This window comes from Sphingomonas phyllosphaerae 5.2, from assembly GCF_000419605.1.
GTDB lineage: Bacteria > Pseudomonadota > Alphaproteobacteria > Sphingomonadales > Sphingomonadaceae > Sphingomonas > Sphingomonas phyllosphaerae_B.
On the sequence record NZ_ATTI01000001.1, the window covers coordinates 714079 to 768726 of the forward strand.

General features: G+C 66.0%; 57 protein-coding genes and 1 tRNA gene (1 of these 58 only partly in view). 29 read left to right on the forward strand and 29 right to left on the reverse strand.

Translation table 11 applies throughout. The features are described 5' to 3' along the window. Positions 1-778, forward strand: partial view of a prolyl oligopeptidase family serine peptidase gene (locus SPHPHY_RS0103465; protein ID WP_028056445.1) — the 3' portion only. It extends 1307 nt beyond the left edge of the window; only the last 778 of its 2085 coding nucleotides appear in the window; its start codon lies beyond the left edge, outside the window; the stop codon is at positions 776-778. A gap of 28 nt (positions 779-806) precedes the next feature. On the opposite strand, the gene SPHPHY_RS0103470 is transcribed toward SPHPHY_RS0103465, so the two are convergent. From SPHPHY_RS0103470 to SPHPHY_RS0103500, 7 genes are all read right to left on the reverse strand, one after another. Continuing rightward, complete coding sequence (locus SPHPHY_RS0103470) at positions 807-1781, reverse strand: cation diffusion facilitator family transporter (protein WP_022685314.1); 975 nt, start codon at positions 1779-1781, stop codon at positions 807-809. Between the two features lie 39 nt (positions 1782-1820). Then, complete coding sequence (locus SPHPHY_RS0103475; protein WP_022685315.1) at positions 1821-2492, reverse strand: spermidine synthase; 672 nt, start codon at positions 2490-2492, stop codon at positions 1821-1823. After that, positions 2489-2851 (reverse strand): DUF6481 family protein, encoded by a 363-nt coding sequence (locus tag SPHPHY_RS0103480; protein ID WP_022685316.1) that lies wholly within the window; start codon positions 2849-2851, stop codon positions 2489-2491. The genes SPHPHY_RS0103475 and SPHPHY_RS0103480 overlap by 4 nt, the downstream gene beginning before the upstream one ends. Positions 2852-3008: 157 nt before the next feature. Beyond that, positions 3009-4097, reverse strand: coding sequence for a glycerophosphodiester phosphodiesterase (locus SPHPHY_RS0103485; RefSeq protein WP_043130416.1), 1089 nt, complete (start codon positions 4095-4097; stop codon positions 3009-3011). Between the two features lie 5 nt (positions 4098-4102). Further along, complete coding sequence (locus SPHPHY_RS0103490; protein WP_028056447.1) at positions 4103-6535, reverse strand: TonB-dependent receptor; 2433 nt, start codon at positions 6533-6535, stop codon at positions 4103-4105. A gap of 26 nt (positions 6536-6561) precedes the next feature. Further along, positions 6562-8913: a TonB-dependent receptor domain-containing protein gene (locus SPHPHY_RS0103495; RefSeq protein WP_028056448.1), complete on the reverse strand. Its 2352-nt coding sequence runs from the start codon at positions 8911-8913 to the stop codon at positions 6562-6564. Between the two features lie 223 nt (positions 8914-9136). Continuing rightward, positions 9137-10807, reverse strand: coding sequence for an alkaline phosphatase D family protein (locus SPHPHY_RS0103500; RefSeq protein WP_022685319.1), 1671 nt, complete (start codon positions 10805-10807; stop codon positions 9137-9139). 72 nt (positions 10808-10879) lie between these two features. Between SPHPHY_RS0103500 and SPHPHY_RS19075 the strand changes: the two genes are divergently transcribed. Then, on the forward strand, positions 10880-11734 hold the full coding sequence (locus SPHPHY_RS19075) for a type 1 glutamine amidotransferase (RefSeq protein ID WP_022685320.1): 855 nt from the start codon (positions 10880-10882) through the stop codon (positions 11732-11734). Between the two features lie 27 nt (positions 11735-11761). Here SPHPHY_RS19075 and SPHPHY_RS21170 read toward each other — a convergent pair whose 3' ends face one another. Then, complete coding sequence (locus SPHPHY_RS21170; RefSeq protein ID WP_081645217.1) at positions 11762-11908, reverse strand: DUF2256 domain-containing protein; 147 nt, start codon at positions 11906-11908, stop codon at positions 11762-11764. Between the two features lie 113 nt (positions 11909-12021). Here SPHPHY_RS21170 and SPHPHY_RS0103510 point away from each other — a divergent pair, with 113 nt between their 5' ends. After that, positions 12022-13050, forward strand: a complete 1029-nt coding sequence (locus tag SPHPHY_RS0103510) for an SMP-30/gluconolactonase/LRE family protein (protein ID WP_022685321.1) — start codon at positions 12022-12024, stop codon at positions 13048-13050. 89 nt (positions 13051-13139) lie between these two features. Further along, a complete protein-coding gene (locus SPHPHY_RS22205; RefSeq protein ID WP_022685322.1) occupies positions 13140-13382 on the forward strand; it encodes a hypothetical protein in 243 nt (80 codons plus the stop codon). A 106-nt stretch (positions 13383-13488) separates the two neighbouring features. Here the strand turns inward: SPHPHY_RS22205 and mnmA are convergent, their stop codons facing one another. Continuing rightward, positions 13489-14586: a tRNA 2-thiouridine(34) synthase MnmA gene (mnmA, locus tag SPHPHY_RS0103520; RefSeq protein ID WP_022685323.1), complete on the reverse strand. Its 1098-nt coding sequence runs from the start codon at positions 14584-14586 to the stop codon at positions 13489-13491. Between the two features lie 105 nt (positions 14587-14691). Here mnmA and SPHPHY_RS21730 point away from each other — a divergent pair, with 105 nt between their 5' ends. The 3 genes from SPHPHY_RS21730 (at position 14692) to SPHPHY_RS0103535 (ending at position 15681) form a co-directional block, all read left to right on the forward strand. Next, positions 14692-14865, forward strand: coding sequence for a hypothetical protein (locus SPHPHY_RS21730; protein ID WP_022685324.1), 174 nt, complete (start codon positions 14692-14694; stop codon positions 14863-14865). Between the two features lie 101 nt (positions 14866-14966). After that, positions 14967-15269, forward strand: coding sequence for a DUF1153 domain-containing protein (locus tag SPHPHY_RS0103530; RefSeq protein WP_022685325.1), 303 nt, complete (start codon positions 14967-14969; stop codon positions 15267-15269). 154 nt (positions 15270-15423) lie between these two features. Continuing rightward, positions 15424-15681 carry a GlsB/YeaQ/YmgE family stress response membrane protein gene (locus SPHPHY_RS0103535; RefSeq protein WP_022685326.1) on the forward strand — a complete coding sequence of 86 codons (258 nt, stop codon included), beginning with the start codon at positions 15424-15426 and terminating at the stop codon, positions 15679-15681. A gap of 63 nt (positions 15682-15744) precedes the next feature. On the opposite strand, the gene SPHPHY_RS0103540 is transcribed toward SPHPHY_RS0103535, so the two are convergent. Then, positions 15745-16476 (reverse strand): SIMPL domain-containing protein, encoded by a 732-nt coding sequence (locus SPHPHY_RS0103540; protein WP_028056450.1) that lies wholly within the window; start codon positions 16474-16476, stop codon positions 15745-15747. Between the two features lie 164 nt (positions 16477-16640). On the opposite strand from SPHPHY_RS0103540, the gene SPHPHY_RS0103545 reads away from it, so the two are divergent. From SPHPHY_RS0103545 to SPHPHY_RS0103575, 7 genes are all read left to right on the forward strand, one after another. Beyond that, a complete protein-coding gene (locus SPHPHY_RS0103545; protein WP_022685328.1) occupies positions 16641-17828 on the forward strand; it encodes an efflux RND transporter periplasmic adaptor subunit in 1188 nt (395 codons plus the stop codon). A gap of 13 nt (positions 17829-17841) precedes the next feature. Beyond that, positions 17842-21051: an efflux RND transporter permease subunit gene (locus SPHPHY_RS0103550; protein ID WP_022685329.1), complete on the forward strand. Its 3210-nt coding sequence runs from the start codon at positions 17842-17844 to the stop codon at positions 21049-21051. Between the two features lie 45 nt (positions 21052-21096). Further along, a complete protein-coding gene (locus SPHPHY_RS0103555; protein WP_231370331.1) occupies positions 21097-22347 on the forward strand; it encodes a DUF445 domain-containing protein in 1251 nt (416 codons plus the stop codon). A gap of 88 nt (positions 22348-22435) precedes the next feature. Beyond that, positions 22436-23545, forward strand: a complete 1110-nt coding sequence (locus tag SPHPHY_RS0103560; RefSeq protein WP_028056451.1) for an ABC transporter permease — start codon at positions 22436-22438, stop codon at positions 23543-23545. Beyond that, positions 23545-24492, forward strand: a complete 948-nt coding sequence (locus SPHPHY_RS19080; RefSeq protein WP_022685332.1) for an ABC transporter ATP-binding protein — start codon at positions 23545-23547, stop codon at positions 24490-24492. The genes SPHPHY_RS0103560 and SPHPHY_RS19080 overlap by 1 nt, the downstream gene beginning before the upstream one ends. A gap of 4 nt (positions 24493-24496) precedes the next feature. Then, the gene (locus tag SPHPHY_RS0103570; protein ID WP_022685333.1) at positions 24497-25462 is read left to right on the forward strand and encodes an MlaD family protein; all 966 of its coding nucleotides are present in this window, start codon (positions 24497-24499) and stop codon (positions 25460-25462) included. Further along, positions 25459-26064: an ABC-type transport auxiliary lipoprotein family protein gene (locus tag SPHPHY_RS0103575; RefSeq protein ID WP_022685334.1), complete on the forward strand. Its 606-nt coding sequence runs from the start codon at positions 25459-25461 to the stop codon at positions 26062-26064. Before SPHPHY_RS0103570 ends, SPHPHY_RS0103575 begins: the two co-directional genes overlap by 4 nt. Here SPHPHY_RS0103575 and SPHPHY_RS0103580 read toward each other — a convergent pair whose 3' ends face one another. Then, positions 26065-26913 carry a peptidylprolyl isomerase gene (locus SPHPHY_RS0103580; RefSeq protein ID WP_051148368.1) on the reverse strand — a complete coding sequence of 283 codons (849 nt, stop codon included), beginning with the start codon at positions 26911-26913 and terminating at the stop codon, positions 26065-26067. A 92-nt stretch (positions 26914-27005) separates the two neighbouring features. Between SPHPHY_RS0103580 and SPHPHY_RS0103585 the strand changes: the two genes are divergently transcribed. Further along, a tRNA-Ser gene (locus SPHPHY_RS0103585) sits at positions 27006-27096 on the forward strand. 509 nt (positions 27097-27605) lie between these two features. Here SPHPHY_RS0103585 and SPHPHY_RS0103590 read toward each other — a convergent pair. From SPHPHY_RS0103590 to SPHPHY_RS20820, 6 genes are all read right to left on the reverse strand, one after another. Then, positions 27606-27983, reverse strand: coding sequence for a hypothetical protein (locus tag SPHPHY_RS0103590; RefSeq protein ID WP_022685336.1), 378 nt, complete (start codon positions 27981-27983; stop codon positions 27606-27608). Positions 27984-28069: 86 nt separating this feature from the next. Beyond that, positions 28070-28405 (reverse strand): DUF5681 domain-containing protein, encoded by a 336-nt coding sequence (locus SPHPHY_RS0103595; protein WP_022685337.1) that lies wholly within the window; start codon positions 28403-28405, stop codon positions 28070-28072. Continuing rightward, positions 28402-29763, reverse strand: a complete 1362-nt coding sequence (locus tag SPHPHY_RS19085) for a site-specific DNA-methyltransferase (RefSeq protein WP_022685338.1) — start codon at positions 29761-29763, stop codon at positions 28402-28404. The genes SPHPHY_RS0103595 and SPHPHY_RS19085 overlap by 4 nt, the downstream gene beginning before the upstream one ends. Before the next feature lie 18 nt (positions 29764-29781). Continuing rightward, complete coding sequence (locus tag SPHPHY_RS21735) at positions 29782-30234, reverse strand: AbrB/MazE/SpoVT family DNA-binding domain-containing protein (protein WP_022685339.1); 453 nt, start codon at positions 30232-30234, stop codon at positions 29782-29784. Between the two features lie 104 nt (positions 30235-30338). Beyond that, a complete protein-coding gene (locus SPHPHY_RS0103610; protein WP_156024981.1) occupies positions 30339-30980 on the reverse strand; it encodes a hypothetical protein in 642 nt (213 codons plus the stop codon). Next, positions 30973-31914 (reverse strand): hypothetical protein, encoded by a 942-nt coding sequence (locus SPHPHY_RS20820; protein WP_022685341.1) that lies wholly within the window; start codon positions 31912-31914, stop codon positions 30973-30975. The genes SPHPHY_RS0103610 and SPHPHY_RS20820 overlap by 8 nt, the downstream gene beginning before the upstream one ends. Before the next feature lie 436 nt (positions 31915-32350). On the opposite strand from SPHPHY_RS20820, the gene SPHPHY_RS0103620 reads away from it, so the two are divergent. Further along, on the forward strand, positions 32351-33127 hold the full coding sequence (locus SPHPHY_RS0103620; protein ID WP_043129920.1) for a hypothetical protein: 777 nt from the start codon (positions 32351-32353) through the stop codon (positions 33125-33127). Between the two features lie 198 nt (positions 33128-33325). On the opposite strand, the gene SPHPHY_RS0103625 is transcribed toward SPHPHY_RS0103620, so the two are convergent. The 4 genes from SPHPHY_RS0103625 to SPHPHY_RS21175 form a co-directional block, all read right to left on the reverse strand. Next, a complete protein-coding gene (locus SPHPHY_RS0103625) occupies positions 33326-35014 on the reverse strand; it encodes a recombinase family protein (protein ID WP_022685343.1) in 1689 nt (562 codons plus the stop codon). Beyond that, the gene (locus tag SPHPHY_RS0103630) at positions 35011-35448 is read right to left on the reverse strand and encodes a DUF2924 domain-containing protein (protein ID WP_231370335.1); all 438 of its coding nucleotides are present in this window, start codon (positions 35446-35448) and stop codon (positions 35011-35013) included. Before SPHPHY_RS0103630 ends, SPHPHY_RS0103625 begins: the two co-directional genes overlap by 4 nt. Continuing rightward, positions 35421-35969 (reverse strand): DUF3489 domain-containing protein, encoded by a 549-nt coding sequence (locus SPHPHY_RS0103635; RefSeq protein ID WP_022685345.1) that lies wholly within the window; start codon positions 35967-35969, stop codon positions 35421-35423. The genes SPHPHY_RS0103630 and SPHPHY_RS0103635 overlap by 28 nt, the downstream gene beginning before the upstream one ends. A gap of 160 nt (positions 35970-36129) precedes the next feature. Next, a protein-coding gene (locus tag SPHPHY_RS21175) for an IS5 family transposase (protein ID WP_156024982.1) occupies positions 36130-36887 on the reverse strand; the annotation gives its coding sequence in 2 pieces (ribosomal slippage) (positions 36130-36563 and positions 36563-36887; 759 coding nt in all). A gap of 10 nt (positions 36888-36897) precedes the next feature. Here SPHPHY_RS21175 and SPHPHY_RS0103650 point away from each other — a divergent pair. The 8 genes from SPHPHY_RS0103650 (at position 36898) to SPHPHY_RS0103685 (ending at position 43672) form a co-directional block, all read left to right on the forward strand. Next, on the forward strand, positions 36898-37710 hold the full coding sequence (locus SPHPHY_RS0103650; RefSeq protein WP_156024983.1) for a hypothetical protein: 813 nt from the start codon (positions 36898-36900) through the stop codon (positions 37708-37710). A 292-nt stretch (positions 37711-38002) separates the two neighbouring features. Then, positions 38003-38365, forward strand: a complete 363-nt coding sequence (gene tnpA / locus SPHPHY_RS0103655) for an IS66-like element accessory protein TnpA (RefSeq protein WP_231370337.1) — start codon at positions 38003-38005, stop codon at positions 38363-38365. Next, positions 38362-38709 carry an IS66 family insertion sequence element accessory protein TnpB gene (gene tnpB, locus SPHPHY_RS0103660; RefSeq protein ID WP_022685349.1) on the forward strand — a complete coding sequence of 116 codons (348 nt, stop codon included), beginning with the start codon at positions 38362-38364 and terminating at the stop codon, positions 38707-38709. Before tnpA ends, tnpB begins: the two co-directional genes overlap by 4 nt. Positions 38710-38770: 61 nt before the next feature. After that, positions 38771-39001 carry a hypothetical protein gene (locus SPHPHY_RS0103665; protein WP_022685350.1) on the forward strand — a complete coding sequence of 77 codons (231 nt, stop codon included), beginning with the start codon at positions 38771-38773 and terminating at the stop codon, positions 38999-39001. 28 nt (positions 39002-39029) lie between these two features. Beyond that, positions 39030-39746 carry an IS6 family transposase gene (locus SPHPHY_RS0103670; RefSeq protein WP_022685351.1) on the forward strand — a complete coding sequence of 239 codons (717 nt, stop codon included), beginning with the start codon at positions 39030-39032 and terminating at the stop codon, positions 39744-39746. Between the two features lie 69 nt (positions 39747-39815). After that, positions 39816-40028 carry a hypothetical protein gene (locus SPHPHY_RS22210; RefSeq protein WP_022685352.1) on the forward strand — a complete coding sequence of 71 codons (213 nt, stop codon included), beginning with the start codon at positions 39816-39818 and terminating at the stop codon, positions 40026-40028. Between the two features lie 72 nt (positions 40029-40100). After that, the gene (locus SPHPHY_RS0103680) at positions 40101-41708 is read left to right on the forward strand and encodes an alpha-N-arabinofuranosidase (protein ID WP_022685353.1); all 1608 of its coding nucleotides are present in this window, start codon (positions 40101-40103) and stop codon (positions 41706-41708) included. A 56-nt stretch (positions 41709-41764) separates the two neighbouring features. Beyond that, complete coding sequence (locus SPHPHY_RS0103685) at positions 41765-43672, forward strand: NPCBM/NEW2 domain-containing protein (RefSeq protein ID WP_028056454.1); 1908 nt, start codon at positions 41765-41767, stop codon at positions 43670-43672. 175 nt (positions 43673-43847) lie between these two features. On the opposite strand, the gene SPHPHY_RS0103690 is transcribed toward SPHPHY_RS0103685, so the two are convergent. Beyond that, positions 43848-44741, reverse strand: a complete 894-nt coding sequence (locus SPHPHY_RS0103690) for a hypothetical protein (RefSeq protein ID WP_231370339.1) — start codon at positions 44739-44741, stop codon at positions 43848-43850. A gap of 235 nt (positions 44742-44976) precedes the next feature. Next, entirely contained in the window at positions 44977-47925 is a 2949-nt protein-coding gene (locus SPHPHY_RS0103695; protein ID WP_022685356.1) for a TonB-dependent receptor, read from the reverse strand. Positions 47926-48251: 326 nt separating this feature from the next. On the opposite strand from SPHPHY_RS0103695, the gene SPHPHY_RS0103700 reads away from it, so the two are divergent. From SPHPHY_RS0103700 to SPHPHY_RS0103710, 3 genes are all read left to right on the forward strand, one after another. Further along, complete coding sequence (locus tag SPHPHY_RS0103700) at positions 48252-48941, forward strand: SapC family protein (protein WP_022685357.1); 690 nt, start codon at positions 48252-48254, stop codon at positions 48939-48941. After that, positions 48938-49933 carry a cupin-like domain-containing protein gene (locus tag SPHPHY_RS0103705; protein WP_022685358.1) on the forward strand — a complete coding sequence of 332 codons (996 nt, stop codon included), beginning with the start codon at positions 48938-48940 and terminating at the stop codon, positions 49931-49933. The genes SPHPHY_RS0103700 and SPHPHY_RS0103705 overlap by 4 nt, the downstream gene beginning before the upstream one ends. Positions 49934-50077: 144 nt before the next feature. Next, the gene (locus SPHPHY_RS0103710; RefSeq protein ID WP_022685359.1) at positions 50078-50794 is read left to right on the forward strand and encodes an IS6 family transposase; all 717 of its coding nucleotides are present in this window, start codon (positions 50078-50080) and stop codon (positions 50792-50794) included. A gap of 47 nt (positions 50795-50841) precedes the next feature. Here SPHPHY_RS0103710 and SPHPHY_RS19100 read toward each other — a convergent pair whose 3' ends face one another. Together SPHPHY_RS19100 and SPHPHY_RS22740 are read right to left on the reverse strand one after the other, a co-directional pair. Continuing rightward, a complete protein-coding gene (locus SPHPHY_RS19100) occupies positions 50842-51162 on the reverse strand; it encodes a hypothetical protein (RefSeq protein ID WP_196802105.1) in 321 nt (106 codons plus the stop codon). Between the two features lie 28 nt (positions 51163-51190). Next, entirely contained in the window at positions 51191-51343 is a 153-nt protein-coding gene (locus SPHPHY_RS22740; protein WP_419554965.1) for an I78 family peptidase inhibitor, read from the reverse strand. Here SPHPHY_RS22740 and SPHPHY_RS22435 point away from each other — a divergent pair. Next, complete coding sequence (locus SPHPHY_RS22435; protein WP_022685361.1) at positions 51305-51574, forward strand: hypothetical protein; 270 nt, start codon at positions 51305-51307, stop codon at positions 51572-51574. The two genes, SPHPHY_RS22740 and SPHPHY_RS22435, sit on opposite strands and share 39 nt — an antisense overlap. Here the strand turns inward: SPHPHY_RS22435 and SPHPHY_RS19105 are convergent. The 4 genes from SPHPHY_RS19105 to SPHPHY_RS19115 all read right to left on the reverse strand — a co-directional run bounded on the left by SPHPHY_RS19105 (position 51561) and on the right by SPHPHY_RS19115 (position 53786). Continuing rightward, on the reverse strand, positions 51561-51995 hold the full coding sequence (locus SPHPHY_RS19105) for a DUF6438 domain-containing protein (protein ID WP_156024984.1): 435 nt from the start codon (positions 51993-51995) through the stop codon (positions 51561-51563). The two genes, SPHPHY_RS22435 and SPHPHY_RS19105, sit on opposite strands and share 14 nt — an antisense overlap. Positions 51996-52113: 118 nt before the next feature. Beyond that, positions 52114-52506: a barstar family protein gene (locus SPHPHY_RS0103730; protein WP_022685363.1), complete on the reverse strand. Its 393-nt coding sequence runs from the start codon at positions 52504-52506 to the stop codon at positions 52114-52116. A gap of 6 nt (positions 52507-52512) precedes the next feature. Continuing rightward, positions 52513-53004 carry a DUF4232 domain-containing protein gene (locus tag SPHPHY_RS21185; protein ID WP_022685364.1) on the reverse strand — a complete coding sequence of 164 codons (492 nt, stop codon included), beginning with the start codon at positions 53002-53004 and terminating at the stop codon, positions 52513-52515. 77 nt (positions 53005-53081) lie between these two features. Continuing rightward, entirely contained in the window at positions 53082-53786 is a 705-nt protein-coding gene (locus SPHPHY_RS19115; RefSeq protein ID WP_156024985.1) for a lysozyme inhibitor LprI family protein, read from the reverse strand. A 514-nt stretch (positions 53787-54300) separates the two neighbouring features. Between SPHPHY_RS19115 and SPHPHY_RS22745 the strand changes: the two genes are divergently transcribed. Further along, on the forward strand, positions 54301-54465 hold the full coding sequence (locus SPHPHY_RS22745; protein ID WP_419554950.1) for a ribosome modulation factor: 165 nt from the start codon (positions 54301-54303) through the stop codon (positions 54463-54465). The last annotated feature ends 183 nt before the right edge of the window (positions 54466-54648 follow it).

Consider the following 54648-nt stretch of genomic DNA (forward strand, 5'->3'; position numbering starts at 1 on the left):
GTCGCGCGACGGCACGCGGGTGCCGTATTTCCTCGTCACGAAGAAGGGTGCGACCGCCCCGGCCCCGGCGCTGATCCATGCATATGGCGGGTTCCGCAGCGCGCAGACGCCGACCTACCTGACCGGGCAACCGTATCGCGCCGGGCCGCTGGCGCTGTTCTGGGTCGAGCAGGGCGGGGCATATGTGCTCGCCAACTTGCGTGGCGGCGGCGAATACGGGCCGCGCTGGCACCGTGCGGGGCTACGCGAGAAACGCCAGAACGTGTTCGACGACCTCCACGCCGTCGGTGACGACCTCGTGCGGACGGGCGTGAGCGCCAGGCGGCGGATCGCGATCTCGGGGCGCTCGAATGGCGGATTGGTGGTCGGCGTCGCGATGCAGCAGCGCCCCGACCTGTACGGCGCGGTGATCGCCGGGTCGCCGCTCGAGGATATGCAGCGTTATGCGCAGCTGTCGGCGGGTGCATCGTGGATCGACGAATATGGCGACCCCGAAAAGCCGGCGGACTGGGCGTTCATCCGCAAATATTCGCCGTACCAGAACGTAAAGGTGGGTGTCCGCTATCCGCCGGTGTTCTTCTATCTTTCCACCAAGGACGATCGCGTCCATCCGGGACATGCGCGCAAGCTGGCGGCGCTGCTGAAGCAGAACAGCAACAGTGTGTATTTCCACGAATATCTGGAGGGCGGGCATTCCGTCGGTGCCGACCACGCCGAAGATGCACGGCGCGCGGCGTTGCTGGACGCGTTCCTGCGCCGCGAACTGATGGGCAAATAGCCACGCGTCCACACGCGCGGCGGTGGCGTCACACCCGCGTGTCGTCCGCCAGCACGCAATGTGCGCCGGTCTCGACCTGTAGCGTCGCGTGACCGATCCCGAAGCGTTCGTGGAGCATCGCCTGCGCGTCGTGCAGGAAGGTGTCGCCGGGGTGACCGGCGGGAATCGCCAGGTGCGCGGTCAGGCCCGGCTCGGTGGTCGACATCGGCCATATATGGAGGTCGTGGACCGTGGCGACGCCCGGCAGCGTGGCCAGCGCCTCCTTGACCCGATCGTAGTCGATCCCGCGCGGCACGGCGGCAAGCGCCATCTCCACCGTCTCGCGCAGCAGCCCCCAGGTCTGCCAGAAGATCACCACCGCGATGACGAGGCTGGTCAGCGGGTCGATCCATGCCTTGCCGGTCAGCCAGATTACAATGCCCGCAACGACGACCCCGGCCGAGACCAGTGCGTCGGACAGCATGTGGAGATAGGCGCCGCGGACGTTGACGTCGCCCTTTCGGCCGCGCGCAAACAGCCACGCGGTCACCGCGTTGACGACGATCCCGAGCCCGGCGACCGCAGACACGTCCAGCCCGGCGACCGCCGGTGCATCGCCGAAGCGCTGTACCGCTTCCAGCCCGATCGCGCCGATCGCGACCAGCAGCAACAGTGCGTTGGCGAGCGCGGCGAGGATCGTCGAGCTCTTCAGGCCATAGGTGAAGCGCTTCGACGGCGCCTTGCGGGCCAGCGCCGCGCCGCCCCAGGCGACCGCGAGCCCCAGCACGTCGGACAGATTGTGCCCGGCATCGGCAAGCAGCGCGACCGAGCCAAACAGGAATCCGGCGCTCGCCTCCGCGACGACATAGGCGAGGTTGAGCGCTATGCCGATGGCGAAGACGTGGTCCCAGCGCTCGGGCGGGGCGGCATGGACGTGGCCGTGCGCATGGCCGTGCCCGTGGCTATGCCCATGGCCGTGCCCGTGGTCATGTCCGTTATCCTGGTGATGATGCCCATGCCCCATGCGCCGCCTCTATCATCGAAGCTTCCCCGAGGGGAGAGGTCACCGGCGTGTGGCGAACCAGATAACGTGGGTCGCGCCCTTGCCATTCTCGCGGGCACGGACCTTCACTTCTTCTACGTCGAACCCGCTGTCGCCCAGCCTGCGTGCGAAGCGCGGATCGGGCGCGGCCGACCACACGGCGAGCACCCCGCCGGCGCGCAGCGCGCTGTGCGCCGCGGCAAGACCGCGCGGGCCATAGAGGCCGTCATTGCCGGGGCGGGTCAGGCCGTCGGGTCCATTGTCGACGTCGAGCAGGATCGCGTCGTAGCGTCGCGCCGCGCTGCGGATCGTCGCACCAACGTCGCCGATCACCAGCGCGACGCGCGGATCGTCGAGGCAGCCGTCGGCCAGCGCTGCCATCGGGCCGCGCGCCCATTCGATGATGCCGGGCACCAGTTCGGCGACCGTGACGCTGGCGTCGGGGCCGAGCTGCGCGAGCACCGCGCGGAGCGTGAAGCCCATGCCGTAGCCGCCGACCAGCAAGTGTGGGGCGGGGCGATCGGCCAGACGGTCGCAGGTCATCGTCCCGAGCGCAACTTCCGAGCCGCTCATCCGCGTGCTCATCAGCTCGTTGCGCTCGAGCACGATCATGAAGTCGGCGCCGCGCCGGAACAGTCGGAGCGGCGGGCCATCCGGCACCTCCGCCACGCCGACCAGTTCGGGGCGGATCACTTCTTCTGGCGGGCCTTGCGCGCGGCGTAGCGCGCGTCGCGTGCCGCCTTCAGCTCCGCCGCGGTCGGCAGAACCGGCGGACGCTTCGACGCCGCGGCGGCCTCGGCCGCGGCCGTCGCCTCGGCAGCGGCCTGTACGCGGGCTTCTTCCTTGGCGGCCTTTTCTGCGTCGATCGCAGCCTTGCGCTGCGCACGCTTGTCGGCCTCGGCGGCTTCCTTGGCCTCGCGTGCGGCAAGGCGCGCGGCGACTTCGGCGGGATCGGGGGCGGCCTTGTTCTTCAATGCTTCGAGCGCGCGCTGCTTCGCGTCGCGAGCTGCCGCGGCGCGTTCGTTGAAGTCGGGGGCCTTGTAACCTGCCATGCCGGGATGGTCTCCTCTGGGGGTCGAACGGCCGCGAACGGCCAATAGCACAACGGCCCCGCATCGCTGCGGAGCCGTCGGGAAAGCTGGTGAGCCTAGCCGCTACACCGTCGGCCGCAGGCAATACGCGGATGTGCCACGCGGCGCAACCGCTTTATCATCCGGCGTCGAGCGCGAGCCGTCCCAGCGACGGGTCGTCGGTGAAGAACGCGTCGACGCCCAGCGCAATGTAGCGGCGCATTTCGGCGACGGAGCCGGCCGGGTTGCGCGCGCTTTCACCGGCATCGTTGCGGAAGTCGGCCGCGAGGAAGCGGTTTTCGGGCCGAAAGGTCCATGGGCAGACCTGCAGGCCCGCGGCATGCGCGTCGGCCACCAGCGTCGTCGCGGCGGCAAGCCGCCCGTCGGCGCCGAGCGGGATCAGCGCACGGGTGTTGGGCGCGATGACGTCCGCATAGCGTGCCATCTCGCGCAGCCCGGCAGGGGTGGTCATCGTGCGGTAATCGAGTGTGCCGCCGTTTTTTGCGACGTCGGCGGGATGCTGCGCGGGGTCGCCGATCAGCTGGACGAGCCGGACGTTGCCGCCCTGCGGCAGCTTGCCGCGGAGGTAACGCAGGTTTGCGACCTCGAAGGACTGCACCTGCACCGGATGGCGGCGCGTGTACGCGTGCGCGGCGAGCAAGGCGAGGAAGCGATCCTCGACCGGCAGGCCGACGCCCGCGAAATAGGTGGAGTGTTTCAATTCGGGGACCAGCCCGATCGTGCGCCCGCGCGCCGCGGCTTCGGCGGCGGTGAAGTCCGCGATCTCCTCGAACGAGACGATCTGGAACGCGCCGTCGTAGCCGCGGCTTTCGGGTCGGATCGCGCCTAGCCGTTCCTTCGCACGCAGGGTCTTCAGCTCGGCAAAGGTAAAGTCCTCGGTGAACCAGCCGGTCTGCGCCTCCCCGTCGATGGTCTTGGTCGTGCGCCGCGCTGCGAAGGCGGGATGGTCGGCGATGTCGGTGGTCTCGGCAATATTGTTCTCGTGCCGCGCCACCAGCACGCCGTCCCTGGTGGGAACCAGATCGGGTTCGATGAAGTCGGCGCCGTCCGCGATCGCCTTGGCGTAGGCGCCGAGCGTATGCTCGGGGCGGAGCGCCGAGGCGCCGCGGTGCGCGAACACCAGCGGCTTCGGGCGGACCGGCGCCGCACCGGCGGTGGAGGCCACCCCCAGTGCGACGGCAGATCCGATGGCGGCGCGGCGCGTCATCACGGTCAGAAGCCGGCGCTGAGCGTGACGAACGCCTGGCGCGGGGCGAGCGGGAAGAAATTGTACGTGCCCGACGCCGCAGCGATGCTGAGCGTCGATGCCGCACGCTTGTCGGTGATGTTGGTGACGTTCACGCTGACGTTCAGCTTCTTGGCCAGCCCTTCGCCGGAGACGGGCAGGTCGAAGCCGACGCGGCCCGACAGCGTGAAATAGCCCGGCACCTTCAGGTCGTTCGTGAACGTGGCATAGCGCTGTCCGATATAATCGCCGATCAGCTGCAGCTCCAGCCCGTCGCCGCTGAGCGTCGCCACGGTCTTGTTCAGCCATTCCGGCGAGCCCGGCACCTTCTTGCCCGCGGTCGGCACCACTGTCTGCGCCGCACCGACCGTATAGTCATCGGCATAGCGGGAGTTGTTGTAGGAAAGCGCATTGTAGAGCGAGAAGCGGTCGCCGAAGCGCAGCGTCGCGGCTGCGTCGACGCCGTCGGTCTTAACGCTGCCGACATTGGCGATGATCGGTGCGCCGCTGATGATCGCGGTGATCGTCTGCGTCGGACTGATCGCGAGCAGCCGGTTCGAGAAGTCGACGTGGTAGTAGCTGATCTGCCCCTCGAATCCGGTCAACGGCCCGAGATCGAGCGCACGGCGCGTGCGGATACCGCCTTCGTAGGTCCAGCTCGTCTCCGGCTTGGCGTTATCCTTGAAGAACTCGAACAGCGTCTGGCTGCCGAGCGCGAACGGCGACAGGCCGGCGGCGGCGCTGGTCTGGAATTGGCGGATGTTCTTCTGCGCGTTGACGAACACCTGCTCGTGGTCGGTCGCGTCCCACAGGACGCCGGCCTGCGGCAGGAACCATTCGTCGGTGTTGATCCGCCCGACCGGCAGTTCGCGCGAACCCGAGAACGAGCCTGGGATCGGCTGCACCGGCACGCGCTGGCGCGCATGCTGGAACGTGCTTTTGAAGCCGGCCTGGAGCGTCAGCGTGGGGATGACCCTCCACGCGTCCTGGATGTGCGCCTGGATCTCGGTGACGCGGATTTCGCTGCCGTATTGCGTGATCAGCGGATCGGCGAGGTCCAGCGGGCGGTCGTAGGGCGAGGACGGGTTGGCGACGTCCAGCGCATACCAGCGGCGATACGCCGACGAGCTTTGATGTTCGTACCAGCCGCCCAGCTCGAACGTGTGATTGCCGAGCTCGGCGCGCAGCGTGGAGATTCCGCCGACCCGGTCGATGCGATATTCGGTGGTGCGGGTCGCGAGGCCCGAGCCGCCGAAGATCGTCGAGAGACGTGCGAGGTTGGTCGGCGCGGTCGGGCTGCTGCCGGCCACGCCGGGGTAGTAGAAGGAGAAGAGCTGCGGCAGCCCGGCGACGGTGATCGGGCCGGCGACGATGCCGACGCCGTCGTTGTGGTGGAAGTACGCCTGGTTGGAGAAGGTCACGCGATCGGTGACGTTCCAGTCGTACTTGACGTAGCCGAGGTAATCGGTGCGCAGCGCGGCGCTGTAGTAGTTGCTGTAGTTCGCACCCGACGCGGCATAGCTGGCGGCGTTGTTATAGGGCAGGCGATTGGCGAGATACGCCTGCATTCCGGTGAAATCGGGATACAGGAACGGCCGGATATACGGTTGATAGGTCTGCGACGCGGAGACGACGGTGGCGTCCTCGTTCGGTTCGGCCTTGTCGGAATAGGCGAAATACGCGGTCAGCTTGCCGTTGGCATCGTCGTGGACCAGCTTGGCATTGGCCTGCCAGCCTTTCTGATAGCCCTCGAAATCCCACGCCCGCGCGCGCTGGCGCACGCCCGACACGTAGAAGCGCGTGTTCTGGCCGATGTCCCCGCTATCGACGCGGACGTAGCTGCGCGTCGCGTCGTAGCTGCCGACGGTCTGCGCCGCGGAGATACCGAAGGTGGCTTTCGGATCGCTGGTGAAGGTGTCGATCGTCCCGCCGAGGTTGCTGGTCGAGGCGGTGCCGAGGTCGCCCGCGCCCGATGCGAGCAGCACGCGCCCGACGTTTTCGGAAATGACTGCGCGCTGGGGGCTCAGGCCGTTGTAATTGCCGTATTGCTGGTCGCCGAGCGGCACGCCGTCGAGCGTGTAACCAAGCTGTTGCGCGTTGAAGCCGTGCACGAACAGCGAAATATTCTGCTCGTTGCTACCCCACGGATCGGCGGTCAGATAGGTGACGCCGGGCAGCGTCTGCAGCGCCTTTAGCGGGCTGATACCGGGCAGGATCTTCTGGATCTCGGTGGAGGTGATCTGCGCCACGGAGCGTGTCGCGGTGCCGGTGACGACGATGTCGTCGCCGGGCGTCGCGGCGGCGTCGGTCGCCGCGGCCGCATCGGTGGGGGCCGGCGTGGTGGCGACGTTCTGCGCGCGTGCGGGCAGGGGCAGCGCGAGGGCGAGCGGGGCGACGCCCGCGATCAGGAGATGACGCATCTTGAGGTACTTTCGCGAGGAGAAGATCACAGGCCGGTACGCAGCGAGACGAAGAACTGCCGCGGCGCGCCGGCGAGCAGGGTCTGGTTGTCGCCGCTGGCGCCATAGCCGTTCGAGCCGATGGTCGAGACGTAGCGCTTGTCGAGCAGGTTGGTGGCGCTGCCCTCGATCCGGACGCCGTGTAGGCCGCCGAGATCGCCGATCGTGTAGCCGATCGTGGCATCGACCAGCACCCGGTCGCCGACCGACTGGTCGTTGGTATAGGTGAAGTAGCGCTTGCTCATGTAATCGGCGCCGACCCGGGCGACGAAGCGGCCATCGTCGTAGACGACCTCGCCCTTGGCCATGTGGCGCGGGCTGTCGACGACGGTCCGGCCGCGGGTCGCGGTGACGAGCGCACCGTCAGCGCCCAGGACGTTGTCCTTATATTGCGAGTGGTTGTAGGAATAAGACGCGAAGATCGAGAGCGGGGCCGCGATCTTGTAGAGTGCCGTCGCCTCCGCGCCGTAATTCTCCACGCCGCCGACGTTCTGGAGCGTCACCGGATTGCCGACGATGCCCGCGCCGCTGGTCAGCGCGAGCAGTCGGTTGGTGAAATCGACGTAATAGCCCGCCAGCGATCCCTGGAACCCGCCGGCGCGAAAGCGCAGTCCGGCCTCGGCGGTCTTCGACTTTTCCGGACGCAGGCGGTCGCGGATCGTGTCGAACCCGGCTTGCGTCGTGGCGAACGGCGAGGTGCCGACTGCCGCCGCGGTGAAGGCGCGCATGTTCTCGGTATAGTTCACGAACACCTCGGCCGCGCCGAGCCCGTAGACTGCGCCGACCTGCGGCAGGAACCAGTCGCGTGCCGAAATCCTGCCGGCGGCCAGCCCGCTGGCCACGATCGGCGTCGCCTGGTTGGTGACCTCGTACCCCTTCCAGCCGCCATTGATGGTCAGCTGACCCAGCGTCAGGCGATCGCTGACGTAGTACAGCTTGGTGTCGGTCTGGAAATCGGCGTCGAACTGCGTGGCAAACGGGTTCTTCTGGAAACCGAGCACATTGCGCGAGAGCGTCGACTGGTTGGCCAGGCCGTAGAAACGTCGCGCATTGCGGAAGCTGTTCGATTCGTACCAGCCACCCAGCTCGAGATGATTGGCGCCGGTCTCCACCTTCAGCCGCGCGATCGTGCCGCCGCGGGCGATGTCATATTCGGTGGTGCGGATCGACAGCGGTGCCCCGCCCGGCGTGCCGACATACGGCGTCACCCACACGCCCTGGCCGTGGTTGTCGTGGTAATAGCCGGTCATGGTCAGCGTCACTGCCTCGGTCAGCGGCGCATCGAGCGTGATCCCGGTCAGGTAATCGCGGCGCAGCCCGGCGGCGTCGTAATAGGCATCGTCGACCGTGGCATAAGGCGACGGGAAGGTCAGTCCGGCGGTTGGATAAGGCAGCGCGGCGGTCGCCGAATCTTTGCGGGTCCGCTGGTTGCTGTAGATTTGCGCGAACTGCAACGCGCGGGCGTAATCGGGGGCGAGATTGTCGGAATCATAGCCCAGCCGCCGGATCATATCGAGGCTGAGATCCTGATAGTCGTTCTCGCGCCGGTCCGAGAAGTTGAAGAAGGCACTGATCGAGCCGCGCTCGCCGATATCCTGCACCAGCTTGGCGTTCGCCTGGTGCTGGCGCTGAACGCCGTCGCCCTTCCACTTGCCGGCCTCGAGATAGCCGTAGCTCAAATACCCGCGCAGCCCGCCGCCGGTCAGGTCGCCGCTGTCGACCCGCACGAACCCGCGATAGGTGTCGTTCGAGCCATAGGTGCCCGACGCCGCGATCCCGAACGCGTCGGACGGCCGTCGCGAGAAGAATTGCAGCGTCCCGCCAAGGTTGGACGTCGATGCCTCGCCCAGCGCGCCGGCGCCCTGCGCAACCGTAGTGGCGCCGACGTTCTCCGAAATGATCGCGCGGCTGATGTGCAGGCCGTTGGCGTTGCCGTAGCTCATGTCGCCCAGCGGAATGCCGTCCAGCGTGAAGCCGAGCTGGTTCTGGTTGAAGCCGCGCAGACTGATGCGGCTCGACCATTCGTAGGCGCCGAACGCATCGGCGGACTGGAAATTGACGCCCGGCAGCTTCGCCAGCGCCTTCAGCGGCGTGGTCCCGGGGGTGAGGCGCCCGAGATCGGCGGCGGTGATCGTCTGCACCTGCCGTGCCTGACCGAAGCCGAGTACGACGACTTCGTTGCCCTCGGTCTCGGTCGGCGCATCGGCCGGCGCAGGGGCGGAGGCGGGGACGGGGGCATCCGCGCTGGCGACGGGTGCGACGGGCACATCCTCGGCCTGTACGGGAATGGCGGTGATGGCGAGCAGCGCACTGCCGGGGAGCAGCATCGAACGAAGCATGATCTCGGTTTCCCTTTGACGCCGCGTCTCTTTGGCGCGGCCTTGCCGATCCCCCTGCGCGCCGCTGTTTGCGGGCGCATGACCGTTTGGTTGCCGGGGTGTGACGGTCGCGCGGCGGTTTCGTGACGGCACCCGGCAGGCAGTCTCGTGTAGGCCGCCTCGTGGCGGCGGGGACGACGGCGGCGCGAGCGTAGCGGTTGGTGCCGCTACGCTTGCAAACGGATCAGGCCATCACGTTTCGGCCGCGCGCAACCGTGGCGGTGTGGCCGATCGTCGCGGCGGGCGTGTGCTTCAGGATCGTGTCGACCATGATCCAGTCGTTGCGTACCGCGTCGGCGGCGAGCGTCAGCGCCATGTAGCCGCGGCGCGCGGTGTCGCACCATTTCAGCTCGCAATTCGTGCGTACCAGGTCGGCGGCGATGCGCTTCGGATCGTAGCTGGTCGCACTTTCGAAGCCGGGGGAGGTGACGCTGTGCCCCGCGAACTCGACAGCGGCGGCATGGTCATCGTGCGCAAGGTCGTATGCCCAGGCATTGTGGCTGTCGCCGGAGATCAGCACGGTATTGCCGCCGAGCGCCTGCGCCTGTCGCAGGAAGCGCGTGCGCGCGGCGGGGTAGCCGCCCCAATTGTCGACATTGAACGGCAGGCCGACCGCGGCGGCGGCGATGCCGTTCCGCACATAGCTGCTGCCACGGTCAGTGCTGCCGCGCATCCACGTCGCGGCATCGGCCGGCATGTCGGTCTGCCCCATGATCGTGCCGAAGCCGACCACCTGCCATGTCCGACCGCTGCGCACCGAGGCGGCGAGCGCGTGATCGAGCCAGCTTTCCTGTTGCCAGCCCATCATCGTCGCGCCCGGATCCTGCCATGCGCCATCGCGGAACGCCCGCAGCGCGGCGGTGGGATCGGCGGACCTGAAGAGGCCATCGAGGTCGGGCTGCTGCGTGCGGCCGAGCAGGCGCGTCTCTGTGCGGAACAGCGTGGCCAGCGCGCCGATGTCATAGGCCTTCCACGGCTCGTCGGACACCGGCATCCACTCGCGATACGCCTGGATCGAGGCGGCGCGGCGCTGGTTCCAGTCGCCTTCGGTGGCGGGGTCGTGATTCTGCGCGCCCCCTTCCCAGCTGTCGTTGGCGCTTTCGTGATCGTCCCATTGCGCGATCATCGGCAAGCGCGCGTGCAGCCGCTGGAGGTCGGGGTCGGCGCGGTAGCTGGCGAAGCGCTGGCGATAGTCGACAAGGTGGACGGTCTCGGCCAGCGGCATCGGCAGGCGGCCCGGGATCGTCTCCTTCGCCGCGGGATAATGGTCGGGCGAATATTCGTAGAAATAGTCACCGAGGTGGACCGCGCAATCGAGGTCGTCGCGCGCCGCCGCATGGGCATAGGCGTTGAACCAGCCGTAGCCGAGGTTCGAGCACGAGAAGATCGCCGCCCGCCACGTCCGCGTTCCGTCGGCGGGCAGCGTGCGGGTCCGCCCGATCGGCGAGCGCGTGCCGTCGGGTGCGACGAACCGGAACCAATACCAGCGATCGGGCGCGAGCCCGTCGGCGGTGAGCTTGACGGTATAGTCGCGCCACGGGCCGGTGATCTGCGCGCCGGCGGGCCGCGCGCCGCTCATGTCCGGTTGCTCCGCGATCTCGGCCGTCACCTCGCCCGCGCGGCCGCCGGGGATCACGCAACGCGTCCACAGCAGCACCGAGCCGGCCGCGGGCTCGCCGCTGGCGACGGAATGGGTGAAGCCGTGTTCGGCTACCCCTCCGGCGGCGAACAGCGGGCTGGCGGCAGTCAGCGCGCCGGCGCCGACGAGGAGGGAGCGGCGATCGATGAGCACAGGCGGACTTCCCGGAAAGGTCGCGAACCCGCTGCGCTTGGGCGCGGTTTGTGCAGCCTTCATGACAGCAGGCGAACCGGTCGCGCAGTCGTGCGTTGGCGCGGTTCCCTCCCGACATCCTTATGGTGATCGATCGTGCGCAAGTTCCTCGTCGCCCAGAGCGAAACCCCCGACGAGCGCGAAGCGCGGCGCGCGCGCACCGGTCAAAGCTCGGGCGAGACCTATGCCGACACGTTGCGCGAACTCGACGCCGCGGCCGACATCGAGATCTGTCAGCCCGCGGACGCGGACTCTCCGGTGTTCACCCCCGACGAACTGGCGTGCTTCGACGCGGTGTTCCTTACCGGCTCGCCGCTGCACGTCTATGACGACAGCCCGGAAGTGCGGCGGCAGTTGGCGTTCATGCGCGCGGTGTTCGCGTCCGGCACGCCGTCGTTCGGGTCGTGTGCGGGGTTGCAGGTGGCGGTAGTGGCCGCGGGCGGCAGCGTCCGCAAGATGCCGGCGCGGATGGAGGCGGGCCTTTCGCGGCGGATCGTCGCGACATCGGCAGGTCGCGAGCATCCGCTGCTTGCCGGGCGGCCGACGACGTGGGACGCCCCGGCGATCCATGGCGACGAGGTGGCGACACTTCCCGACGGCGCGACGCGACTGGCCGGTAACGACGTGACGCAGGTGCAGGCGGCGGAGATCCGTTTCGACAAGGGGGTGTTCTGGGGCGTGCAATATCACCCCGAGCTGTCGCTGGAGGAGATCGCGATCGCGCTGCGGCGGCAGGCCCCTGATCTGGTCGAGGCGGGGCTGGCGGACGACGAGCGCGAAGTCGAGGAACGCGCCGACGTCATGGAGGCGTTGCATCATGCGCCGCAGCGGCGATCGCTGCGCTGGCGGTTGGGGGTGGATGGCGAACTGGCTGATCAGGACGGGCGGCGGCGCGAGATCGTCAATTTTCTATCGGCCTTGCCGACGATCGACCGGCGCGGCGCGCGCTAGTTCGGGTTCTAGGCGGGAGTTCGGGTTCTAGGCGGGTCGCTCGCCGATGCCGCGGCAGCGGTCGGAGCAATATTTCACCGCCTCCCAGTCACGGGCCCATTTCTTGCGCCACGCGAACGGACGGTGGCAGCTTGCGCAGATTTTCTCCGGGAGATGCGGTTTCCTGTGCGCCATCCCCGCCCAACCCTTGCGGGGGGTGGTAGGGTCCGGTCACCGTGCGAACGAATGTAGATGGTCGCGCGAAATGCGGTAGGCTGTCGGGAATCGATAAAGGCAGGGGATACGGAATGATGCGCGTGGGAGCGGATGGGCCGGGGCGGCGAGCGGTGCTGGGTGGCCTGGCAGGGGCGATGCTGACGGGGTTTGCTGCCGATGCCTTCGCGGCGCGGGTGAGGCGGCTGACGCCCGCCTTCGACCGGATCGTCGCGCCGGGTACGCCGGTGGAGGTGATCGCGACCGGCATCAAATGGGCGGAGGGTCCGCTGTGGGTGCCGCAGGGCGGCGGTTATCTGCTGTTCTCGGATCCGCCCGCCAATATCGTCCGGCGCTGGTCGCGGTCCAAGGGGACAGCGACGTTCCTGTCGCCGTCCGGGGCGCCCGGCGCCGACCCGGCGATCTATCGCGAGCCGGGTGCGAACGGACTGGCGCTCGATCATGGCGGGCGCTTGCTGATCGCGAACAGCGGCGGCCGCTCGATCGATCGCGTCGACCTGACGAACAAGCGCCGTACGGTGCTGGTCGACCGCTACAAGGGGAAGCGGTTCAACAGTCCCAACGACATGCATGTCGCCCGTGACGGCGCGATCTGGTTCACCGACCCACCCTATGGCCTGAAGGGCGAGGACGCCTCCCCGGCGCGTGAGCAAGGCATCAACGGCGTCTATCGCTGGCGCGAGGGCGGCGAAGCGGTGCTGATCGACGGCTCGCTGTCGCGCCCGAACGGTATCGCGCTGTCACCCGACGAGCGGCGGCTTTACGTTACGGTGTCCGACGGCGCCGATCCGCGCGTGATGGCGTACGATCTGGGCCGCGACGGTATGCCCACCGCGTCGCGGGTGCTGGTATCGGCCAAGGCGGCGCATGATGCGGGCAAGCCGGGGCTGCCTGACGGGATGAAGGTGGCGCGCGACGGCACGCTCGTCTGTTCGATGCCGGGCGGGATCGCATTCCTGACGCCGGAGGGCGAGCCGATCGGGATGATCGAGACGAACGTGTCGGCCGCCAATGCCGCGTTCGGGGAAGGCGGTCGCGCGCTGTTCCTCACCGCGTCGGATCGCGTGCTGCGGGTGGCGCTGCGCCCTGGCTGGCAGGGGTGATACGGATCGGGGTTGATCTCCCACTGAATCGATGTACATTCACGGCGACGGTGGCGCATCGCCATCGAGCTTGAAGGGGATGTGCGTTGATGAAGAAGATCGTTGCGGGCATGTCCGCGGTCGCGCTGGCGCTTTCGCTGGCGGCGTGCGGATCGAAGACCGACACCGCCAATGACAGTGCGATCAATGCCGAACTCGGCAACGACGCGGCGTTGAACGACCTGTTGCCGGCCGACGAGAACGGTGCGGGGATCGACAATGGCGATGCCGGCGCGCTGCCGCTGAACGCGGTCGACGGCAACGGCACCGCCGCGACGACCAACGCGCTCTGACGAATTCGCGGACGCACCTGCGGGCGCGTCCGCCGCATCTTACCGTCTGGAGTTGCTCCCTAGACGAAACTGGTCCGGTCCCGCCTCGGCGGCGCCGGACCTTTTGTCAGGCGGCGGCGAGGGCGGGTTCGGTTGCCGCGATCCAGCCGCCGCCGAGCACGCGGTCGCCGGCGTAGAGCACCGCGGCCTGGCCCGGCGCGACGCCATATTCCGGCGCCTCGAACACCAGCCGGTCGCCGATCATCCGCGCCGGGACAGGCCGGGCCATCGAGCGGACCTTGGCGGTGAGCGCGCCGTCCAGCGGGCCGAGCACGTTCATCCCGTCGAGCCGCGCCGCCGCGACCGCAAGCGCGGCGCGGGGCCCCACGACGACGCGCTGCGCCTCCGCCTCCAGCCGCACGACGTAGAGCGGCTCGGCGCTGCCGCCGATCTCCAGCCCACGCCGCTGCCCGACGGTATAATGGACGAGCCCGCGATGCTCGCCGAGCTTTTGTCCCGAAAGATCGACGATATCGCCGCCGGCCGCGGCTTCGGGGCGCAGCTTCCTGACCAGCGAGGCGTAGTCGCCGTCGGGGACGAAGCAGATGTCCTGGCTGTCCGGCTTGTCGGCGACGAGCAGCGCCAGTTCGGCGGCGAGCTCGCGGACGCGCGGTTTGGGCAGCCCGCCGAGCGGGAAGCGCAGGAAATCGAGCTGCGCCTGCGTGGTCCCGAACAGGAAATAGCTCTGGTCGCGCGCAGGATCGGCGGCGCGGTGCAATTCTGCGCCGGCCGCGCCCTCCACTCGGCGGACGTAATGTCCGGTGGCGAGGCAGTCCGCACCGAGATCGCGGGCGAGCGCGAGCAGGTCGGTGAACTTCGGTCCCATGTTGCACTGGACGCACGGGATCGGGGTGCGTCCGGCGAGATATTCGTCGGCGAAGCGATCGATCACGTTCGCACGGAAGCTGCTTTCGTGGTCGAAGACATAATGCGCGATGCCCAGCTTGTCGCACACCGCGCGCGCGTCGCGGATGTCGCGACCGGCGCAGCACGCGCCGGCGCGCTTGGTGGCCTCGCCATGATCGTAGAGCTGGAGCGTGACGCCGATCACCTCGGCGCCGCTACGCGCCGCGAGCGCGGCGACGACCGAACTGTCGACCCCGCCCGACATCGCCACGACGATGCGCCGCGCGCCGGGCGCGAGCTGGAATTCACCGCTGTCCATGATGCCGCCGTCATACAGTCGCGGGGGGTGCCGCGTAAACCGAAATGAACGAAGCGTTGCCTTGCGCTTTACCCGGCCTTCAGACCGTGGCGGCTACGTCGGGGCATGACCTCCGAAACGCCCTCCCCAGAGACGCCGCTTCTCGACAGCCTGCGCGCCCGGCAGCGTGCGTCGCGCACGGCGCAGCTCGCGCGCGCGCTCGACGTGCCGTCCAAGTCCGTCGGCGGCGCCTTCAACGCCGATGCCGCGGCGAAGCTGACCCACTGGAAGCAGCAATGAAGAGGTCGTTTACCGCGCCGCTTTAGGCGCCGTTCAATCCATCCCGTTACGCAGCAGTCACGACATGGAGATGGGGTCGCGGCCCCGAACCGAGGTTTGGAATGATTGAACAACACAACACTGTCCGTCCCGCCAAGGTCATCGGTCCGCTCGGCGAACCGCTGACGCTGGATTCGCTGCCGCCGTCCAGCACCACGCGCTGGGTCGTCCGTCGAAAGGCCGAGGTCGTCGCCGCCGTCAACGGCGGGCTGCTGAGCGTCGACGACGTCTGCGCGCGATATGGCCTGACGGTCGAGGAGTTCGCCGGCTGGCAACGCGCGATCGATCGGTCGGGTATGCCGGGGCTGCGGGTGACGCGGATCCAGCATTACAAGTCGCTATACGAGCGACAGCAGAAGTTCTGACGCGCTCCGGCGGTTGTCCCGTCGTGGAACAATCGCCGCGCGGCCGGTGCGGATTTGAAAAATATCGGAATTACGGTGCCGGAACAATGTGCCGGCCTCGTGAGTAATTCCCACCAGAGCAGCCATTTCGGGCGCATCTGAGGGGAGTTATATTATGGGTATCATTCTGTGGCTCATTATCGGTGGTGTCATCGGCTGGCTGGCCAGCATGATCATGCGCACCGACGCACAGCAGGGCATCTTCCTGAACATCATCGTCGGCATCGTCGGCGCGTTCATCGGCGGGCTGGTCTTCTCGGGCGGGTCGATCAATAATCAGCCGCTGACGATTTACTCGTTCCTGGTTTCGCTGCTGGGTGCAGTGGTCCTGCTGGCAATCGTCAATCTGGCGCGCCGCGGCCGCGTGCGCTGATCCAGCGCCACCGCTAACGCAAACAAGAGCGGCCGTCCGGAAAACCGGGCGGCCGCTCTTTCGTTATTTCAGCAGGAAGCGAACGTTTACCGCCGCGGTGACGTCGGTCTCTCCGGCCAATACCGTCGTCTCGGCGTCCGCCTGCGCCATGCTGGCGCGCATCATCGGCATCGGGCGCGGCCGATCGCCGCCATTTTCCCCGGCCTCGCCGATCGCGACGATCCGCGCGACCGTAAGCCCTGCGGCCTTCGCATAGAGTTCGGCACGCGCACGCGCCTTGGTGATCGCCTGGGTCCGCGCCTCGTCGAGCGCCGCCTCCGGATCGGACAGCGACAGATTGGGACCGTCGATCTGGTTGGCGCCCGCGCGCACCAGCGCGTCGAGCACGGCGCCAGACCGCCCGATGTCGCGGAAGCGGATCGCCACCGAATTGCTCGCCTGATACCCCGTGATGACCGGCGGCTGCTTTTCGGCATAGCGATATTGCGGAGAAAGGCCGACGTTGCTGGTCGACAGGTCGCGCGCGGCGATGCCCGCCGCTTTCAATGCCTTGACGACGGCATCCATGCGCCGGGCGTTGTCGGACAAGGCGGCGGCCGCGGCGGGCGCCTGCGTGACGACGCCGGCGGTGATCGTCGCCAGATCCGGCGTTCGGGAGACGCGGCCGGTGGCGTTGACGTCCAGCACCGTTCCATCGGGAACGACGGTTGCCATCGGCAGCGCGACCTGCGCAGCGGCCGGCAGCGCGGCGGCGCTTCCCAGGATCAGCGCCATGCCGGACAGCATTCGATTCATGTGGAGTTCTCCCTTGATCCCCGTGTGGCGGCGCTTCTGCGGGGGTGCGCCGGAATGCAAGATGAACGGGACAGGCCGTTGGTATGTCTGTAAGAAACCCCGCGACGCCCACCGCTTGCCACGGTGCCATATGCGTGTAATACACGCGGCGCGAAAGGGGAATCATGACGTATCAGGGTGGGGAGATGCAGGGCGAGCAGCTGGTGATCGAGGATCGATCGCCGCAGCGGCGTCGCCGCTGGCTGTTGATCGGCGGCATCGTGTTGCTGCTGGTCGCCGCCGGTGCCTGGTTCGTCACCCACAAAAAATCCGCCGATGCCGCGCCTCCCAGCGCCGCGGATCAGGCGCCAGCCGTCACCGTGATCGTACCCGGCGCACAATCGGTCGCGCGCACGGTCAGCGCGACCGGGACGCTCGCTGCCACGCGTGAGATGCCGGTCGGCGTCGCGGGTGAGGGCGGGATGGTCAGCCGCGTGCTGGTCGAGCCCGGGCAGTGGGTCGGCGCCGGTCAGGTACTGGCGACGATCGATCGATCGGTTCAGGTGCAGACCGCCGAATCGCTGGCGGCACAGATCAACGTCGCCCGCTCCGACCTGACGCTGGCGCAATCCGAGCTGGAACGCGCGCAGAGCCTGGTCGACCGCGGCTTCATCTCCAAGGCCGACGTGCAGCGCCGGATCGCGACCCGCGATGCCGCGCGCGCGCGTTTGCAGGTAGCGCAGGCGACCTTGTCTGAGCAGCGCGCGCGCAATGCGCGGCTCGACATACGCGCGCCCGCCGCCGGGCTGATCCTGACGCGCGGCGTCGAGCCGGGGCAGATCGTCAGTTCGGGCACCGGCATGCTGTTCCGCATGGCCAAGGGTGGCGAGATGGAGATGCGCGCGCAATTGTCCGAGGGTGACCTTCAGGCAGTGCGGGTCGGGTCGCCCGCCCGCGTCGTCCCGGTCGGCGACACGCGCGCCTTCCCGGGCAGCGTGTGGCAGGTCGCGCCGGTGATCGATCCGCAGACGCGGCAGGGCATCGCGCGCATCAAGCTGTCCTACGATCCGGCACTGCGCCCCGGCGGCTTCGCCTCGGCGACGATCACCGCCGGCGGCGCGCAGCAGCCCGAATTGCCGCAGTCCGCGCTGTTGAGCGACGATCGTGGCAATTACGTCTATATCGTCGATGCGCAGAACAAGGCGCAGCGTCGCGCGGTGACGCTGGGCGGCGTCGCGGACGAACGCGTGGCGATCGCCAGCGGGCTGACCGGCGACGAGCGCGTCGTGCAATCGGCAGGCGCCTTCCTGAACCCCGGCCAGACGGTGCGACCGCAGCGTGCCAAGGCGACCGCGCCGGTAGCGGCGCGGTAAGAGGACGCATCGCATGGGCTTTCGCAACATTTCCGCCTGGTCGATCCGCAACCCGGTGCCGTCGATCGTCCTGTTCCTGATGCTGACGGTCGCGGGGATCGTCAGCTTCGCGCGGATGGACATCAACGAACAGCCCGACATCGACTTCCCGATCGTGTCGATCGACATCACCCAGCCCGGCGCCGCGCCCAGTGAGCTGGAGACGCAGGTGACGCAGCGCGTCGAGGCGGCGGTGCGATCGCTGGAAGGGATCGACGAAATCCAGTCGTTCGTGTCCGAGGGCACGTCGACCACGATCGTCCAGCTCGACATCGGCACCCCGATCGACCGCGCCGTCAACGAGGCGCGCGATGCGATCACGCAGATCCGCGGCAACCTGCCTGAGGGAATCCTCGAGCCGCAGGTCGCGCGGGTGAAGATCAACGACAATGATCTGGGCAGCTACACCGCGGTGGGCACCGACATGACGCTGGAACAGCTCAGCTGGTACATCGACAATACGGTGACCAAGGAATTGATGTCGGTTCCCGGCATCGGCGGGGTGACGCGCAACGGCGGGGTCAGTCGCGAGATCCGCGTGATCCTCGATCCCGCACGGCTTGCCGCGCAGGGGCTGACCGCCAGCCAGATCAACGCGCAGTTGCGGCAGGTGAACCTCAACGCGCCCGGCGGCCGTGCCGAGATCGCGGGCGCCGAGCAGTCGGTGCGCGTGCTGGGCAATGCCCGCACCGCCTACGATCTGGGCCAGTTGCAGATCAACGTCGGCAATGGCCGCACCGTCCGCCTGTCCGATGTGGCGACGGTGCGCGATCTCTATGCCGAACAGCGCTCCGCCGCCTCGGTGGACGGGCGACAGGCATTGTCGTTCGACTTCACGCGCGCCAAGGGTGCGTCGGATGTCACCGTCTTCCGCGAGGCGAAGGCGAAGCTGGAGGCGCTGGAGAAGCGCAACCCGCAGGTGCGCTTCAAGATGCGGCTCGACGGGTCGAAATATCCGCTCGAGCAGTTCAATTCCGCGATCGACGCGATGATCGAGGGCGCGATCCTCGCGGTGATCGTCGTCTTCCTGTTCCTGCGCGACTGGCGCGCGACGATCATCTCGGCGCTGGCGATCCCGCTCTCGGCGATCCCGGCGTTCTGGTTCATGGACCTGATGGGTTTCACGCTCAACAACATGACCATGCTGGCGCTCAGCCTGGTGGCGGGCGTGCTGGTCGACGATGCGATCGTGGAGATCGAGAACATCGTCCGCCACATGCGCATGGGCAAGAGCGCGTATCAGGCTTCGATCGACGCCGCCGACGAGATCGGCCTGGCGGTGCTGGCGACGACGATGGCGATCGTCGCGGTGTTCCTGCCGGTCGGGCTGATGCCGGGCATCGCCGGGCAGTTCTTCAAGAATTTCGGCCTGACGGTGGTCGCCGCGGTGCTGATGAGCCTGGCGGTGGCGCGGCTGATCACCCCGATGGTCGCGGCCTATTTCCTCAAGGCCGGCGGGCATGTCGAGCATGGCGGCGGGCCGCTGCTCAACGGGTATCAGCGCCTGCTGGTCTGGACGCTGGACGGGACCGCCGCGGCGCGTGCCCGCGCCAAGGGCGGGATGCACCGCGTGCTGGGCTATTGGCGCGATCATCGGCTGTGGATGATCGGGGCCGGGGTGGCGGCGTTCGTCGCGACCATCGCCATGTTCGCCACCTCCGCGATGACCTTCCAGCCGGCGCGCGACATGCCGCGTTCGACGGTCACGATCACGATGCCGCCCGGCAGCACATTGCAGACGACGCAGGCGGTGGTCGACCAGGTCTATGCGCTGCTGCGCCGCCAGCCGGAGGTGGAGAGCGTCTACACCCGCACGCTGGTCGGATCGGGCCGCGTCACCGCGCAGCTTCGCGAGAAGCGCGAGGCGACCTCGACCGAGTTCGAGCGTGCGCTGGCGCCCGAGCTGGCGAAGATCCCGGATGCGCGCGTCAACTTTCAGTCGCAATTCGGCTGGGGCGACAACAATCGCGACGTCTCGATTACGCTCGGCGGCGACGATCCGGTCGTCTTGCGGCAGGCGGCGGACCGGCTGGTCAAGGAAATGGGGACGGTCCCCGGCCTGCTGGCGCCACGTATCGCCGGCGATCTCAACCGCCCGGAGATCATCATCAAGCCGCGGCTCGATCTCGCCGCCAGCCTGGGGGTGACCACCGCCGCGCTGTCGAACGCGATCCGCATCGCGACGATCGGCGACATCGACCAGAACAGCGCGCGCTTCTCGCTGAACGACCGCCAGATCCCGATCCGCGTCGCGCTGGAACAGAGCTCGCGCTCGCGGCTGGCGACGATCCAGAACCTGCCGGTGCAGACGCTGACCGGCGGTTCGGTGCCGTTGAGCCTGGTCGCCGAGATCGGCTTCGGTTCCGGGCCGACCCGCATCCAGCGTATCAACCAGCAGCGCCAGCTGACGATCGGCGCCGATCTGAGCCCCGGCCAGACGATCAGCACGATGCTGCCCCGGGTCAAGCAGTTGCCGGCGATGAAGACGCTGCCGCTGGGCGTCGGGGAGCTGAACGTCGGCCAGGCGAAGTGGCAGATGGAGATGCTGCAGAACTTCATCGTCGCGGTCACCGCGGGCGTGTTCCTGGTCTTCTCCGTCCTGGTGCTGCTGTATCGCCGCCTGTTGCCACCGCTCGTCAACATGGCGTCGCTGACGCTGGCGCCGCTGGGCGGGTTGATCGCGCTGCGGCTGACCGGCAATCCGCTGTCGATGCCGGTCTTCATCGGGCTGCTGATGCTGCTGGGCATCGTCGCGAAGAACTCGATCCTGCTGATCGACTTCGCGCTGGAGGAGATGCAGGCCGGCGTTCCGTCCTACGATGCGATCGTCGACGCCGGGCACAAGCGTGCGCAGCCAATCGTGATGACGACGGTCGCGATGGTCGCGGGCATGGTGCCGACCGCGCTGTCGCTGTCGGGCGACGGGGCATCGCGCGCGCCGATGGGGATCGTCGTGATCGGCGGGCTGATCGTGTCGACCGTGCTCACGCTGTTGATCGTGCCGGCGGCGTTCTCGCTCGCGATCGGGGTGGAGCGGCGCGTTGGGCCGTGGCTCGGCCGGCGCCTGCTCACCTATCGCCCCGGCGACGATGGTGCGCTGATCGATCATGCGCCGCAGGATGCGATCGGCGCGCCGCATGGGCGGATCCCGTTCCGCGGCGAGGGTTCGCATCCCGCGGAGTGAACATCGCCGCTTGAACTTCGGCGGCGATGAAGGATTGTTACGGCGATGATCGTTCGCGCCGCCCCTCCGCCCGCCGCCCTCGTCCGGATGCGGCGGGTCGCGACCGGCCTGCTCGTGCTGATGGCGGCGGCGTTCTTCGCCTCGCGCGCGCTGGAGCCACGGCACCCCGGCTGGGGGTTCGTCCGCGCCTTTGCCGAGGCGGCGATGGTCGGCGGGCTGGCGGACTGGTTCGCGGTGACCGCGCTGTTCCGCCACCCGCTCGGCCTGCCGATCCCGCACACCGCGATCATCCCGCGCAACAAGGACAGGATCGGCGACCAGCTGGCGCAATTCCTTCGCGAATATTTCCTGATCCCCGCGGTCGTCGCGCGACGGATGCAGCGCATCGACGTCGCCGCCGCGGCCGGCCGCTGGCTCGCGAACCCGCGCGGGGCGGGGGGCAGCCGGTTGACGCGCGGTATCTCGCGCATGGCGACGGAAGTGCTGCAGGCGCTCGACCAGGAACGGCTCGGCGGCATGGTGCGCGCGATGTTGGTCACGCGCGTGCGCGAGGCGGAGCTGTCGCCGATGCTTGGCCGGGCGCTGGCCGCGGCGATCGCGGAGGAGCGGCATCGCCCGGTCATCGACTCGCTGGTGCGGTGGATGCGCGCGGCGCTGACCGCCAACGAGCATCTCGTGCGCGCAATGGTCCACGATCGCGCCGGGGCGGTGCTGCGCTGGACCGGGCTGGACGAGACGCTCGCCAACAAGATCATCGACGGGCTCGACAAGCTGGTCGCGGACATGGCGGACAATCGCGAGCATCCGCTGCGCCTGAAGGTCGAGGAAGCGCTGGCGAGCATCGCCGACCGGCTCCAGCACGAACCGGAGATGCGCGCGCGCGTCGAGACGCTGAAGATCGAACTGCTCGAGAACCCGGCGATGCAGGACTGGATCAACGGACTCTGGGAACAAGCGCGTGCGGCGATGCTGCGCGCGGCGCGCGATCCCGACGCGCTGATGAACGGCAAGCTCGGCGAGGCGCTTCACCAGCTGGGTTCGACGTTGCAGGAAGACCCGCGGCTGGGCCGGATCATCAACCGCTTCGTACGCCGGGCTGCGGTTGGCGCGGCGGCCGATTACGGGGACGCGATCGTGCGACTGGTGTCGGAGACGGTGCGCGGCTGGGATGCGCAGACCGTTACCTCGCGGCTGGAGAATGCGGTCGGCAAGGATCTGCAGTTCATCCGCATCAACGGAACGCTGGTCGGCGGGCTGGTTGGCGTGGTGATCCACACCATCGATGTGCTTTTGTGAGCGCACGATCACAAAAGTGGTACGCGCGCGGAACGATCGTGAGGTTCGGTGCTTGTGACGGGATGAGCTTTGCCGCATGGACCGATCGATGACCGCGGCAGCCGACTTCAGCGTGGATAGTGATGGCGACGGCCAGGTGCTGCGCTTCACAGGCGACCTGTCGCTCGCGCGGCTCGGTGATCTCCCCGCACGACTGGAACGGCAGGACGGGCAGGTCGCGACGATCGACCTGTCGCAGGTTGAGCGGATCGACACGATCGGCGCCTGGGTGATCCACCGCTTCGCGCGGGAACGGCATGCGCAGATCGAGGGGTTGAGCGGCAACGGGCAGAACTTGCTCGAACAGGTTCAGGCCGCCGATCAACCGGTGCAGATGCGGCCGCAATCCAGTTCGCCGCTGCGCCGCGTGCTCGGCGAAATGGGCGAAGCGACTTCGAACGCCGCCCGCACGGCGCTTGGCCTGCTCGCCTTCATGGGCGAGACCGTGATCGCCTTCTGGGGCGTCGTCCGCCATCCCAGCCGATTTCGTTTCAACGCCACCGTGCAGCGGTTCGAGGTGGTCGGCGTTTCGGCGCTCGGTATCGTCGGGTTGATGAGCTTCCTGATCGGCGTGGTGATCGCGCAGCAGGGCGCCGTGCAGTTGCGGCAGTTCGGTGCGGAGGCTTTCACCATCAACCTCGTCGGGCGCATATCGATGCGGGAACTCGGCGTGCTGATGACCGCGATCATGGTCGCCGGGCGCTCCGGCTCCGCCTTTGCGGCGCAACTCGGCACGATGAAGCTGACCGAAGAGATCGACGCCATGCGCACGATCGGCGTGTCTCCTATGGAGGCGCTCGTCTTGCCGCGCACGATCGCTGCGATCGTCCTGATGCCGCTGCTGGGCTTCTATGCGTCGATCCTGTCGGTGCTCGGCGGCTGCCTGCTGTGCTGGTTCGCGCTCGACATTCCGCCGATCGCGTTCGTGGCGCGCATCCGGGAAGTGGTGCCGATCACCGACGTCTATGTCGGCCTGATCAAGGCGCCGGTCTTCGGCGCGATCATCGCGGTCGCTGGTTGCTTTCAGGGGATGCAGGTGAAGGGCGATGCCGAACAGGTCGGATTGAAGACGACCTCGGCGGTGGTGCAGGCGATCTTCATGGTAATCGTCGTCGACGCCTTCTTCGCGGTGTTCTTCGAACAGATCGGCTGGATCTGATGCCGCAGCACAATCGCTCGCAACCCGACGATGCGCCGATCATCAAGGTCAGCGGGCTGCGCAATGTCTTCGGCGATCAGGTGATTCACGACAATCTCGATCTCGAGGTGCGGCGCGGCGAGATCCTCGGCGTGGTCGGCGGGTCGGGTACGGGCAAATCGGTATTGATGCGCTCGATCATCGGGCTGCAATCGCCGAGCCGCGGCGAGGTCGACGTGTTCGGCGAGCCGACGCTCGGGCGCACCGAGCTGGAGACCGTGGAGATCCGCAAGCGCTGGGGCGTGCTGTTCCAGGGTGGTGCGCTGTTCTCGACGCTGACCGTCGCCGAGAACGTGCAGGTGCCGCTGCGTGAATTCTACCCCGAACTCGACCTTGCGCTGCTCGACGAGATCGCGTCGTACAAGGTGGTGATGACGGGCTTGCCCGGCGATGCCGGGCCGAAGTTTCCCGCCGAACTGTCGGGCGGCATGAAGAAGCGCGCCGGGCTGGCGCGCGCGCTGGCGCTCGACCCGGAATTGCTGTTCCTCGACGAGCCGACGGCGGGGCTTGACCCGATCGGTGCGGCGGCGTTCGACGATCTGACCAAGGCGTTGCAGAAGACGCTGGGGCTCACCGTTTTCCTGATCACCCACGATCTCGATACGCTCTACGCGATCTGCGACCGGGTGGCGGTGCTGGCCGACAAGCGCGTGATCGCGGTCGGCACGATCGACGAACTGCTCGCGCTGGACCATCCGTGGATTCAGGAATATTTCAACGGCCCGCGCGGGCGTGCGGCCGTTGCGTCGCAGGAGCGTGAGGCCGATCGCGTCGCCGCGCATCCTACCGAGGTGATGCGGACGCAGACCGGGCAGCGCTCGCAGGGCGGAACCGCCGACGATTATGCCCGCCGCGCCGATACGGTGGACCTGACCAAGCCGGGCGTCGACCCCGGCGAGAAGGGCTGAGAAGATGGAAACGCGTTCGAACCATGTCCTCGTCGGCGCCGTGGTGCTGATCCTGCTGGCGCTGGTCGCGATCTTCACGGTGTGGATCGCGCGGATCGGCGGCGCGGAAGAGCGCGACTACGACATCTTCTTCCGCCAGGCGGTGGACGGGTTGGCGAAGGGATCGTCGGTCACGTTCTCCGGCGTGCCGTCCGGGCAGGTGAAGAGCATCTCGCTGTGGAAGCCGGACCCGCAATATGTGCGTGTGCGGATCAGCGTGAACGATGATACCCCGATCCTGCGTGGCACCACCGCGACGATCCAGGGCAGCTTCACGGGCACCAGCACCGTCAGCCTCGATGGCGCGACAAAGGGGGCGCAGCCGATCACCTGCCCGGAGGGGGACGCGGCCAAGAGCGTCTGTCCGCTGGGCGTGCCGGTGATCCCGACCAAGACGGGCGGCATCGGCGCGATCCTGAATTCCGCGCCGCAGTTGCTGGAGCGACTGTCGACGCTGACCGAGCGGCTGACCGGGATGCTCAGCGACCGCAACCAGGCGTCGATCGCGGGGATCCTCGACAACACCAACCGGCTTACCGACGCCTTGGCGGATCGTGGGCCGGAGATCGCCGCGACGCTGGCGCAGACGCGGATCGCGATCCAGCAGGCGGGCAATGCCGCCGAGCAGATCGGTTCGCTGGCGCATACGACGAACGGGATGCTCGCCAACGACGTGCAGCCGGCGATGGCCAATCTGAACAAGGCGATCAGCTCGGCGCAGCAGAGCGCGGACACCCTGAACGCCGCGATCGGCGATGCGCGGCCGGGGCTGACCACTTTCAGCAAGCAGACGATCCCGCAAGTGAACCAGCTGGTGCGTGATTTGCGCGTGACCGCCTCGTCGCTGAAGTCGATTTCGGAGCGGGTGGAGCAGGGCGGCGCCAGCTCGCTGGTGGGGCAACCCGCGCTGCCGGACTATAAGGGGAAATGATCGTGCGTCCTTTCGCGAACAAGCTCCTGATCGCCGCCGCGTTGGTGCCGCTCGCCGGATGCATCCGCTTCGGCGCGTCGCCACCGCCGTCGCTGCTGACGATCGCGCCGCAGGTGCAGCCGACGGTCGGTGCGGCGCAGAACTCCGCTGGTGCGCGCTCGATCGTGGTCGAGATCCCGGCGGTGCCGCAGTCGATCGCGGGCACGCGCGTGCCGGTGCAGGCGACCGATACGTCGATCGCCTACGTCAAGGACGCGCAATGGGCCGAGCCGCCGGCACGGTTGTTCGCGCGGTTGCTGTCGGACACACTTACCGCCCGTGCCAGGATGCTGGTGCTGTCGCCTGTACAATCATTCGACGATCCCAGTGCAACCATCGGCGGCGAGTTGCGCGCCTTCGGCGTCGATGCCGGTCAGCGACAGGCAGTGGTGATCTACGATGCCTCCTTCACTCCGGCCGGCAGGACCGCCGTCCAGAAACAGCGGTTCGAGGCCCGTATCCCGGTGACCGCCATAGACGCCGCGCAATCCGGCGTCGGGCTGAGCCAGGCCGCCAACCAGGTCGCGCAGCAGGTTTCGGACTGGGTCGCCGCACAACGCTGATCACGGCGTGCGACGCACTTCCAGGGGTATTTCGCAAACATCCGCGCCACCCGAGCCGATCGTCGGCGCGGGCGGGTTCTCGCGGTGGTGGATCAGCGCGGCGAAGCGCACATTGTCGGCCGCGCGATACTGGAAGCGCGGCCGCATATCAGCGGGCAGGTCGCTGGCCAGGGTAACCGCCAGGATGGGCGTGCGTGCGCCGGGATCGGCGATCACGCCCATCGGCGCCGGTCCCCGTGGCAGTGCAGACAGATACTGCATCCCTTCGATGACGCGCCCAACGACCGCATAATTGCGATCGAGCCGCCGCGCCGACTGCCCGATCGGCGTGAACAGCTCCGCGCCGGAACCCGACGTCGGCGGCTCGTCGCGCGCGACTCCGACCGTGCCGTAGCAATGCGTTAGCCACGCATGGCCCTGCCGGTCGCTCGCCACCGGCCAGCCGTCGGCGGTGATCCCGGAGGCCGCGGAATGGGTGTCCGCACGCATCAGGCGCTGTGCGGGCGCGAAACGGGCGATCTCGAACTCGGGCGCGACGCTGGCTGCGACGCCGGACGGCAGCGCCCGCTTCTCGGTTGCGTCGCCCCATTGCGCGACCCAATTTTCCTGCACGCGGTAGACGGTCTCGCCATTCCACCACCCCGCCGCGATCAACCGCCGGATGTTGGCGACATGCGCGGGCGCCAGCGCGGCGGCCAAGCGGACCACCACGGTCCGATCGCCCGGCAGCCGCATGATCATGACCTCGTCATCGGGTATCGCGCGCCAATCCTGCGCGGCCGCGTCGTGCGGTGCGGGGAGGGCAACGGGCGCCTGAAGCGCGAGGAATAGCGAAACAATGAGCGTCATGGGCACACGCTGGCCGATCATCGGCATAGACGCAATCGAGCCGCTTGCGTCCGGCCGCGCCAGCCACTAGGGCGAGCGCTTCCATGCTATGCGGAGCGGTGGCCGAGTGGTCGAAGGCGCTCGCCTGGAAAGTGAGTATACGCCAAAAGCGTATCGAGGGTTCGAATCCCTCCCGCTCCGCCACCCAGTCCTAAATATCTGAATTTGTGTCTGCAAACGCGTGAGAGCGGCGCGTTTCTGCGCCGCACGGCGTGCGCAAGCGTATCGAGGAGAGTTTGGCTCTTCCAGATATCAGGCGATTTGCCCGCGCATTCTCTGCGGAGGAGCGGGGCAGTACGGAAGCGCTCCGAGCGCCCAAGAGGACAAGGGTGCCGCCGCCGTCGTTCGGTGCGCCTTATCAACGACATTCAGCCTTACGCACTGCAAGATGCCGGACAAACACGCCACCTTACGAACAAATATTCGTTACCTGAGGTGCAAAATTGGCGGAAATTCAGGGTTTTGGTAGTGGCAGCGCCAACTCGCCGAAATCCTTGGCAGGTCGATCTGCAGGCAAACTTAGCGCGATTGCAGGATCGTGGTACGCGAAAAACGGCGGTTGCAGGCCTGCAACCGCCGTTTGCCCAGTTTGACTTTTTGAGAGCCTGAATGGCGCTTTTCGTATAGCCGAGCGACCGCCCGCCAACTCGATTTCAGGCGCCTGCTTTGCCGCCGGCAGACCGCCTCAGCATCGCGAGATACATGTCGAGGGCACGGTCGATCTCGTCATTGGTCCCGTGAGCCATGGCAAGGTCAAGGGTCGCTTTCACGAGACGTAGCTGTTGATCGAGCATCGGAGCAGGCGCTTGAGGTGGCGTGAGCAGGGCGGGGATCTCATTGATCCTGGCGGCATAGATCACCAGCCGGATAAACGGCACCACTGACCGGCGCCGGCTGGTCTGACCAGTGGCAAGTCGCAGCACCATCATTTCGAACAGCGACACGGTTCGCCGACGCTGATAACCGGGCTCCCTGATCTTCACCGGCAGATTGGCAATTTCCATGATGGAAGAAGCAAACTGCGCGGACATGCTTGCCCGCCGGAGAGACGGCTGTCGACGGTGTCCACGATCCGGTGAGAAGCCGGGCGCAAGGCGCCCGGCTGCGTCGCAACCGCTCATCGCGGTCCCCCGCCGCGAGCCTTCTGTTCTTCCTTCTCGCGCCGCCGTTCGAGGTCCATGGCGGCTGCCTTGATGAGCTCGATAAACGTGCGCGGCGCAGTGCCGACCTTGCTTCCGGATCCGAGCACAAGCGCGTTCCGCTCAACCATGTTGACGGTTTCAATACCTCGTTCGGTCCTGAGTTGCGTCTTCCGGTTGGCGATGTTCATGAGCGTGCGACTGATATCCGCAGTAGTCATGATCGGCGCTTTTCGGGCCCTTGCACCGGCAGGGTTACCCGATTGGCCCCGCGCGAACTGGCCGCTGCTCGTGCGCTTCACCTTGTCGCTCATGCCAAAGCCTCTTCAGCGATCCGGTCCATCTCGGCGTTGCGCCGCGCATGGGCGATCTCAAAGGTCTCGCCGGTCGCGGCGAGCATGGCATCAGCCCCGGCGAGATCCTGCCAGCGCCGGATGGTGACGGCACAGAATTTCGGCTCATACTCGATGAGCCGAGCATGGCGGCCGGCCTTGTGGGCGGCCAGCAGCGTGGAGCCGGAGCCCCCAAACGGGTCGAGCACGATCTCGCCACGCTTCGAGGTATCCTTGATCGCATCGATGATCATCGTGACCGGCTTGACGGTCGGGTGCATGGCAAGCTCGGCGTCCTTCCCGGTCTTCGTGGCACCGCGGTAATTCCAGACATTGGTGCGGTAGCGGCCATTCTTGCCGAGCTGCACGGTATTGAGATGCGGCTCAGTGCCGACCTTCCAGACGAACACCAGCTCATGCTGTGAGCGGTAGAAGCTGCCCATCCCGCCATTGTCCTTGGCCCAGACGCACAGGTTCTGGAGGCCGGAATACACCTGCCGCCCGGCCATCAGCATCTCGTCCATGTGCCGCCAGTCCATGCACTGGTAGTGGATGGCACCATCCTGGCTGACTGCCGCGGCGTTCGCGAAGACGGTCTGCAGGAAGCCGGTAAATTCACTGCTGCTCATCTCGCCACTGGCAAACGCGAACTCCTCATGCTTCGTCTGCCCGAGGCCACCGACATGCCCGTCGACCTTCACATTGAACGGCGGGTCGGAGAACACCATTCGTGCCTTCGTACCGTCCATCAAAAGCTCGAAGCTCGCCGGATCGCGGGAGTCGCCGGAGAGCAGTCGATGCGGTCCGAGCAACCACAGGTCGCCCCGCTCGACGCCGGTCACTTCCCTGCGCGCAAGCTCGGGCACCGCGTCCAGCTTTGGCTGCGAGGGTACAAAGTCGACCGCCAGGTCAATCTCGGTAGTGGAGAAGCCGGTGACTTCCAGCTCGAACGGCAGATCTAGCAGCTGCAGATCCTCGAACTCCATCTTCAGGATCTCGGGATCCCAGTCGGCATTGGTGGCGATCTTGTTGTCGGCGAGCCGATAGGCGCGCAGTTCGGCAGGCGTCATCCATGCGACGGGCAGCGTCGGCACCTCGTCGATCTTCAGCAGCCGCGCAGCCTCATAGCGGGCGTGCCCGGCCACAATCTCGCTTCCGGCATCGATGATGATCGGATTGGTGAACCCGAACTGACGGATCGAGGAGGCGACCTGCTCGATCTGCTGCTCGCTGTGGCGGCGGGCGTTCCGCTTCGCCGGCTTGAGCGTCCCAATCGGACGCAGCTCGACCTTGAGCGGGTCGATGATGTGATGCATCAGCTTGTTGGTGTCATTCTTCATACTACATCTCCATGTGGACTAACCAAGAAGTTCAGCTGACGAACTTCTTGGCTTTGACCCGAGGAGGACATCGAGGAGCGAGGCATGTTCAGGCATACGTTCGGCAGCCAGGCGGCGCAGCTCGGCGACCGCTTCATCGTGCGGGATCAGCAGCAAGCCCTGCGGCGTCTGGCGGCAAAAAATGCGGCCGCCATCGGTGACGTTGAAGGAGCGGAGTATCTCGTCGGGCAGGGTGACGGCGCCTCGTGCATCCACCTCAAGCATGAGCAACGGTGCGCCGGCATCAGCCTCCTTCGGCTCGGGGCGGGTGATGCGGCCAGCGCGCAGCAGCACATTGTAGGTGTGCTGGTAGCGGATCTGGAGGAAGTTCGAGATGTCGGTGGTGCTGACCCCGGCCTCGTTGAGTGCGCGGACCTTTGCTGCCTTGCTGTTATGTGGAGCGGCGATGCGCTCGAGTTCGTCCCGGTCCATGCTGATCCCCGCTGGTTGCGGAGACGCCAGTAGCCGGAGTGAGATCGTGAGTAAAGTAGGCCGTGTAGAAATAGCTACTGGCTTTAGGCCGCGTCATGGTGGCGTCACGGCTCAAGGTTGATCCCGCACGCTGTCAGCCCCGCGCGCAGGCTGTCGTCAAGCGGGATCGGGGCAAGCCCGTCCTTCGTGATCATGCCGACGTTCTTCTCACCGCCGTCCGGGATGCCGAAGCCCTGTGCAGCCTCGGCCTGCCGGAACAGCAGCGTGCGACCGGCGAGCAGCTCGCGCAGCATCTGGCGCGCGGTGTCGCCGGCAGCGGCGGTGCTGGTGCTGGTTGCCGCTACGATGATGCGCTGCTGCTGCTCGACCAGCGTCTGCATCGCGGCGCTGGCACCTGCCGGCATGGCGAGCGGCGTTACGGGACCGTCGCCGGGCGTGATGGTGCGGAACGGCTGGGTGTCGACCCGCCAGATGATCGTACCGGTGGGCAGGCGCCATTTCCCGCCGCTGCTGACCCCGACGAGCAGGCCATGCGTGCTGCTGTTCTCGACGAACGGGTAGAGGGTACCCGAGCGCGTGAAGCTCATGCCAGCAGCGCGGTCGGAAGGAGCAACGATGCAGCTCGTGGCACCGGTGATCGGATCGCTGCTGCGGCTGACCTCCCAGATCACGAGCGGCTTCTTCTTCGCGTGTGCCGCGGTCAGCGGCGTGATCATCGCCACCGCCATCATGAGGGCCTTACGCATCGGCGGTCTCGAGCTCGATGAGCGCCTGGCGCAGCTGCTGTGCCAGCGCATCGAGCCGTTCGTACGATGTCGCAACGTCGCTAGCGCCGAAGCGGTCCGCGCGCAGCTCGAGGAAGAGCGTGGTCCATAGCGTGATCCCATCGCCCGACCAGCGGCCGGTGCTGTTCCATTCCGCACGCTGCCGCTCGAGGAAGGCGGCGGGCTGCTCGTCACTGATCAGCTCGAGCAGCGGGTAGCCGTTGATGAGCGCGGCAAGCTCTGCACCACCGTTTTCCCATGATACGTCGGCCGGGATCGCGCCGAAGCGCCCGGCGGTGACGGATTGAAGCCATGCCTGCGCAGGAGCGTCAGCGTGAAGCCGCGAGCAGAGGAAGGCGACCGGATCGGTAGATTGCAAACCGAACATGTGGTCGGCGAGGTGGGCGATGTCGTCGAGACGTTTGAAGCGGCTAAGCGACAGCACGCGATGCTTCTGGCGCTCGGCCTTCACACCATGGCTGTTGGCCCGGCTGTGCTTCGCGACCTTCGTGCCGACATCGGGCAGCGGCTTGCCCGGCGCGGCGCCGAACCAGCGGATATCGCAGAACCTGCGTTCATCAGGGTCAAAGGTCAACCATACCACACAGCCGGATGGTTTGGCGGCAAGGCCGGTGTTGACCGAGATCACCCGGCCTTTCCTTCCGAGCGTCTTTGCCTTGAGCTGGATGTGGCGTGCGACGCCGCCAGCTTCCAGGAGTACGTCAAAGCCCTCCTTGTCGACCCTGCTATGCAGTTCGTCATATTCGATGCCGCGCGCTGTCAATTCGAGACCGAGCTGCGCAAGCAGCAGGTGCATGAGGATGTTTTCGTGCATCGAGGAGTGATGCGTCAGCTGGCGGATGCGCGCGGCTGTCGCCGTCGCGGGCGCATCGGAAATCGTGTTCAGACCGGTCATGACGTCTCCCGTGTCGGGGCGACGCCGTTGCCGATGGCTTCATTCGTCGCACCTATGTCCTCTCGGAGCGACGGCCCGAAGCCGGATGTTGGAAACCTGTCTCGCGAGCAGGCGCATGCGCCTTTACCGTTGCCGGCTGGACATGCGCGCATGCCACCCGGCCCCGACAAGTGTCGTGACCGAGCCTGCGAGAAGGGGTTTCCACGCCCCGCTCCCTGGCTTTCACAGGGAGCCCGGCCAATTTGCTCGACGCGGCCCGCGAGGCAAGTCAATTCGACGCCGGTCGCCCGACATTCTGCGCGATCCGCATGGCCGCGGGATGATCGGCTGACGACCTACGGCGGCCGCTATGTTCCTGATATGTCCTACATCGCTGGCGCCGTGTAGGAACGACGGGGTGAGTCGGAATGGAGGTCACCCGATGCGAGGAGAGAACGTGCGGTCACGCACGAGCGGCTGGCCGGAAGGGCTGTCGGACGAGGAGGCGGTGCAGCGCCTGCAGACGCTGTGCATGGGGGCGTGCGACGGCACTCAGGACCTTGCCGATGACGGCCGCTACAAGGCACTGCGCCGCGCGCTGCTCAACCGCATTGACCTGCGCCCGCTGGCGCCGGCCTTCGTCGCTGCGCAGCCGAACCTCGCTGCGCTCGTCCGCCATCTCCGCGAGACGCGTGAGCGCAGCGCGCGCCGCGACATGGTGCGGGCGCAGTTCGCCCCGTTGCTTGAGGAGGTTCACGCGCCGGGTCCGGTCAGCGCTGCGGGGTGGACCGGTCGTGCATCACCGCGCGAGCAGGCGTTGCTCGTCCGCGCGCTGGCGCCCGCCGCGCTGATCGCGGTCGAGCGGCTGATCGGCGAGGAAGTGCGCCTCCGCGACAATGGCGGCCCGGTGGAGGATGACCGTGAGGAGGCATTGTCGCACCTCAGGGACCTGCATCAGGCGCTTGGTGAGCTGATCGAACTTGCGCGCGGGGGACAACCGCTTGCTGGCGTGCTCGGCCGGGTACAGGCGATCCGGCAATCGGCGAAGGTGACGGTAGGGCGGGCGGCTGCGGCGATGCCGGTCACCGCCTCGGCACTGATCGCCTTTGCCGGTGTCGTCGGCATCGCGGACTTCTTCGTCGGGAATGTGGTCGTGTCGCTCGCAGCCGGTGGTCTGGCCGGCAACACCGTCAAGGACGTGATGCTGAAGCGCAATGCGGGCCTGTCGCGCTAGGAAGAATATTGCTTTGTCGGAGAGTAAAGTGCCGGCCATAGACGGTGAATGAGCGCAGCACCGGTCGCGAGAAGAACCAGCGCTGCGACAGCAGCTCGATTCCGTTGAGGGGCACGCTGATGCCACAGGCTGTCGGCGCTGCTGGGCATTGATCGCTCTGGTCGATCCGAAGTGATGTGCTCTGGCCCGCCCCCGAGCTCAACGGCGCGTCATCGCGCCGTGGCGGTGCGCTGATGCCGGCAGCAGCAGCGCCATCTGCGCCTGCCAGTCGGCGGGCAGCGGCTCGCCCAGCGTCAGGCGGCCTGCCGTGACGCCGGCCCGCTGCCGCCCCGCGAGGATCGCGTCGGTGACGGCGGGTGCAAGGAAGGCGAGGCGGACGACGCGGGTCAGATAGGACGGCGTCACGCCCTCGCGCTTCGCAAGTTCGCTGGTGTTGATCTCACCGGCACGCAGCACCGCCCACCAGCCCCGTGCCTGGATGAGCAGCCGGACCAGCGCGCGGTCCGGTGTCCCGGTTGACATAACGCCATTGTCCTGCACCAGCCGCAGCGCGCGACCGGAGCGGGTCAGGCGAGCAGCGCAGGTCAGCGAGATCGTCGCAGGTGCATCGGGAGAGCGTGTTGCTTCGAGCAAGCCGGTCAGCGCTTCGGCATCGATCTGGATCGTCAAGCCGGTCGTCGCGACCTCCACCCGCCGGGTGAGCTGCATCAGCGCGGGCGAGCGGTGGTCGCCGAGCGCAGCGCTCAGGGATGCGCAGCGATCGTGATATGCCGCCATATCGTCAAAGCTCAGGTCGAACCCTGCGGTCGCAGCCAGCGCCAGCGGGTCGGCCAGGAACTCGCTGAGCTGTGCCATCACCAGCCCCTCGATTTCGCGCGCGGGAAGTCGCATGCCGGTGTCACTGCGCCCGTGATGCAGCGACTGACTGACGTAGTAGCGGTGCCGGACCTTGCCCTTCACGGCATGGGTGGCGAGGAGCGGCTCACCGCCTGTATCGACGATCCTGCCCGCGAGCAGACCGGGGCTGGCGGCGCGCGCGCGGGTACGTGCACCCTGTACATTCGCCGCCAGCGAGGCCTGCACTGCTGCGAAATTGGCTTCGTCGATGATGGCATCGTGCTGGCCGGGATGAATGACACCGCGGTGCGCGATGCGACCGGTGTAGATCACGTTTTTCAGGATCAGGTAGAGTTGACCACGCGTGAACCTCCCGCCGCCGAGCGGTTTGCCGGTGATGGTCGTGCGTTTCGGTACGGTGATCCGCTCTGCGAGCAGCTCTGCTTCGAGACGCGGCACACTCCCGAGCCGCAGGTGGCGTGCAAACAGGTCGCGGATGAGTACGGCATGCTCCTCGACGATGCTGAGGCTGCGGCCGTTCGGTGCATAGCCGAGTGGTGGAATGCCGCCCATCCACATGCCCCGCGCCTTGGACGCAGTGATCTTGTCGCGGATGCGTTCGGCGGTCACCTCGCGCTCGAATTGCGCGAACGACAGCAGCATGTTGAGCGTCAGCCGCCCCATGCTGGTCGTGGTGTTGAACGACTGCGTCACCGAGACGAAGCTCGTTCCGGCCTTGTCGAAGGTCTCGACCAGTTTGGCAAAGTCGAACAGCGAGCGCGTCAGCCGGTCAACCTTGTAGACGACGATCGTGTCGATGCGGCCTGCCGCCACCTCGGCGAGCAGGCGCCGGAGGGCAGGGCGCTCCAGCGTGCCGCCTGACAGGCCGCCATCATCGTAGATGTCGGGAAGCGCTGTCCAGCCCTCGCTCGCCTGTGAGAGGATGTAGGCGGCACATGCCTCGCGCTGCGCGTCGAGGCTGTTGAAGCTTTGCTCCAGCCCTTCGTCGGACGATTTGCGCGTGTAGATCGCGCAGCGGATCGTCTTCATGCCGCCACTGCCTTCTTCAGCCCGAAGAACGCCGGACCCGACCAGCGCGTGCCGGTGATCGCGCGCGCCACCTCGCTGAGCGAACGCCATTCGCGTCCGTCCCAGCGGATGACCTGGTCCTCGCCGACCTCGACGACATGCGCGCGCCCCTGCCACTCGCGCACCAGCCGCATGCCGGGGCGCACGCCATCGGTGCGGGTGCGCCCGCGGGCGAGCTGATCCAGCGCGCGGCTGGTCCCGCGGCTGAGACCACCCAAACTGCACGCCTGCATCTCCCAGGCGAGTGCCAGCCGCAGCATGCTGGTACCGACCTTCGGGGCGGGGGTCCCGACCAGCTGCGTCCAGCGTACCCGCAGGTCGCCCAGTGCAAGCGCCTCGAGCGCTGCGACATCGTTCGACACCGGCATCACGCCGCCGCCACGATGCGGTAGCACGTCGCACCATCGCGCTTGCTGCGGGTGATCTCATGGCCCTTCTTGCGCAGGCCGGTCAGCGCTGCGCGGGTGGTGTGCGGCAGCCAGCCGGTTGCCGCGATGAGCTCGGGAAGCGTCACGCCGTTGGTGCGTGACAGAAGGACGAGGACCGCACTGATCTTCCTCGGGCGGGGTTCCGTCGTGGGCGCGGGCGGGACGGCACCCGCTGACGCCGCCGGAGCCGGTTCACCCGCGATCTCGATGCCGATAGCAGCCCCGCCCGCGTCCGTGACGAAGACGCCGTAGCGGACGTCGCCGTCGGTGCGGCGGGTCGCTGACGCATCGTTCGTCTCGCATTCCTCGGCGAAGCCGCGGTTCAGAAGGGCAGTGATGGCCTTTGCGATACCGCCGCCCGGCTTGAGCGATGCGGGTAGCGGGAGGAGACTGCCATTGTCGCGCTGTGCTGCCGCCGAAAGCAGAACGGCCTGTGTGTCGCTGAGGCTGGTCATGATGCTGGTCTTCCATGCGGGACGCGGCACCATGCCGTTCCCACCAGCTACAGCCCCGGTGAGGGACTCACCCGGGGCAGGGCGGGGCATCCCGCCGGATCGGCATCATGGGGGGTGCTGTCGCTCGGGCGACGGGCGAAGTCGAATGCTTTGTGCTGGGGATTAGTGCTCGCCTAGGGTCAGGACTCGTTGATCACAGCCAGAAGATGACGGTGGCAGCGAGGGCGATGGCGGAGAAGAAGGCGGTGGGGCAGCGGTCGTAGCGGGTGGCGACCCGGCGCCAGTCCTTGAGGCGGCCGAACATGATCTCGATGCGGCTGCGACGCCGGTAGCGGCGCTTGTCGTACCGGACCGGCTCGTTGCGCGACCTGCGGCCTGGGATGCAGGGCTGGATGCCTTTGGCCTGGAGGGCGTCCCTAAACCAGTCGGCGTCGTAGCCGCGATCACCAAGCAGCCACTGCGCCTTCGGCATGTCATCGAGCAGCGCTGCCGCGCCGGTGTAGTCGCTGACCTGGCCTGCGGTCATGAAGAAGCTCAAGGGGCGCCCGTTCGCATCGGCGATGGCGTGGAGCTTGGTGTTCATGCCGCCTTTGGTGCGGCCGATCAGGCGGCCGAGACCCCCTTTTTAACCCGCAGGCTCGATGCCGTGCGGTGAGCCTTCAGGTAGGTTGCGTCGATCATGACCGTCTGCGGCTCGGCGCCGGCTGCAGCCAGACCTTCCATCATTCGCGTGAACACACCGGCCTCGCCCCAACGCTTCCACCGATTGTACAGCGTCTTGTGCGAGCCGTAGGCGCTGGGTGCATCTCGCCAGCGCAGCCCATTGCGGTTGACGAATACGATGCCACTCAGCACACGCCGGTCATCTACCCTCGGCATCCCGTGGCTCTTGGGAAAGAACGGCCGCAGCCGTTCGATCTGCTCATCCGTCAGCCAAAACAGGTCACTCATCCCGGTCTCCTTGCGGAACCTGAATCAGATCGCGACGCTCACATCAATGGGTCCTGACCCTAAGGTGGGCGCCGAGATAAGCACCACTCGCGAGGAAAAGGCCGACATCAAGGATCGTGTTAGCATCTTCGCCAGCATCAAGGGCGGTGCCGCCCGCATCGTGCAGTACGGCGGCTGGCGACGGGATCTCACCGGCAGTTCGACATTCGATGCGAGCGTGTTGCTATCGCCCGCCGACACGGACCTGCAGGCCTTCACGGTCGCCGGAGACCTTAAGATCAAAAGCCCTGCCGCAGGAGCTAGCCCGTGGAACAGCCCGGACAAGGTGATGTTTGGGCAGCGCTTCGTTCGCGTGCCGAAGCCGGCACCGCTATGCGCCCGCGTGAGGCTCGACTTCGTCGTCAGGCACATAACTAGAGGTCGAGAATCGACCTCGGAGTCTAACGACCGAGTTCTCTTCTATCGAGGTCTATCCGAATCGATCGAGAATGTCGCACCCCCGGCGACACCCGAGAAATGGAAGATAGTCGCTCCGCGCACTATCGGAGGCAGACCCGCACCGCTCATGCTCAGCTTCAAGGGGGATGACGGCGAAGAGCAGGCACTGACCTTCTCAGACAAGGGCCAGGCGATCGAACTCCTTAATTGGCTTCGAGCCTTAAAAATCGCTGGCAGGGTCGGGAATGGCCAGCTCTACCTGAAGGATGGTGAGCCATTGGATCTTGCGCGCTATCCCGGACTGGACGCGACCTACATCGACGCGGAGAGAGACTGGAAGGCGGCGACCTTGCCGTGCTCCGCGACGCCTGTGCAGACGCCTTGACCATATCTCCCGCAAAAGATGGGGTCGGCGGGTCCTGCATCCGGTATCTTCCGCGAGACGCCCGTGCTGGCGGGCAGGAAGAATGTTCGCAGGCATCCTTATCGCCTGGTCCTGTACGGATGACCGGAGTTCGGAAAATGGCGGAGTGTCCTCTTTGAGTAAGCGTGGCGGGTAGACCGCCTTGCGGTAGCGCTGGCGGTCAGGATGCTTGTTGCCTTTGACGAGGGCGCGAGCGGTGCAGGAAGTTTTTGGTTCTACGACCAGTCATACGAGCACTCGTATGACTGGTCGGATGGAGGTCGTCGGCCGTGTGTCGGGTCGACGGCGATGGTCGGACGCAGAGAAGCTGGAGATCCTTGCCGAGGCATTCCGGCCCGGTGTGCGGGTCTGCGACATTATCGCGCGCCGCGAGGTGTCGAGCAGCCTGATCTACACGTGGCGCAAGCAGTTGCGGGAGGGCAAGCTGGCGGGCGTCGTGCCTTCGTTGCCGGTGTTTGCCGAGGTACAGGTTGCCGAACCGGTCGCGCCGACACCGCAGCGGGCACCATGTCCACCGGGGTTCATCCATATCGAACTGCCGGGTGGCGTGCGGGTTAGCGTGGATGCCGCGGTGGATGCAGGCGCGCTGACACGGGTGCTGTCGGTGCTGCGGTGAACCCGGTGCCGCTCCCAACGCGCGTGTTCCTGGCGTGCGGGGTGACCGATATGCGCAAGGGGTTCGACGGCTTGGCGGTGTTGGTGCAGCAGATGCTGGCGCAGAACCCGCATTCCGGCGCGCTGTTCGCGTTCCGGGGCAAGCGGGGCCATCTGGTCAAGCTGCTGTGGTTCGACGGGCAAGGCCTGTGCCTGTTCTCCAAGCGCCTGGACCGGGGCCGCTTCGTCTGGCCCGTGACCGCGACCGGCACGGTGGTGCTGACGCCGGCGCAATTGTCGACGCTGCTGGAGGGCATCGACTGGCGTCGTCCCGAGCGGACGTTCGCGCCGACGCTGGCGGGATGAGAACGGCGGTTTTGGGTCGCTTTTGCTCGCCGGTCCGCACGCAATCTGCTATGGAAACCGGGTGTCGGAAGCGCTCGTTTCCCCTGCTGATGCCGCCGCGCGGATTGCCGCGCTGGAGGCGTCGCTCGCCCGGGCCAATGCCGCGCTTGCCGCCCGCGACCTGCTCATCGACACCCTGCGCGGGCAGATCGCGCGGTTGCGGCGGATGCAGTTCGGTGCCTCGTCCGAGAAGCTGAGCCGCGAGATCGAGCAGCTCGAACGGCCCCGTCAATCCAAATGCACCTGCTGGTAAATGGGTGATGGTGGGGTAGGGCACAGGCATGCCCCGTCCGCGTAAGCCAGCCTCACCGTTCCGCTACTTCAACTCGTCGCCGGAGGTGATCCGGCTAGTGGTGCTGATGTACGTTCGGTTTCCGCTTAGCCTGCGGAACGTGGAAGACCTGCTGTTCGAGCGCGGGATCGACATCTGCCACGAGACGGTGCGCCTGTGGTGGAACAGGTTCGGTCCGCTGTTTGCGGGCGACATCCGTCGCGCACGCGTGAGCCGGATGCGCGGCTTTCGTCATTGGCGCTGGCACCTGGACGAGATGTACGTGAAGCTGAATGGCGAGATGGTCTACCTCTGGCGAGCCGTCGATCACGAGGGCGAGGTGCTGGAAAGCTACGTCACCCGCACCCGCGACAAGGCTGCCGCGCTTGCCTTCATGAAGAAGGCGCTGAAGCGCCACGGCTCACCCGAGGTGATCACCACCGATGGCCTGCGCAGCTATCGTGCTGCGATGAACGACCTGGGCAATGCCGAAAAGCAGGAGGTCGGCCGGTGGGCTAACAACCGGGTGGAAAATAGCCATCTGCCGTTCCGACGAAGAGAGCGGGCGATGCAGCGGTTCCGGCAGATGAAGACGCTGCAGAAGTTCGCATCCGTCCACGCCAACGTCCACAACCACTTCAGCCTGGAGCGCCACCTCATCGATCGACAGACTTACCGGGAACGACGCTCCGCCGCGCTGGCGGAGTGGCAGGCGCTTGTCAGCTGAACATGCCGTCAAAGACCGAAATGCATCGTGTGGAGAGCGGTTCGCATTAGACTGACAGCACCCGCCTGGGTGATCGACCATAAGGTCCCCGCGCGCACCGGCGCACCGGTCGGTGTGGCGCTGGTCGTCACGGCAGTGGCGGTGGCTTACGCCAGCCTCAAGCTCTACGACGAGCCGGTCCGTCGCTGGCTCGGCCGGCGGCTGCTCCGCCGCGGCCAAGCGAGCACGATCCGGATCTTTGGGGGGCGCGCTGCCGCCAAACCTCGTGTGCCGCTCACCTGAGCGTTGTCAGGCACCTGTTTCTATTCGACAAGCACATCGTTGCCGTAGACGGCGACCGTGGGGAGGGACGCAATGAGGACGCTCTTGGGCGTGGCGGCGATCGCTGCGATGACGATCTGCACCGCTGCATCGGCGCAGCGGGCCTTGGTCAAGGTGACGATCGCGGGCAACGGCTCCGGCCCCCGCATCGATCGTAACATCTTCGGGCAGTTCGCCGAGAATCTCGGCAGCGGCATATACGGCGGAGTCTGGGTCGGCGAGAACTCGCCGATCCCGAACGTCCGCGGCATCCGCACCGATGTCGTGACGGCCTTGAAGGCGCTGAGGGTGCCGAGCGTCCGGTGGCCGGGCGGTTGCTTCGCCGATGAATACCACTGGCGCGACGGCATCGGTCCGCGTGCGAAACGCGCTGTCACGGTGAACGGCAGCTGGGGCAACGCGCTCGAGAAGAACGACTTCGGCACCGACGAGTTCTTCGACTTCATCGGCCAGATCGGGTCGGAGGCCTATCTCTCGGTCAATATGGGATCGGGCAGCGTCAAGGAAGCCGCCGACTGGATGGCCTATATGACCGCCGATCCCGGCACGACCGCCGGCGCGGAGCGGGCCGCCAACGGCCATCGCGATCCCTATCGCGTCAAGTTTCTGGGGCTCGGCAACGAAAGCTGGAGCTGCGGCGGCGCCTATACTCCGGATTACTATGTCGACGAGATGAAGCGTTACGCCCGCTTCGCGCGCAACCTGAACCTCGCGCAGAACGGCACCGACAATCCGGCCGGCGGGTCGGTGGCCGGATCGGACCCGATGCGGCGGATCGCGGTCGGCCCGGGCGGGCCGGACACTGGCTATACCGAAGCGGTCATGCGCGCGTGGAAGGCGCACGACTGGGCGTGGAGCATCGAGGGATTGTCGATGCACCAATATACCTGGGTCGCCTGGCCGCCGGCCTATGCCAGCACCGGCTTCGGCGAGCGCGAATATGCCACGCTCGTCAAGGACACGCTGAAGATGGAGGACATGATCCGCATCCATTCGGCGGTAATGGACAAATACGATCCCGAGAAGAAGGTGCCGCTCGTCATCGACGAATGGGGCGTCTGGCTGGCGAAGCTGCCGGGCAGCCGCGACGGCTTCCTCCACCAGCAGAATTCAATCCGCGACGCTATCATCGCATCGATCAACCTCAACATGTTCACGCGCCACGCCGACCGCGTCCGGATGACGGCGATCGCCCAGATGGTGAACGTACTGCAGGCGATGATCCTGACTGACGGGCCGAAGATGGTGCTAACGCCCACATACCACCTGTTCAAAATGTATGTGCCGTTCCAGAATGCGACGCGGCTGCCGATCGCCTTCGATGCCGGCACCTATCGCTTCGGCGACGTCACCTTGCCACGTATCGACGGCATCGCCGCGCGGGGCCGCGACGGCAAGGTCTGGCTGGCGCTGACGAATGTCGATCCGAACCAGCCGGTCCGTATCGACGCGCAGGTCGACGGTATCGACGCGCACACAGCAAACGGCACCGTGCTGACCGCGAACCGCGTCGATGCGATCAACAGCTATGAACAGCCCGAGACGGTCGTCCCGCGCCCACTCGCCGCGCGCGTCGAGCGGGGGCGGGTCGTCATGACCCTGCCGCCCAAGTCGGTCACCGTTCTGTCGATCTCCCGGTAACTCCCGCTAGAAACCTGCGCAGCGGCCATGAGCGCAAAGAAGTTGAGAGGATTGGCATGAAGTTTAGCTCCGCAATCGGTTCGGCCCTCGCCGCCATGGCGTCGGTTCTCGCGCTGGACGCGCAAGCGGCCGACGATCCCCTTGCCCCCACAGGCCGGTGGAGCGCCTACACCGCGGGGCGCGCTGCCACGCCGCCGATGGGATGGAGCAGCTGGAACGCGTTCGCGACCGATATCGATGAGGACAAGATCCTGGGGGCGGCACGTGCGCTGGTTCGTGACGGGTTGGCGGCCAAGGGCTATCGTTACGTCAACATCGACGATGGCTGGGCGCTGCAGCGGCGCGTGAGCGACGGGGCGCTCATTATCCGGCCGGGCCGCTTTCCGATCGCGCAAGGCGCCGGCGGTGATGCAACCTTTCGTCCATTGACGGACCAGCTGCACGGGATGGGATTGAAGGCGGGCATCTACTCCGATCTGGGGCGCAACACCTGTTCACAGGCCTATTCGCCCGACGACACCGACCTTCCCAAGGGATCGGTACGGGAACGCGAGATCGGCCTGTATGGGCATATCGACCAGGACATCGCACTGTTCTTCGCCAATTGGGGCTTCGACTTCATCAAGGTCGATGGATGCGGGCTGCGCGCCTATGGTGCCGATGCCGCGAAGGTGCGGTCCGGCCAGTATCGTGCGCTGCCGCCGATCCTGAACATGGATTTCGTCAATCGCTCGGACATCCCCGCCGTGCAGGCGCTGTTCGGCCAGATCAACGCCGCGCTGGATCGGGAGAACCCTGACGGCGACTATCTACTGTCGCTCTGCATCTGGGGGGCGGCCGACGTCCGGTCGTGGGGGAAGAATGTCGGCAACATTTCACGCACCAGCGACGACATCAATCCGACTTGGGGGCGGATGCTAACCAATTTCGATACCGCGGCGAAGCGGGCGTTCTATGCGCACGCCGGATCGTGGAACGACCCCGACATGCTGTTCATCGGTAAGGGCGACTTCGACGCCGATCATCTGACCGAGGCGCGGTCGCACATGACGATGTGGGCGATGATCAACGCGCCGCTGATGATCGGCATGGACCTGCGGCAGGCGCCCCAATCGCTGCTTGACGTTTTCGGGAATGCGCAGGTCATCGCGCTCGATCAGGATGCCGCGGGTCATCAGTCGGTGGTCGCGTTTGACAGCGACGACGTGCAGATCTTCGTCAAGACGCTCGGCACGGGTGAGAAGGCGGTGGCGATCTTCAATCGTGGCGCGTCGGCGCTGAACGTCGACCTGACTGCGGCGCAGATGAAGCTTCGTGGTGATGCAGACGTGAGCCTCATCGACTTGTGGAGCGGCAACAGGCGCAGCTTCCGCAACACGACGAAGCTCAAGATCGAGGGCCATCAGACGCTGCTGTTCAAGGCGGAAGGCAAGCGCGTCCTGATGGACGGGCTCTACCTTTCCGAGCAGCCCGGCAACGTCAATCCGGCTGTCGACGGGGTGGTCGAGCCGACGCCGGACCCAACCATCCACCGCTCGGCGACTGGCTGGCAAGGTACTCGGGGTAGCGGCGAAGGGCCGATCTACGCAGGCTGGGGAGGTGTGCAGGCTGATCGCGCGCCGTACGGCGAAGTGCTCGCGATCAAGGGTGCCCGCTTCGAAACGGGCGTTGGCGTGCTGGCAAATTCACGCCTTGAGGTGCGCAACCAAGGTTACCGCCGCTTCAAGGCGGTGGTCGGCGTAAATGACTCCGCGCGCGACACGAAGCGCGCAGCGACTTTCGCCGTCTATGGTGACGGTAAGCTGCTGGCGTCGAGCCGGGCGATGAAGTGGGGCGATCCGGGTCAGGATCTTTCCGCCGACGTGACTGGCATCAAGATCATCGAACTCATCACTCGTGCTGCCGGCAGCGCTGCGGATCCTCTCCCAACGACGTGGGCTGATGCTGCGTTGCTGAAACGCTGAGCCAGCGATCTCGGGAGTTCGCACCCGTTCAACAGAATCCCCGCCATCCGAGCGAGAATGGCGGGGTTCGCCTCGCTGACCCGGCGACATCGGTCTCGTCAAGTCACCCGATAGGACGGTCGGTCGCGGAACAGCTCGCGCTGTTAATTCAGGGCTGCAGAACAAGTAGTACGTCTCAGTCGAAGCCCTTTCGCTCGAGTGTAAGTCGTTTGTCGTCGCACAAGCCGCACGCCGCACCATCGAAGCGCGCCGCGGCGCTCTTGTCTCCCTTCATGCGCCAGTCCAGCCATGCCGTCACGACCTCCGCTGCTACGCCCCCATGCGGCTGCATGTAGGTGCCGCCATGCCCTACCGGAATGTTGATCAGCGCTGCGGGAAGGTGGCGGATACGGCGGAAATCATCAGTTCCGTTCGCCGCTGCGATGTCCGTTGGGCCGCCGAGAACGTAGAGCACCGAGCCATGCAGACCGAAGAGCAGCGACTTGTCCGACACCACGCCCGCGATAGGGTTCGTCCCATCCGGAAAGAAGCCGCTGTTCATGATTACCGCCGTTCGCACGCGCGGGTCCTGCGCTGCCGTCAGTGCCTGCAAGCCGCCGCAGCTCCAGCCAGACACCGCAATCGCCGTTGGATCGATCCGGCCCCGGAAGGGACTGCCGGCGCGCGCGTTTTCGCGTTGTGCCCAGTCTATCGCTTCGGTGAGCGCGTGCGTTGGCGTTGCCGCAGCAAGCTTCCCCGGTGCTGACACACGTTGCGCGGATCCCGCGGGTCGCGGCACCGTGCCGGACGCGATGACGAGATAGCCATGTGAGGCAATCTCCAGCAGGTGATTGCGCGAACTCGTTCCATCCGCGCTGCAGCCGCCATTTCCAAAGACGTAGATGCCGAGCGACCCAGGCGTGACCGCCGCCAGATTGAGCGGCCGATACACGACGTGACCGGGCAGGTTCGACCGCTCTTCGAACACCGCAGGGTACGCGCCGCTCCCTGTCTCAACCGCAGCGCGGGCGGGAGGGGAAGAATGGACTGGCGTGAGAAGTGCCAGACCGAGCAACAAGGCGATAGACACGTCAATCCTCTCCTACAACCAAACGTCGGGGCGGGTCGTCCGAGCAGCAGTCAAATGGGGTAGAAATCCGCCGTCTGTCGGACGTATTCATTTGCTTTGACAGCGCCCTTCTATCTGTTCGCACCTTGTCGGCTAATCATGTCCAACGGCGCGGAACGCCCCTCCCCCAGAACTGCATGCCGGAACGGCTTCTGGGATGCGACGGATCGCACCCCAGTCATCGCCGATGGAGGGATCAGAACCTGTAGCGCGCGCCCAGGGTATAACGCCGGCCGTAGTCGAAAACGTCCAGCAACTGGTTGTCGTAACGCCCGTGCGTACTTTGCTGGTTGTTGTTGACGTTCAGTACCTCGCCAAAGACGCTCAAATTCTTGCTGATGTCGTAGCTGCTGGTGAGATCGACCTGGAAGCTCTGATTGACGAAAGTTGGCTCTGCACCGAACGAACCGGTGTTCTGGTTCTGGCCGAATTGCAGCAGATATTTGTCACGCCAGTTGAGGGCGGCACGAAATTGGAAACCCGCCTTGTCGTAGAAGCCGACGAAGTTCGCCGAATTTGCCAGTCCTGTGACGGCAAAGCCTGTCTGTGAGATGTTCGTGTCGTCATATGGCCGGTTCGTGTTGACGAAGGTGGCATTGGCCTGGAAACCGAAGCCGGTATCCCCGAACACCTGTTGCAGCGCCAGTTCCAAACCGCGGACCGTCGCATCGGGACCGTTGACCTGCTGCGACACCGCAAAGGAGGCCGGCTGCCCGGTGGTGGGATCGATGACGCCGTTGACCGCCTGCCGTGTCACGCCACCGACAATGAAGTTGCTGACGTTCTTCAGGAAGAAATTTACGGCGAGATAGGAGTTGCGACGATAATACCATTCCAGGCCCAGATCGAAATTATCGGCGAGGTACGGACGAAGGCTGGAGTTACCGCCACTTGCCGAGAGGGCGCCGACGCGCTGGCCGTTGCCGACGTTCAGGACCGGCGTGAGCAGATTTAGGCCCGGACGCGTGAGTGTACGCGAGGCGTCGAGACGAAGCACCAGATCGCTGGTCAGTTCCAGCTTCGCATCGAGGCTTGGCAGCAGATACGAATAGGAGCTGTTGTTCGTCACCGCCTGTAGCGTCGTGTAGGTCGGGATGCTGAGCAGCGTCGGATCGGCGGCGCTGGTTGTGATCGACGTCGGCAGGCGACCCTGCCCGGTCGCGCGCAGGTTAGTGACCTCGTTGCGGATACCGGCATTGAATGTGAGCGGCATGCTGCCGAGCTCGGTCCGGAAGTTCGCGCTGAAGTACAGCGACCAGGTCCGTTCGCGGACGCGCAGCACGCTGCCGGGGTCGACCGCCTCGTCGAACGTCCCGCGGAAGCCGAGCAGGCCATCCCCGCTGGTCGGCGACGGATAGTTGAAGCCAGGAACCTGCTGCGCGTACGGATTGCCGAGCCCGCTCAGGTAGCTCTGATACGCGATCGGATCGAAGACGAAGACCGACGGCGGCAGGCTGCCCTTGAAACCGGGAATGAAGTTGTCGAGCCCGACCGAACCCTGGAACAGGCTGGCAGGCAGCGGCGAGATGCCTGTCGCGCGACCGGACGGCGCACCATAGCCGGCATAGGCCTGCCAAAAGTTGTTGGTGAACGTGCTTTGGTTGCGAAAGTTGAACGTATCTTGATAGAATTGCCCGCCGGCCTTCAGGGTCACATCCTCCTGCTTCCACGTGGCATTGCCGCGGAACTGCACTAGCTCGTCGGTATTGTGCTGCGTCTGGTTTACGGTGACATGCGATCCGATCAGCGACTGGTCCGCCCAGCGCGCCGCATTACCGGCCGGGCCAAAGTTGCTGATGGACGGGAAGGCATCCTTGCTGTCGCCGTTGACCGAGAAGCGAAGCACGTTGCCCAAATCCCCACCATAACCGACGTCGCCGTTGCGGCTGCCGATGACGTCGCCGGGGTTCAGCCAGCTTTTCGCATAGGCGGTGTCCATTTCCAGCGTCAGGTTCTCCGTCGCGTCGTACTTGACGTTCAGGCCGGTCTGGTTGGTCTGCAGGATCTGCTTGTTGAGGGCCGCCGTGAAATCGGTCGGCGTGCCGGCTTGCGTGAAGTCGGTGGCAGTACCGTTGTCGTCGAGCGTGACATTACGCAGGTCGCCCTGGTTGAACCAGACGCCGAACCCGTAATTCTCCTGCGAGATCGTCTGACGCGAGAAGTTGTTGTCCAACGTCAGCATCAGGTCATCGCTGGGATGATATTGCAACGAGATGCGGGCGTCGAACCGCTCGTCCTCGACCCGCTGCTGTTCCGCGCCATATTGCTGCGGGAACCAGCCCGGCAGCGTCTTGCTGGCCAGTTGCGCAGACGTGCAATTCGCGGTCAGCTGGCACGGCGCGAAATTACCACCCGGCCAGCCCGACACATAGACGCGGTTCGTGTCCGTGTCGCGACGCGTGTAGATCACGTCGGCCAGGATGCCGAAGCGTTCGTCGGCGGACGTGGTGCTGATCAGCAACCCGCCGGTCGGTACGATGTGGCCGGCGCGATCTTGGATCGATCCGGAGCCGGTCGCCGCGACGCGGAAGCCGGGATGATCGAACGGGTTGGGAAACTGAATGTTCACTGTCGCGCCGATCGAACTCGACGCCAGCGAAACGTCGGGTGTTTTCAGGACGCTGAGCTGTCCGATGAAGTCGACGCCCACGGTGCTGAAATCGATCTGGCGGCCGCCGGTCGCGGTCGAGATGCGACGACCGTCGTAAAGCGTCGTGTTGAAGTCGCCACCGAAGCCGCGAACCGTGATGCCGGTCGGCTCGCCACGCGACCCGGAGCGCTGGATCGAGACCCCGGGAAGACGCTGCAACGAGGCTGCGACATTCGAATCCGGGAACTTGCCGATGTCCTCCGCGGAGATCACGTCGACCACGCCCGACGACGTTCGTTTGATGTCCAGGTTGCGCTGCAGCGACCCGCGAAGGCCGACGACGACGATATCGTCGCGGCCGCCTGTAACGGCATTGCCCTGCGACGCATTCTGCGCGGTAGCGGTATCTTGAGGCTGTCCGGCCTCGTTCGCGCTGGTCGTGTTGGCAGTGGCGGGGACTGCAGGCTGCGGCGCGGCGGGCTGACCGGTTACGCTGTTCTGAAGATTGCCTTGATCCTGCGACAGCGCAGGCGTCGCCCAAGCCAGCACCGTCATGCTGGTCGCACAAGCCAGCGCGCGAAGCACAGGTAATTTAATAGTATTATTGCCGACTTCCGCGGCGACAGGACATGCGTTCGGATGCATTTCGACAGCCCCTCCATTGCAACACGCACTCCCGCCTCTGCCAGGCAGGATGTACGATCAGATTCATGACGTCGCAGATCCCGCCAGCGCTTTTTGGCGTCTGGCGTGATCGAACGTTAGCGCTCACAATACGTTGGCCGTGAATGATTGCAAGCTATTGGCTAAGCGATCATCTTCACGCTCAAACGACCGCTGGCTACAACAGCGCGGGCCTGAGACGACGAGAGGGGGAGGCGATGACCGAATGGCAGTTGTTGAACAATGTGCAGCACGGCCAGTTGCGCGTGTCGCGATGCCGCGACTCGGCCCGGCACTTTGCGCAGATCGTGGCGGGCGAGTTCCTCAAGGCGGCAGCCCACTACCCGATCCTTTTCACTAAGAACCCGCAGACCGGCGCGTTCTACGCCGGGGTCGTGATGGGCACGGAACCTGGTCGCAACCTTCTGACCGTCGATGGACAACTGCCAGATTACCGGCCGGCTGATCTGGAGCGGCAAGGATTCTTCGTCGCGGACGGCCAGGTGGTGATCGACCCCGATCACCCGGTGTTCGGCGACCCGGACGGCCGCCTCTTGTTCGGCGTCGACGGCGAGCCAGAGCCGGCGCTCCAGCGTGTGCAGCACGCGTTGCACACGCTGGAGCGCGGCATTCCTGAGACCGATGCCCTGATCCGCCGCTTCCTGTCGCCGCACGGGCTGATCGAACCGATCGACGTGACGCTCCATTCGGACGACGGTCGACCCGTGCGGCTGGAGGGGCTCTACACGATCAGCCTGGACGCGCTGCACGGGCTCGACGATGCCGCGGCGTTGGGAATGTTCCGCGCCGGCGACCTGCAACTCGCCTATGCGCAGGCGATCTCAGTGCAGCATCTGCATCGCCTGGGACGGCTCAGGAACGAGCGGTTGTTCGAGCCGGTGCCATGATCCGGGACGCGCCAGCCGAGGCGCTCGTCGACGCCGATCGCTTCCGCGAAAGTGTCATGACCGTTGGCGATCCCGTGGTCGTCCGCGGGGCGACACGTCACTGGCCGATGATGCATACCGGGATCCCGCAGGCGGTAATCGACGCGCTTACACGGCATGATGCCGGAGAGATGGCTGAAGTGTTCGTCGGCGATGCCGCGATCGGCGCGCGCTACCACTATGACGATGCGATGGCAGGCTTCAACTTCCGGAGAGAGACGATGCCGTTCGGCGCCGCGCTGTCGGCGATCCTGACGACGGCCGATCTGCCGGACCGCCCGAGCCTGTACATGGGATCGCTGACCGCGGAGCGATTTTGCCCCGGCATCGAAGCGGAAGTGCGGCTGCCGATCGTCCCCGCGGGCGTGCGACCGCGCCTCTGGATCGGACATGCGTCGGTCGTGGCGTGCCACTACGACACCATGGACAATATCGCGTGCGTCGCGGCCGGGCGACGCCGCTTCACGCTCTTTCCGCCGGATGCGATCGCCGACCTCTACGTCGGTCCGATCGACCATAACATGGCCGGACAGCCGGTGGCGCTCGCGGTCGGCAGCGCGCCCGGCGACCGCCGCTATCCGCTTTTCGAGCGCGCCCGCCACCGCGCGCTGGTGGTCGAGCTCGAGGCGGGCGACGCGCTGTATGTGCCCAAGCTATGGTGGCATCAGGTGGAGGCCACCGCATCGTTCAACGTGCTGGTCAATTACTGGTGGGACGGGTTCGCGACCGGCCCGGACCAGCCCTATACGACGATGCTGCTCGCGATGACGGCGATCGCGTCGCGTCCCGCGCCGGAGCGAGCGGCGTGGCGGGCGTGGTTCGATCACTACGTCTTTCGCCCGAACGGCCATCCGCTGGCGTTCCTGCCGAACGAGCGCCATGGCATCCTGAGCGCCGGCAGGGAGAATATCGCGCGAGTGCGTGCGATGGCGATGCGGCTGCTGCGCGGCTGAGGCTGACGTATGACCGCTTCCTGCGCGAGTAATGCACAACGGATTGGCTGCATGTTCCTAGGTGTTGGTGCTAAGTGGGCTGCGGGGCACCGTCAAACCAAATGCGCCTGCTGGTAATCGGGTGAGGGTGGGGTAGGGCAGACCATGCCCCGTCCCCGCAAGCCAGCCTCTCCGTTCCGCTACTTCAACTCGTCGCCGGAGGTCATCCGGCTGGTGGTGCTGATGTATGTTCGCTTCCCGCTGTCACTGCGCAACGTGGAGGACCTGCTGTTCGAGCGTGGGATCGACATTTGCCACGAGACGGTGCGGCTGTGGTGGAACAGGTTCGGACCGCTGTTCGCAGGCGAGGTGCGCCGTCAGCGCGTGAGCCGGATGCGTGGCTTTCGTCATTGGCGCTGGCACCTGGACGAGATGTACGTGAAGCTGAACGGAGAGATGGTCTACCTGTGGAGAGCGGTCGACCATGAGGGAGAAATCCTCGAGAGTTACGTCACCCGCACCAGAGACAAGGATGCAGCACTCCGCTTCATGAAGAAGGCGCTCAAACGCCATGGCTCACCTGAGGCAATCACCACCGATGGCTTGCGCTCTTACGGCGCTGCGATGAACGAGCTCGGCAACCGCGACAAGCAGGAGGTGGGCCGCTGGGCCAATAACCGGGTGGAAAACTCACACCTGCCGTTCCGACGGCGAGAACGGGCGATGCTGCGGTTCCGGCAGATGAAGACGCTGCAGAAGTTCGCCTCTGTCCATGCCAACGTCCACAACCACTTCAGCCTCGAACGCCACCTCATCGATCGACAGACTTATCGGGAACGACGCTCCGCCGCATTGGCGGAGTGGCAGTCGCTCGTCAGCTGAACGCCGCCGTCAAAGACCGAATCGCATCGTGTAGAGAGCGGTTCGCATTAGACTGACAGCACCAGCGGCACGCTGGTTTTGCGCGAGGGGGTTGCCTTGACCAGAACGAGACTGCCGTCTGCAACGTTGACGGGTATCCCTTGTGTGAGATCGATCCGCTTCGACCACCCGCCGCCGAGCACCGTCACGCGCACGATCAGGCGGCCGGCCCAAACGCATTGAGCATCTTTAGGGCAGCGGCTGTCTTCGCTGACGTGGTCCGGGCGCACACGCGGGCCGTTGACCGCGGCGATCTTGCCCAGCCGTACCGGTCCTTCGACCGGACGGACAGAGATGCAGCCGGCGACAATCACCGGAAGGCAGGCCATTACGGCGACCCGTATGCCCGCCACACGGTCAGCCACAGGATGCAGACACGATGCGGCCTTCGGCAACGGTGACGGTAACGCGCTCCACCCGGTAATCCTTCGTCATTGGATCGCCTTGCGCCAAACGCCTGATGATCGAGCTGTGCGTACGGCGGAGAATGGCCGCATCGTCGGGCGCCACCTGCCCGACGAGCGCTGCGGCGCCTTTGGGTTGCAGGTCGACAGCCGGGCCGGGGCGCTTTCGCCCGTCGTGGTACAAGCACCGAGCGCAGCCAAGGCGCTTAGCGCCGTCATCGTCAAGGAGGTGTCGGTTCGCATGCTACTACCTTCGTCAAACATGGCCCTGGATCGTGCTCGAACGAAGCTGAACGGCAGTGGTGCAGTCGGCATCGTACTGGTCAGCGCTGGCTGATCAGTTCGGCGATCGGCAGCGTCTGGGGGGCTGCGCGTAACGTCTCGGCCAGCGGCCGGTGCGCGTCGCGGTCGCAGCCATAATCATACAAGAGGTGACCCGTGCCACCATCGCCGGTCCATGTGACGTCGATCGAAGGAAGATCGGTTACGTACACCTTGCAGGTATCCGGTCCGGTCAGCAGCACTTCGCCCACGGAGAGATAGGGTTGGAGCCGGCCGAACAAACTCGCGACCTGTACCGGTGTCGCTGTGAAGCGGCGCTCGCCCACCACGGCCGTGTTGCTCGTCCCGTTGAAGACGCCGGCGCCATCGGCATCGATCGTTACGCTATAGACCGGGCAGAACCCATGGCATGGCGTCGTCGCATAGGTCAGACTGCGGATTCCAAATCGAGCAGATGCAACGGCCTGCGGCTCCACCTTGTGCCCGGTCGTGGCGCATCCACTCAGCGCTAACGTCGTCCCTGCCAACCACCCCATCAACCGCATTGTCATCTCCCACCAGGCATGTTCGGATCTCGATCGCCGACCCATCACGTCAAGCCGCGACAAACTCGATGTTGGGATGATCGCCAATGATCTCGAGGACGATATCGAAATAGGTTTGTCCAGCGCCTTGCTCGAGGGCATCCAACTGACGGGCGATCATGTCGATGTTGAACGTGCCGGGCCGTTGCAGCTTTTCTGTCAGGAACGTGCGCGTCGCTGCGAAGCCGAGCGCCGATCTGCTGGCGTCCACGTCCCGCCAGATCAGTTTGACCGGCTCATGCCCTTCGATCGCGCCATAGCCCCCGTAAAGCATGTCGTTCAACGCATCGAGGCTTTCGCCGAGCGACCAGCTTTCGTCAGCCATGAAGAGGCGATTGATCTCGGCATAAAATGTCGGGATGTCGATGATGGCGTGGCCAAGAATCTCCAATGTCTTGGTCATGTCAGGTCAGCCCGCCGCCATGCCTTCGACAGCGCGCAGCGGGGTCTGCTCGAACGTGACGGGCTGTCCGACTGCTCCGAAAAGCTGCGCCGTGAGTGGTGCCGAGATCGTCCCGATACCAATGTTAAGCGTGAGACGGGCAATGAGAACGCCTCGACTGCGAGGAAAGACAGGGCTGGCGATCCAGCGGATCTCGGCCGCTGCGCGGTGGCCGGTCGCGAGCCGAAGCGGCACCATCACCGGGCCCGGGTGCATCCCACGCGGTGCCTGCCGAACCGCCGGGGCAATACGATTTTGCGCATCGCGTAGCTGGACCTGCGGCAGAGCTGCCAACGTGCAATCCGGCCCCATATTGCCGACCGATATCTCGGTTCCCGAGTGCGATGTGCCATTTAAATCCCCATCGCGGGCGTCGAGCGACAGGCGAAGCTGACCTGCTTGGCAAGGTGGCGATAGCGGGGACGACACGGTGAGCAACAATATAGCGATGATCGGCATGTCCGATTCCCATCAAAGGTATGGCCGGGCGTCACGAACAGCGGCGAAACGGCATTTCCGTGATGCCCGGGCTCGCATCAGTAGCGGCAATAGCCCTCATCATGGGACACCATGAGGCAATCCGTTTTTCCGGCAAGGGCGCTGCGATTGATCGCATTCCCCTTGCTCGGACGGAGGGTTTCAGTGACGCCGTTGCGGCGGAAGCTCAAGCCCGCGGGCGTGACCTTGCCTATGAATTTGCCGTGCATATCGGCGTCGAGCCCCCATTGGTTGTCAATCACGAAGCCGCTGTCCTGATGACTGATTTTCAAAAAGGTGCCTTCGCCGCCCCTCCATCGACCGACAAATGCGGCAGGGGGTAGCAGGCGCGTCGCGGTGCTCGCCTGAGGCAGCCTCGCCCCGAGTGTCGCCGTACGAGCCCTGGTCACCTTGATCCAGCATTGCGCAACGGCAATCGATGCCATCGATCCGCCGCTCTGGCCGCGGGCAAGGCAGTCACGATCCCGTGACTTCAACCACGCGCGCTGCTCGGCAAGCAGCTTCTGTTGCGCGGCCGGGCGCAGTTGGCCGCGCAGAGAAGCGTAGCGAGCGCTCATCTGCGCATCGGCGCTGCGCAGGTCGTGTGCCGCACAACGCTGTATGTCCAACGTCGACGTGCATCGGGCAGGCGGAGGATCACGAAACGCCGGATTGTTCATGAAGGCGCCGGCGGTCTGCGCGCTCGCGGGCATCGCACAGACGACACCGGCGACGATCACGGCAAAATCCACAATTCGCTTCACATTCTTCTCCTCTTGATCAAGCCTGCGCGATTGTGGCGAGCTCAATATGAATGTTCGATGCCAGGCCCACCCGAGGATCAACCCCCGTCGAGGTGGCCTGCACTGAGACAGGCGGCATCACAGCATCCGGGGCGCCACATCGGCTTCGCGCCAGCGGTCAAGGAAGCGGTGTTTGGGCGTCGTCACAGACGAGATTGGAAAGCGTTTGCCTTCCCGTTTCATCCTTCCAATGGGAACGCCTTGCCGTCTTGCAGGCTGTTAGTTCGTGGGAACGCTTCTCCGGACGCCGTCAAAACAAATGCACCCGCTGGTAATCTGGTGAGGGTACCTGGAGCAAACTCTCGCGTGATGCCGCTGCCGCCACTTATCTGTCACGTCGTTCGCGTTCATGGCGGGGATGGGGACGGGCCAGCAATGCTGGCACTTGTAAAAAAGGGTCAGTTAACCCCGAAACTGTAACCTATGTAGGCCATTTGCCCGATGCTACTGTAATGACAGCCGTTTGGGGTTCGAGATGGTTCAGAATCCTTATGCAGAGGGCATGAAGGCCGGGGCAGGCGGCAGATTGACCGGGGATGATTGCCCCTATCAATCCGTACTCGTCGAGCATGAACGCGCTGAGTGGATGCGGGGGTTTGATTTAAGTAGAAAGGATCAAGCCCCTCGCCGAAGCAAGTAGCGGACAGCTTGGCCGGCTGGTCTCCCAACGCGATGAGCAGGGCCATACGCGAGACCTGCGACGTCGCCTTCGTAGCGAAAAGCAGGTAGCCAGACGCCACTTACCAACCAGTGCTGTAGGCGGCTTACACACGATGTCCGACGAACTGGAGCTGGCCGATGGTGTCTCTCTGCGGGCAGAGGC

Coding starts and splice junctions, on each gene's coding strand:
- SPHPHY_RS0103470 (WP_022685314.1), bottom strand. CDS start 1,781: ATGGGGCATGGGCATCATCACCAGGATAACGGACATGACCACGGGCAC.
- SPHPHY_RS0103480 (WP_022685316.1), bottom strand. CDS start 2,851: ATGGCAGGTTACAAGGCCCCCGACTTCAACGAACGCGCCGCGGCAGCT.
- SPHPHY_RS0103485 (WP_043130416.1), bottom strand. CDS start 4,097: ATGACGCGCCGCGCCGCCATCGGATCTGCCGTCGCACTGGGGGTGGCC.
- SPHPHY_RS0103490 (WP_028056447.1), bottom strand. CDS start 6,535: ATGCGTCATCTCCTGATCGCGGGCGTCGCCCCGCTCGCCCTCGCGCTG.
- SPHPHY_RS0103495 (WP_028056448.1), bottom strand. CDS start 8,913: ATGCTTCGTTCGATGCTGCTCCCCGGCAGTGCGCTGCTCGCCATCACC.
- SPHPHY_RS0103500 (WP_022685319.1), bottom strand. CDS start 10,807: ATGAAGGCTGCACAAACCGCGCCCAAGCGCAGCGGGTTCGCGACCTTT.
- SPHPHY_RS21170 (WP_081645217.1), bottom strand. CDS start 11,908: ATGGCGCACAGGAAACCGCATCTCCCGGAGAAAATCTGCGCAAGCTGC.
- SPHPHY_RS0103510 (WP_022685321.1), top strand. CDS start 12,022: ATGATGCGCGTGGGAGCGGATGGGCCGGGGCGGCGAGCGGTGCTGGGT.
- SPHPHY_RS22205 (WP_022685322.1), top strand. CDS start 13,140: ATGAAGAAGATCGTTGCGGGCATGTCCGCGGTCGCGCTGGCGCTTTCG.
- mnmA (WP_022685323.1), bottom strand. CDS start 14,586: ATGGACAGCGGTGAATTCCAGCTCGCGCCCGGCGCGCGGCGCATCGTC.
- SPHPHY_RS21730 (WP_022685324.1), top strand. CDS start 14,692: ATGACCTCCGAAACGCCCTCCCCAGAGACGCCGCTTCTCGACAGCCTG.
- SPHPHY_RS0103530 (WP_022685325.1), top strand. CDS start 14,967: ATGATTGAACAACACAACACTGTCCGTCCCGCCAAGGTCATCGGTCCG.
- SPHPHY_RS0103535 (WP_022685326.1), top strand. CDS start 15,424: ATGGGTATCATTCTGTGGCTCATTATCGGTGGTGTCATCGGCTGGCTG.
- SPHPHY_RS0103540 (WP_028056450.1), bottom strand. CDS start 16,476: ATGAATCGAATGCTGTCCGGCATGGCGCTGATCCTGGGAAGCGCCGCC.
- SPHPHY_RS0103545 (WP_022685328.1), top strand. CDS start 16,641: ATGACGTATCAGGGTGGGGAGATGCAGGGCGAGCAGCTGGTGATCGAG.
- SPHPHY_RS0103550 (WP_022685329.1), top strand. CDS start 17,842: ATGGGCTTTCGCAACATTTCCGCCTGGTCGATCCGCAACCCGGTGCCG.
- SPHPHY_RS0103555 (WP_231370331.1), top strand. CDS start 21,097: ATGATCGTTCGCGCCGCCCCTCCGCCCGCCGCCCTCGTCCGGATGCGG.
- SPHPHY_RS0103560 (WP_028056451.1), top strand. CDS start 22,436: ATGACCGCGGCAGCCGACTTCAGCGTGGATAGTGATGGCGACGGCCAG.
- SPHPHY_RS19080 (WP_022685332.1), top strand. CDS start 23,545: ATGCCGCAGCACAATCGCTCGCAACCCGACGATGCGCCGATCATCAAG.
- SPHPHY_RS0103570 (WP_022685333.1), top strand. CDS start 24,497: ATGGAAACGCGTTCGAACCATGTCCTCGTCGGCGCCGTGGTGCTGATC.
- SPHPHY_RS0103575 (WP_022685334.1), top strand. CDS start 25,459: ATGATCGTGCGTCCTTTCGCGAACAAGCTCCTGATCGCCGCCGCGTTG.
- SPHPHY_RS0103580 (WP_051148368.1), bottom strand. CDS start 26,913: ATGACGCTCATTGTTTCGCTATTCCTCGCGCTTCAGGCGCCCGTTGCC.
- SPHPHY_RS0103590 (WP_022685336.1), bottom strand. CDS start 27,983: ATGTCCGCGCAGTTTGCTTCTTCCATCATGGAAATTGCCAATCTGCCG.
- SPHPHY_RS0103595 (WP_022685337.1), bottom strand. CDS start 28,405: ATGAGCGACAAGGTGAAGCGCACGAGCAGCGGCCAGTTCGCGCGGGGC.
- SPHPHY_RS19085 (WP_022685338.1), bottom strand. CDS start 29,763: ATGAAGAATGACACCAACAAGCTGATGCATCACATCATCGACCCGCTC.
- SPHPHY_RS21735 (WP_022685339.1), bottom strand. CDS start 30,234: ATGGACCGGGACGAACTCGAGCGCATCGCCGCTCCACATAACAGCAAG.
- SPHPHY_RS0103610 (WP_156024981.1), bottom strand. CDS start 30,980: ATGCGTAAGGCCCTCATGATGGCGGTGGCGATGATCACGCCGCTGACC.
- SPHPHY_RS20820 (WP_022685341.1), bottom strand. CDS start 31,914: ATGACCGGTCTGAACACGATTTCCGATGCGCCCGCGACGGCGACAGCC.
- SPHPHY_RS0103625 (WP_022685343.1), bottom strand. CDS start 35,014: ATGAAGACGATCCGCTGCGCGATCTACACGCGCAAATCGTCCGACGAA.
- SPHPHY_RS0103635 (WP_022685345.1), bottom strand. CDS start 35,969: ATGGTGCCGCGTCCCGCATGGAAGACCAGCATCATGACCAGCCTCAGC.
- tnpA (WP_231370337.1), top strand. CDS start 38,003: ATGGAGGTCGTCGGCCGTGTGTCGGGTCGACGGCGATGGTCGGACGCA.
- SPHPHY_RS0103670 (WP_022685351.1), top strand. CDS start 39,030: ATGCCCCGTCCGCGTAAGCCAGCCTCACCGTTCCGCTACTTCAACTCG.
- SPHPHY_RS0103680 (WP_022685353.1), top strand. CDS start 40,101: ATGAGGACGCTCTTGGGCGTGGCGGCGATCGCTGCGATGACGATCTGC.
- SPHPHY_RS0103685 (WP_028056454.1), top strand. CDS start 41,765: ATGAAGTTTAGCTCCGCAATCGGTTCGGCCCTCGCCGCCATGGCGTCG.
- SPHPHY_RS0103695 (WP_022685356.1), bottom strand. CDS start 47,925: ATGACGGTGCTGGCTTGGGCGACGCCTGCGCTGTCGCAGGATCAAGGC.
- SPHPHY_RS0103700 (WP_022685357.1), top strand. CDS start 48,252: ATGACCGAATGGCAGTTGTTGAACAATGTGCAGCACGGCCAGTTGCGC.
- SPHPHY_RS0103705 (WP_022685358.1), top strand. CDS start 48,938: ATGATCCGGGACGCGCCAGCCGAGGCGCTCGTCGACGCCGATCGCTTC.
- SPHPHY_RS0103710 (WP_022685359.1), top strand. CDS start 50,078: ATGCCCCGTCCCCGCAAGCCAGCCTCTCCGTTCCGCTACTTCAACTCG.
- SPHPHY_RS19100 (WP_196802105.1), bottom strand. CDS start 51,162: ATGGCCTGCCTTCCGGTGATTGTCGCCGGCTGCATCTCTGTCCGTCCG.
- SPHPHY_RS0103730 (WP_022685363.1), bottom strand. CDS start 52,506: ATGACCAAGACATTGGAGATTCTTGGCCACGCCATCATCGACATCCCG.
- SPHPHY_RS21185 (WP_022685364.1), bottom strand. CDS start 53,004: ATGCCGATCATCGCTATATTGTTGCTCACCGTGTCGTCCCCGCTATCG.
- SPHPHY_RS22745 (WP_419554950.1), top strand. CDS start 54,301: ATGGTTCAGAATCCTTATGCAGAGGGCATGAAGGCCGGGGCAGGCGGC.